Raw genomic sequence first — 54,379 nt, 5'->3', positions numbered from 1 at the left:
ATGGTGAGCGAGGGGATCACCCGCCCCCGGCTGCCAGCCGACAACGCCGTGATCTGCACCCTGCATGATCCGCAGGTGCCCACGCTTGCGGCCGATATGAAGACCACCCGCAGCGCCGCCGCGCTGGAGTTGTGGCGCCCGCATCTGGGCGGCGCGGTGGTGGCGATCGGCAATGCGCCGACCGCGCTTTTCCATCTGCTGAACATGCTGGAAGATCCCGCCTGCCCGCGTCCTGCCGCGATCATCGGCTGCCCGGTGGGTTTCGTGGGCGCGGCGGAATCGAAAGAGGCGCTGATGGAGGCGCCGCCCGCCCCGTCGCTGGTGGTGCGCGGGCGCCTTGGCGGATCGGCCGTCACCGTGGCTGCGGTCAACGCCCTTGCCAGCCGGAAGGAATGACCATGGGCCGTATCATCTGCACGGGCCTCGGCCCCGGAGACCCCGACCTGATGAGCCTGCGCGCCGATCGTCTGGTGCGCGGCGCCCGCCATGTCGCCTATTTCCGCAAGGCGGGCCGCGCCGGACAGGCGCGCCGCATCGTCGAGGGGATGCTGCGCCCCGATTGCACCGAATACCCGATGGAATACCCGGTCACGACGGAACTCGCCTTCGACAGCCCCGAATACAACGCCTGCCTTGCCGCCTTCTACGACAGCTGGGCCGACCGCATGGCGACGCTTGCCCAGACCGAGGACGTGCTGGTGCTGTGCGAGGGCGACCCGTTCTTCTACGGCTCGTTCATGCACCTGCACATCCGCCTGCGGGGCCGCGCGGAGGTGGAGATCGTACCGGGTATCACCGGCATGTCGGGCTGCTGGACTGCCACCGGCCAGCCGATCACCTGGGGCGACGACGTGATGACGGTGCTGGCCGGCACCCTGCCCGAGGCGGAGCTTGTGCGCCACATGCAGACCGCCGATGCGCTGGTGGTGATGAAGACAGGGCGCAACTTGCCCAAGATCCGCCGCGCGCTGGCCGCCGCCGGCCGGTACGAGGCCGCCTGGCTGGTGGAGCGCGGGACAATGCCGAACGAACGCATCGCCCGGCTGGCCGAGATGCCCGAGGCCGATTGCCCCTATTTCGCGCTGGTCCTTGTTCACGGCACGGGCCGCAGGCCGGTGGCAGAGGTCGCGGGAACGGCCTCGGCTGCGGCGTCCGGGGCGGCGGCGGAATGAGCGGATCCCTCTCCATCGCGGGCCTCGGTCCGGGCGACCCGGCCCTGGTGACGCCCGAGGTGCAGGCAGCGCTTGACGCCGCGACCGACGTGATCGGCTACATCCCCTATGTCGCGCGCGTGGCCCCGCGCCCCGGGCTGACGCTCCACCCGTCCGACAACCGGGTCGAGGTCGACCGCGCCCGCCACGCGCTGGAACTGGCCGCAAAGGGCGCGCAGGTGGTCGTCGTCTCCTCGGGCGATCCGGGTGTCTTCGCCATGGCCGCCGCAGTGTTCGAGGCGCTGGAGGATGCGCCGCAGTGGTACGATCTCGACATCCGCGTCCTTCCCGGCATCACCGCGATGCTGGCCGCTGCGGCGCGGGCCGGGGCGCCGCTGGGGCACGATTTCTGCGCCATCAATCTTTCGGACAACCTCAAGCCCCGCGCGGTGATCGAGCGACGGGTGCGACTAGCCGCCGAGGCCGATTTCGCCATGGCCTTCTACAACCCGCGATCGAAATCCCGGCCAGAGGGCTTTGCCCGCGTCCTCCAGATCCTGCGCGAAACCTGCGCGCCCGGGCGGCTGATCACCTTCGCCCGGGCGGTTTCGACGCCCGAGGAAAGGCTCACCACTGTGACGCTGGCCGAGGCCACGCCCGAGATGGCCGACATGCGCACGGTGGTGCTGGTCGGCAATTCCGCGACCCGGCGGGTCGGGCCCTTCGTCTATACGCCACGGCGGGCGGACGCCGGGGTCACCGGATGACCAAGCCAGCGCATCACCTCCGCGACCGAGGCCACCACCGCCCGCTCGGGCGGCGCAGGCCGGGCGATCATCACCACGGGCAGCCCGAGCGTGCGGGCGGCGTCAAGCTTGGCACGTGCGCCCGCGCCGCCCGCGTTCTTGGCCACGATCACGTCGATACGGTGGTCGCGGAGCAGCGCCGTGTCGCCCGCCATGTCGAAGGGGCCGCGCGCGATCACCACCTCGGTATTCGGCAACGGAAGCGGCGCCTCGGGCGGATCGACGAGGCGCAGGAGGTACATGTTGTCGGGCCGCGCGGCGAAAGGAGCCAGCGTCTGGCGCCCGATGGCCAGAAAGACCCGGGCCGCCGTCTCCGGCAGCGCCACGACGGCCGCGTCGGTGTCCGCGACATGGGTCCAGCGGTCGCCTGGCCCGGCGGTCCAGACGGGACGTTCCAGCGCGACGAGGGGCAGGCCCGTGGCGCGGGACGCCGCCACCGCGTTCCGGCTCATCTGCGCGGCAAAGGGATGGGTCGCGTCGACCAGATGCGTCACACCCTCGGCCCGCAGCCATGCCGCCAGTCCCCCGGCCCCGCCGAAGCCGCCTACCCGCACGGGCAGCGGCTGCGCCACCGGGGCGCGGGTGCGCCCGGCGTAGGACAGGACCGCCTCCACCCCGGCGGCGGCCATCGCCCGGGCCAGTGCGCTGGCCTCGCTGGTGCCCCCCAGAACCAGTACCCGTGTCATGCCGACGCCCTTTCGCCCCCTGCCCGACCCGAGCAATGCCGCGACCGTGCCGCAACCGCAACCCGGGAGGCGCCCGATGTCTGACCCCTGGCTCACCATCATCGGGATCGGCGAAGACGGGCTGGAGGGCCTGGGCGCCCCGGCCCGGGCGGCGCTGGCGGGGGCCGAGGTGGTTTTTGGCGGCCCACGGCACCTTGCGCTTGCCGGGGTGGGCGACAGGGGTCGGGCCTGGCCGGTGCCGTTCGATCCCGCGCCGGTGCTCGCGCTCAGCGGTCGCCCGGTGGCGGTGCTGGCCTCGGGCGATCCGTTCTGGCACGGCGCAGGCGGCAGCCTTGCCGCCCGGCTGTCCGCCGGCGCGTGGCGCGCCTTTCCCGGGCCCTCGACCTTTTCGCTGGCGGCGGCACGGCTTGGCTGGCGGCTGGAGAAAGTCACCTGCCTCGGGCTGCACGCGGCCCCCTTCGCCCGGGCACGCGCGGCACTGGCGCCCGGGGGCCGGATGATCTGCCTGATGCGCGACGCCACCGCCGTGCCCGAGTTCGCCGCGTGGCTGACAGCGCAGGGTTTCGGCCCCTCCCGCCTGTGGCGGATGGAGGCGCTCGGCGGCCCGCGCGAGGCGGTGACCGAAACCACGGCCGAGGCGCTGGCCGGCCCCCCAACCGCGGGGATCGCCCCGGTCGCCGTGGCCGTGGAGTGCGCCGCCTCACCCGGCCGTCCGAACCCCGGCCTGCCCTGTACCCCGGGGCTGCCCGACGACCTGTTCGATCACGACGGCCAGATCACCAAGCGCCCGTCGCGCGCCCTGACGCTGGCCGCGCTGGCCCCGCGGGCGGGCGAGATGTTGTGGGACATCGGCACCGGATCCGGCTCCATCGCCATCGAATGGCTTCGGGCCGCACCGCGAAGCCGCGCCGCGGGGATCGAGGCCAACCCGACCCGCGCCGCGCGGGCACGGGCCAATGCCCAGGCCTTCGGACTGGCCGACCGCTTCACCGTGGCCGAGGCCCGCGCGCCCGAAGGGCTGGAGGGGCTGCCCCGGCCCGATGCCGTCTTCATCGGCGGTGGCGCGACCGACGCGCTGCTTGCAAGGTTGTGGGACATCCTGCCGGCGGGCACCCGCCTCGTCGCCAATGCCGTGACGCTGGAGACAGAGGCGCTTGTCGCCGACTGGTCCGGCCGCGCGGGCGGCACGCTTCTCAGGATCGAACTGGCCGAGGCGCGGCCGCTTGGCTCCCGCCGCGGCTGGCAACCCGCCCGTCCGCTGGTGCAATGGAGCGTGACGCGATGAGAGTGGCCGGGCTGGGGTTTCGCCGGGGCACCTCCGCCGCCGCGCTTGGCGACGCGCTGGCCCGGGCGGGCGGCGGCAGGCTGGACGCGCTGGCCACCGCTGCCGAAAAGGCCACGGCCCCCGCCCTCCGGCACCTGGCCGAAGCGATGAACCTGCCCATCCTCGCCCTGCCCCCCGAGGCGCTGGCCGGGGTGCCCACCGCCACGCACTCGCCCCGCGTCGTCGCGCGCTTCGGCACCGGCAGCCTGGCCGAAGCCGCCGCGCTGGCCGGCGCCGGGCCCGGCGCGCGGCTGATCGCGCCGCGCACCGTTTCCGCAGACAGAACCGCCACCGCCGCGATCGCCGAAAGGATCCCGTCATGACCGTCCACTTCATCGGCGCAGGCCCCGGCGCGCCCGACCTCCTCACCCTGCGCGGGCGCGACCTGATCGCCGCAGCGCCAGTCTGCCTCTATGCCGGATCGCTGGTGCCGCCGGGGGTGCTGGCGCATTGCCCGCCCGGGGCGCGGATCATCAACACCGCACCGCTGTCGCTCGACGAGATCATCGACGAGATCGCGACCGCCCATGCCTCCGGCCACGATGTCGCAAGGCTGCACTCGGGCGATCTGTCGGTCTGGTCCGCGATGGGCGAGCAGCTTCGCCGCCTGCGCGCGCTGGGGATCCCGTTCGACGTCACCCCCGGAGTGCCCGCCTTCGCCGCCGCCGCGGCAACGCTCGAGGCGGAACTTACCCTGCCGGGGCTTGCGCAGTCGGTCGTGCTGACCCGGACGTCGGGCCGGGCATCGCAGATGCCCGAGGGCGAGACGCTGGCGAATTTCGCCGCGACCGGGGCGACGCTTGCAATCCACCTGTCGATCCATGTGCTTGACCGCGTGGTCGCGGAATTGACCCCGCATTACGGCCCCGACTGCCCCGTGGCCGTGGTCTGGCGCGCCTCGTGGCCGGACGAAAGGGTCCTGCACGGCACCCTTGCCACGATCGAGGGCGCGATGGACGGCGAAATCGCCCGCACCGCGCTGATCCTCGTGGGGCCCGCGCTGGCGGCCGAGGGCTTCGCCGACAGCCGGCTCTACGCCCGCGATTACGACCGCCGGTTCCGCCCCACCGGCGCCAACCCGCGCTTTCCCGAGGGCAGCGCATGACCGCGCGGCCGCCGCTTCCCCCGGGGCTGATGATCTCGGCCCCCGCCTCGGGCACCGGCAAGACGACGCTGATGCTGGGCCTCCTTGCGGCGCTGGCCCGGCGCGGGATGGTGGTGCAGCCGTTCAAGTCCGGGCCGGATTACATCGATCCCGGCTTTCACCGCGCGGCCTCTGGGCGGGAGTCGTTCAACCTCGACGGCTGGGCGATGTCGCAGGACCGGATCGCCGGACTTGTGGAAGCCGCGCGCGGGGCCGACCTCGTGCTGGCCGAGGGGTCGATGGGGCTGTTCGACGGGGTGGCGAGCCCCGGCGCGACCGGCACCGGCGCCAGCGCCGAGATCGCGGCGATGATGGGCTGGCCGGTGGTGCTGATCCTCGACGCCTCGGGGCAGGCGCAATCCGCCGCCGCGACGGCGCTGGGGTTCGCGCGCTTCCGCCCTGAGGTCGCGCTTGCGGGCGTCGTGCTGAACCGTGTGGCCTCCCCCCGGCACGAGGCGCTGCTGCGCGCCGGGATGGACGAGGCCGGAATCGCCGTGCTGGGGGTTCTGCCCCGGCGGCCCGATCTGGAAATGCCGGAGCGCCACCTCGGGCTGGTGCAGGCCGGGGAACACGCGACGCTGGACGCGCTGATCGCCGAGGCCGGTCGCTTCATCGCCGCCCATGTGGAGCTTGACCGCCTGTGTGCCGCGGCCCGGCCGACGCCCGACCCGGCGGCGGGGGGCGGCACCCCCCGCCCGGTGCCGCCCCCCGGGCAGCGCATCGCGCTGGCCCGCGACGCGGCCTTCTCCTTCACCTACCCCCATCTGGTGCAGGGCTGGCGCGCGGCCGGAGCCGAGATCGTGCCCTTCTCGCCCCTGGCCGACGAGGGGCCCGATCCGGCAGCCGATGTCTGCTGGCTGCCCGGGGGGTACCCGGAACTGCATGCGGGCCCGCTTGCCGCCGCCGGCAATTTCCACGCCGGGCTGCGCGCCTTCGCCGAAACAAAACCCGTTCACGGCGAGTGCGGCGGCTACATGGCGATGGGCGCCGCGCTGATCGACAAGCAGGGCACACGGCATGCGATGGCGGGGCTTCTGGGCCTCGTCACCTCCTACGAAACCCGCCGGATGCACCTTGGCTATCGCCTCGCGCACTTGCACGAATCGATCCCCAGCCACCCGCTCAACGCCAGGTTGAGGGGGCATGAATTTCACTATTCCACCATTCTCGACCAGCCGGACGCCCCGCTGGCCAAAGTCGTCGACGCCGGGGGCAACGCGGTGCCCGAGACCGGCTCGCGCCGGGGGAATGCCACCGGCACCTTCTTTCACCTGATCGCGGAGGACGCATGAGCGGCTTCGTCAGCTTCGTCTCGTCCGGCCCGGGCGACCCCGAGCTTCTGACCGTCAAGGCGGTGGACCGGCTGAAGGCCGCGGACGCGGTGCTTTACGACGATCTCTCCGCCGGGCCGATCCTCGACCTGGCGCGCCCGGGGGCCGATCTCGTCGGCGTGGGAAAGCGCGCGGGCCGGCCCTCGCCCCGGCAGGATCATGTCAGCCGCCTGCTGGTCGATTATGCCGCCACGGGGGTGCGGGTGGTGCGGCTGAAATCCGGCGACGCGGGGATCTTCGGCCGGCTGGAGGAAGAGATCTGTGCCCTGCGCGCGGCCGGGATCGCCTACGAGGTGATCCCCGGGGTCACCACGGCCTCGGCGGCGGCGGCGGCGGCGGGCATTCCGCTGACCCGGCGGCTGACCGCGCGGCGGCTGCAGTTCGTCACCGGGCACGACGTCGCAGGTGCGCTGCCCGAGGGCCTGAATATGGCCGCGCTGGCGGATCCCGAGGCCACGACGGCGGTCTACATGGGCCGGCGCACCTTTGCCCGGCTGGCCGAACGGCTGTTCGCGGCAGGTCTGCCCGCCGAGACCCCGGCGCTTCTGGCCGAGGCGGTCTCGACCCCCGGCGAAGCCCTGCGGCTGAGCACGATGCGCGCGCTGGCCGAGACGCTTGGCGCGGCACCGGCGGGGTCGGCACCCGCGCTGATCCTTTACGGCGCCCTCGCCGACCCGGCGCCGGAGGTCGGGCGATGATCACACTTTCGCTGATCGGGATCGGCAGCGGCAACCCCGATCACGTCACCCGGCAGGCCGAGGCGGCGATGAATACCGCCGAGGTGATCCTGATCCCCCGCAAGGGCGCGGCCAAGGATGACCTGGCCGAGCTGCGCCGCGCGATCTGCGCCCGGGTCCTGCGCGCGCCCGGCCCGGTGGTCAGGGAGTTCGACCTGCCGGTGCGCGATGCCTCGGGCGGGTATCGCGCAGGGGTTGAGGCCTGGCACGACGCGATCGCCGAGGTCTGGGCCGCGGAACTGGCCGACGCCCTGCCAGAGGGCGGTCATGCGGCCTTCCTCGTCTGGGGCGACCCCGCACTTTACGACAGCACCCTTCGGATCGCGGAGCGCCTTCGCGGACGGATGCCGATCGAGGTGCGGGTGATCCCCGGTATCACCGCGATCGCCGCGCTGACCGCCGGGCATGCGATCCCGCTCAACGCCGTGGGCGGCCCGGTCGCGATCACCACCGGCCGGCGCCTGCGTGAGGACGGCTGGCCCGCGGGGCACGATTCGGTCGTCGTCATGCTCGACGCCGGGCAGGCGTTCGAGGCGGTCGACCCCGAGGGGGTGTTCATCTGGTGGTCGGCCTATGCCGGCATGGACGACGAGATCCGCATTGCCGGCCCCCTGGCCGAGGTGGCCGGCCAGATCGCCGCCGCCCGCGCCGAAGCCCGGGCGCGCCACGGCTGGATCATGGATATCTACCTTCTCCGGCGCGCGTGCTGAGCGTCGCTGAGGACCGGCCAGGGTGACCGGCCCGCGCCGCGTCAATCTCCGGCGAGCCGGCGGTTGCGCGCCATCAGCAGGATGAAGACGATACCGCCCACGAAACTGGTCAGCACGCCCAGCGGGATGTCCTGCGGCGGCATGATGCAGCGCGCCGCCACGTCCGAGAGCACGAGGAAGATCGCCCCGAACAGCGCCGAGGCGGGCAGCACCCGACGATAGTCACCACCGATGCAGAGCCGCACGATATGCGGGCTCATCAGCCCGACGAAGGCGATGATTCCGGAGAAGGCGACCGCCGTGCCCGTCAGCAGGGCGCAGACGATGAAGATCGTGAACCGGAAACGCCGGATCTGAAGACCCAGCGTGGTGGCAGTCTCGTCGCCCAGCGTCGCGGCGTTGAGGCCCTTCGCCCGCAGCAGCAGGTAGCCGCCGCAGCCCGCCAGCGCGGCCAGCGGATAGGGAAGCTGCGACCATTGCGCAAGGCCAAGCCCGCCGAGCATCCAGAAGATCGCCGTGCTGGCGGCGCGCGGATCGCTGAGAAAGATGACGAGGTTGCCGAAGGCACCCAGAACGAAGCCGATGGCGACGCCCGACAGGATCAGCCGTCCGGCCGATTGCGCCCCGGTCAGATGGGTGACGGCAAGCACCAGCGCCATCGCCCCGAGCGCCCCGGCGAAGGCGAAAAGCGGCACCGTCAGCAGACCGAAGATCAGCCCCGTCTGCAACAGCGCGACGATCGCCCCGAGGGCAGCCCCCGAGGACACGCCCAGCAGGTGCGGATCGGCCAGCGTGTTGCGCGTGACCGATTGCAGCGCGGCGCCGACAAGCGCCAGCGACGCGCCGACCGCGGCCCCAAGCACCGCGCGGGGTGCCCGGACCAGCCAGACGATCGCATCCTGACCGGTGGTCCAGTGCCCCGCCTCGCCCAGCCCCAGCCGGTGCAGCAGGATCGCCCAGACCGTCGCCGGGGCGATCGACACACCGCCGACCGCGATGGCCAGCGTCATCGCCGCGAGCAGCAGCAGCACCATCGCCCCCATCAGCAGGGCAAAGCCGGCCCGGCCGCGTTCCGCCGCCACACGCCGGCCGTGGCTGCGGCGCGGGGCCGGGCGTTGGCCGGCCTCAGTCACGGAAGGCGGCGGCAAGGCGCTTGATCGCGTCGATGTTGCGCGGCCCCGGGGTCGCCTCGGCGTATTGCAGCACGGCGAAGCGGCGGTTCTTCACCGCCGGGATGTTGGCCAGCGCCGGGTTGTCCTCGAGGAAGGCCTCCTTCTGCTTCGCCGTGACCTTGCCGTAGTTGATGATGACGATCACGTCGGGGTTCGCGGCGATCACCGATTCCCACCCGACCTTGGTCCAGCTGGTCTGCACGTCGTCCATCACGTTATGCCCGCCGGCCGCCTCGATCAGCGCGGTGGGCATGGCGTAGGCGCCGGCGGTGAAGGGCTTCTGCTCGCCGGAATCGTAGACGAAGACCCGGGGCGGATGTTTCAGCGGGCTCAGCCCCGCCCGGAACTGTGCAAGCTCCTTGCGGTAGCCGGCGACCAGCTTCTCCGCCCGCTCCTCGACCCCGAAGATCCGCCCGAGGTTGAGCAGGTCGTCGTAGAGGTCGGCCATGGAGGCCTTGGGCATCTTCATGATGTGCACGCAGCTTTCCGTCAGCTCGTAGACCTTGATCCCGTAGGGCTTGAGGGTCGCGGGGGTGACCGCACCGCCGACCCGCATGCCATAGTTCCACCCGGCAAAGTAGAAATCGGCATCGGCACCCAGAAGCACCTCCTTCGTGGGATACTTGGCGGACAGCTCCGGCAGTTCGGTGATCCCGTCGCGATAGGCCGGATCCAGCGTCTTCCAGCCGCTGATCCCCGTGTAGCCGACCATGTGATCGCGCAGACCCAGCACCAGCATCATCTCGGTCAGGTTGACGTCGTTCGAGACCGCCCGCTTCGGTGCGGCATCGAAGGTGACTTCGCGGTCGCAGCTCCTGACGGTCACGGGAAACCCGCTGGCGAAGGCCGGGGCGGCGCCAAGCAGCGCCGCGGTCAGCACGAGGGATTTGAGCATTCGGGGATCCTCAGCTTTGTTTTTCGAGGTGAAACGAGAACCGGGGACGCCCGGTCACCGGGTGAAGGTCGACCGCCGTCTCGACGGCGAAGGTGGCGCGCACCTCGGCCGGCGTCAGCACCTCGAGCGGCAGCCCGACGGAGGCCGCACGGCCCTCGCGCAGGACGATGACGCGGTCGGCATAGGCGCTGGCGAGCGCGAGATCGTGCAACGAGACGATCACCGTGCAGGGCAGATCGCGCATCAGCTGCAGAACCTCCAGCTGATGGCGGATGTCGAGGTGGTTTGTCGGCTCGTCGAGGATCAGCAGCGCGGGATCCTGCGCCAGCGCGCGGGCGATCATCACCCGCTGCTTCTCGCCACCCGACAACGCCCCCAGCTCACGCCCGAGCAAGGGTTCGAGGCGCATCGTCGCGATCGCGTGGGCAACGGCACCGGACCGCCGGGCGCGGGACCACCCGACATGCGGCAGCGTGCCCAGCTCGACGATGTCGCGCACGGACAGGCTGAAGTCGGAGGTGGTCTCCTGCGTCACGGTCGCGACGCGCCGGGCGCAGGCCGCAGGCGTGATCCGCCAGATGTCGGTGCCGTCGAGCAGGACCTGTCCGCCCGCCGGCCGGTAGTAGCGGTAGAGACAGCGCAGCAGGCTGGACTTGCCCGCGCCGTTCGGGCCGACGATGGCCAGCACCTCGCCCGGTTCGGCCGTGAAGGAGATGCCCGAGACGACGGACGGCCCCCTGCGCGGGGCCCAGCACAGGTCACGCACGTCGAGATGCGCCGCCCCGTGGAAATCGGATAGCTGATTGTCCCTCATCGCCTCTCGCAGTCCGCCGCTGTGCGGGGGCGTGAGGCGACGTCCGAGATCCCGGCCACGCGGCGGCGCGGAATCCGACCCGTCTCGGCACACCCCGGCCGATCAAAGTTCTTCGTGGATGGCAGGTCTCCTGGCTCGCGGGTCGTGACGCGCTCCGTGCCTTCCCGGCCCGTACCGGACCAGTGGCATCGCTTCGGAGGCGCTCACCGCTTACAGTTGCGGGGGCAGCTACGGCTTCGGCCCGGGGGCCACACCGTATTCCCTATTATCCCCGCGACGGTGTCGCCGCGAAGACCATCCTGCGAGACCTTCGCCCGTTCCCCTGGCAGGTTCAATAGCAAAGTCTCCGCTCCCTCGCCGGTCTCTCCGTTCGTGCGCAAGGGATCACGGCGCGGCAGGATATGCAATATGTAATAACATCTCTCTGAGAAGAAACTTTTCCTCTCCTCTACCTCCCGCGCAAGGCCCCCTGCCCGGCCCGTCGCAATCGGCGGAAATCCGACCTTAATTGATGTCGGGGAACACTTTTCACGCGAATGGGGGTGGCCTCTGCTCGTGACATGGGAGTACCAAGAGACGTGGGGGCGTTGAACGGCACGGTGCGGATTGCACGTGTCGCCGTCATCGCTAGGAGATTGGCGCCCCGTGGAGCATTTGTTCACTGCGTCCTACCGCAGTCTCGCTCGATTGGAACATCCCGTCGACGATATCGCGGCGATCCTGACCCGCAGTCAGGAGCGGAACAGGTTCTTCGGCATCACCAGCCTCCTGCTGTTCGACGGCAGGTTCTTCCTTCAGACGATCGAAGGGCCCGCGCGGCATGTGCGCGAGCTTCTGTCCTGCATCATGACCGACTCCCGGCACGACGATGTCGTGCCCTTTGGCATCAGCGACATCGCGGAGCGCCGGTTCCCGGCCTGGCAGCTGAAGCTGATCGGCCCCAACGCTTCGGCCCAGATCGCCCCCGACCTTCCGGTCATGGCCTTCACCGAGGAACGCCTGTGCGAGGTTCACCGCTCAGCAAGGGCGCTGGCGCGGACCCCGGTCTTCCGGACGTCGCGACGCCGGCCCGGGGGATTGATATGACCGTCGAAATTCAGGAACACGGAGCGCTCGGGCTGGTGCTGCTCGACGAGGGCCGGGTGGTGGCGCGGGCCAAGCTCGACCTTGCCACGCATTGCTGGCGGCTGTCGCTGTTCAAGTGCTGCTGGCTGGAACGCGATCCCGGCTCGGACCAGTTCGAGCTTCTGCGGCGGCACGGGCTGAGCGTGCGTTCCGCCGCCGCCGTCAGGATCCTGGAAAGCCGCGACGACGTGCTGAGCATCCTGCGGGGATTTCTGGTGGATTAGCTGGCCAGCCCCCCCGCTCGGTCCCCGTCGCAGACCCCGGCGGTCAGCCGCGGGGCGCGCGGGCCACGTCAGGACGCTGCCGAAAGCTCCCCGTCGCCCGCGCCGATGTTGCCCGAGGCGACGGAAACGGCCTTCAGCACGGCGTGCAGTTCCAGCCCCTCGCGCAGCCCCAGCGCGGTGGCCGAGCGGCGGGTGACGCGGGCCAGCAGCGGCGTTCCGCGCACGTCGAGCTGTACCATGACCCCCGGCCCTGCCCCTTCGTGCAGCGCGCTCACGGTCGCCGGCATCGCGTTCAACGCCGAAACCCGCTCGGGCCGGTCGAGGGCCAGCATCACGTCCTGCGCCAGCACCCGCACGCGCAGCGCGGTACCCGGCATGGCCTCGATCCGCGGCAGCCAGAGCGGCCCCGCCGGCCCGTCCAGACGGGTCAGCCCGTCCTCTTCCTGCGCCGCCACGGTAACCCGCAGGATCGCCCCCGCCTCGCGCACCCCGAGCGCACCCGCCAGCGCCGGATCTGCCAGGATCCGCGCCGTCGGGCCCGCCGCCGTGACCCGCCCGCCCGACACCAGCACGACGGTCGTCGCAAGCCGCGCGATTTCGGAGGCCGAGTGGCTGACGTAGAGGATCGGCAGCGCGGTCTCGTCGCGCAGCCGCTCCAGATAGGGCAGGATCTCCTCCTTCCGCGCATCGTCCAGCGCGGCGAGGGGTTCATCCATCAGCAGAAGCCGCGGCTTCGACAGGATCGCCCGCCCCAGCGCGACCCGCTGCCGCTCCCCCCCCGACAACATGCGGGGACGACGGTCGAGAAGGTTGCCAAGGCCCAGCATGTCGATGACCCGGGCGATCTCGGCATCCGGCGCGGCGCCGGTCGGGGCCTTCCGCTCCTCCTTCGGGGCGAAGCGGCGGCCGTACAGCAGGTTCGACCGCACGCTGAGATGCGGAAACAGCCGCGCGTCCTGGAAGACATAGCCCAGCCTGCGGCGATGGGTGGGCAGGAAGGTGCGGCTGGCGCTGTCGAACAGCACGGCGCCGCCTGCCGCGATATGCCCCTCGTCGGGGCGGAGCAGGCCCGCGACCGCGTTGACCACCGTGGTCTTGCCCGCCCCGGAATGACCGAACAGCGCGGTCAGGCCCCCCGGCGCCTCGAAGGCTATGTCGAGGGAGGTGCCCTCGAAACGGTGGCGGAAGGAAACGCTCAGGCTCATGCCCCGATCCTCCGCGCCACGGCCCGGGCCAGCGCCTCGGACGCGAAGAGCGCGGCCATCGCGATGACCACCGAGATCAGCACGAGGCGCATCGCCTGGGCTTCCCCGTCGGGCACCTGCAGCACAGTGTAGATCGCGGAAGGCAGGGTCTGGGTCTGGCCGGGAATGTTCGACACGAAGGTGATGGTGGCGCCGAATTCCCCCATCGCGCGGGCAAAGGCCAGCACCGACCCGGCAAGGATGCCGGGCAGGATCAGCGGCAGCGTCACGGTCACGAACACCATGGCGCGGTTCGCGCCCAGCGTGCCCGCCGCCTGTTCAAGCTTGGGGTCGACCGCCTCGACCGCCAGCCGGATCGCCCGCACCATCAGCGGAAAGGCCATGATCCCCGTCGCCAGCGCCGCCCCGGTCCAGCGGAAGGCGAAGACGATGCCGAAGGTCTCGTACAGGAAATGCCCGATCGGACCGCGCCGCCCGAAGGTCAGAAGCAGCAGGTAACCCGTCACCACCGGCGGCAGGATCAGCGGCAGGTGCACGACGCCGTTCAGAAGCTGCCGCCCCGGAAAGCGCCAGCGGGCCAGCGCATAGGCCACGAAGATCCCGAAGGGAAGGCTGACGACGGTGGCCCAGGACGAGACGCGGAGCGAAAGCTCGACCGCCTGCCATTCCTCCGCCGTCAGCCAGTGCGTCACTTCTTGAGCACCTTGAAGCCGTAGGATTCAAAGGTCTTCGCCGCCTCGGGGGTCGAGAGCGCCTCATAGAACGCCTTCGCTGTCGGGCCCTTGGCATCCTTCAGCACCGCCGCTGGATAGATGATCGGCGGGTGGCTGTCGGCAGGGAAGGTTCCGGCGATGCTCACGCCCTTGTCGATCATGGCATCGGTCGAATAGACGATGCCATAGGGCGCCTCGCCGGTATCGACCAGCGCCAGCGCCGCGCGCACGTTGTCGGCCTGGGCGACGTGCGGCTCAACCGTTTTCCACATTCCCAGCGAGGTCAGCGCCGTCTTGCCGTAGATGCCGGCGGGGACCGAATTCACCAGCGCCATCGCCAGCTTGCCGTCCCCCAGCAGCTTCGGCAGATCCAGCGACTTGTCGATGGTGATCTTCTTGGCGTCCTTGCCATGGGCGATCAGCACCAGCGAGTTGCCCAGCAGGTCGCTGCGCTCGCCCTTGGCGATCAGCCCCTGCTTCTCGACCTTGTCCATCCAGCCGACATTGGCGGACAGGTACACGTCAGCCGGCGCGCCGGCCATGATCTGCTGCGCCAGCTTGCTCGACCCGGCGTAGGAGATATCGGCCTCGTTGCCGGTCTTGGCCTCCCACTGCTTCGCGACCGCGTCGAGCGCGTTCTTCAGCGAGGCGGCGGCAAAGACGGTGACGGTGTCCGCCTGCGCCGCAAGCGGGAAAGAAAGAGCGACCGCAACCGCGGCCGAGACAGCACCGGAGCGCAGGATCTTGTTCAAAAACATGGGAACTCCCGGTCGATATGTTTGGTGAAACATATCAAACACGGCAAGGTTCCGGCGGCAAGCGCTATTTCCCGTCAGACATATCCGGATCTTCCGGCCCTCCGCTCTCGCCCCGCAGCAGGCCCTCGATCGCCGCGATTTCGCCCGCACCCGCGGACAGGGTGGCGGCGATCAGCGCCCGGTAGTGGCGCACCACCGCCTCGCCGGTCTCGGTCAGCTGCGCGCCGCCGCCGCCAGGACCACCCCGCGCGCTTTCGACCAGCGGGGCGCGGAAGGCGGCGTTCATCTCCTCGACCAGCATCCAGGCGCGCTTGTAGCTCATCTTCATCCCGCGCCCCGCGGCCGAGATCGACCCCTCGCTGCGGATCCGCTCCAGCAGCTCGATCTTGCCCGGGCCGATCATCGAGCCGGGAAACAGAAGGCGCAGCCGCAGGCGGGCGCCGGAGGTGGCATCCGTGCCGATGTCGGGATCGGCGTCAGGATCACGGTCGGCAGGCGGTGAAGTCGAAGGTTCGGTCATCGCACAATGTTTGAGGCTCGGCCCACGGGTTGCAAGCCCAATGATGGCCCCACCTCCGATCATTGCCGACCGCCCCTTGCGCCGCGAAGCGGCAACAGAAAGATACGGAGGGTTGATAGCGCGGGCGAAAGGCTTTCCCGGCCTTCGGGGAGTTGCGGATCCGGCCATATGGTGCGCGCTCCGGCCCCGGAAGCGCCGGCGCGCAGCTGTCGGAAGGTTCAAATCAGACCTCGCAAGCCCCACTTCGCACGCCGTACTGAGTGCGCCTCCCCGAGCGCCCGGGGCCGCGCCCGGCAACCGCTTCGCCCGGCCGTTGCGGTCAGGTGGTTGCGGTCAGGTGGTTGCGATCAGCGCGGGATGCCGCCGGCGAACGTCCGGGCACGCGCGGCCTGCCAGTCGCGGACCAGCAGCGCACGCCGGCGTTCCGGTCGCCGGTCCAGCATCACCGGGTTGCGCATCCGTTCCGCCCGGAAGTGCCTGAAGTCGCGTCGCGTCTCGCACCAGGCGATCAGCAGGCACCGCCCCTGCTCGTAGCCCAGCACCACCGGCCAGACGCTGCGCGCGCTCGGCGTGCCATCGAGCGAGAGATAGCTGAACGTCAGGACACGCTCCTGCCGGATCGCACGGCGCAACACGGCGGTGTCCAGCGGCGTGCAGGCGGTGACGTCCGGCGCCTTTGTTCCGACGGCGGGCAGGTCGAGCATCAGGCGGGCCACCTCGGGCAGCGAGAACCGGATCTTCGCCAGCGCATCCTGCGCGGCGCGCGCCAGCGCCCGATCGGGGTGGGTCGCGACCCATTGCGCGCCCAACGAGATCGCCTCGGCCTCCTCCAGGGAAAGGGCAAGCGGCGGCATCTCGTAATCCTCGGCCAGCACGTAGCCCAGCCCAGCCTCACCCTGAATCGGCACCCGCTGACCGATCAGGTCGGCGATGTCGCGGTACACGGTCCTGCGCGACACCTCGAGCTCCGCCCCGATCTCGGCCGCCGTCACCGGGCGGGGGCTGCGTCGAAGGATCTGGATGATCTGGAAAAGACGATCTGCACGGCGCATGGCGAACTCCTGCTGCCACCATGCTGTCAGCAGCCCCCCGTTACAAGCCGGTCACCGCGGCCCTGAACGGGCCGGATCCCATCAGCCGGCCGTTCAGGGCCGCACAAGGAGAACTGTCATGAAATTCACCTCGCTTCGCCTCATCGCCGGGGATCTCCCGGCCCTCGTCGCGTTCTACGAGATGGTCACCGGCCGCACCGCCGACTGGCTGGCCCCGGTCTTCGCCGAGATCGTCACCCCCGCCGGCACGCTCGCCTTCGGCAGCGCCGAGACGGTCGCGCTGTTCCAGGCCGGCAGCGCCGAACCCGGCGCCAACCGCACCGCGGTGATAGAGCTCCAGGTCGACGATCTCGACGCCGAATATGCCCGCCTCGCAGATCTGTGCGAGGTGGTGCATCCGCCCAAGCTCCTGCCCTGGGGCAACCGCACGTTCCAGCTGCGCGATCCCGAGGGGACGCTGGTCAGCCTCTATATGCCGGTGACGGAGGCGGCGATCGCGCGGTTCGGGGGTAGGTAGCGGCCGCATCTGCCCCCTTTGCCCGGTCGAATCGCGTCGTCGGGAATTGCATTTGCGGCGCGCTGCACCCATACCACCGCGCGAAAGCACGTCGCAGCGCGGCGCCCGCAGCGAGCAGAGGGATTCCAGCATGACACGCCACGACAGATACCAATTCACCCGCCGCGGCTTCCTCGGCACAGCGATCGCCGCGGGCTCCGTGGCGGCCGCCGGGCCGCTGATGGCCGCGGATACGCCGCTGCGCATCGGCATGGTGCCCGATGCCGGCGCCACCCAGGTCTCGGTCGAGGCCAAGGCGCCGCTGCAGGCCTACCTCGAAAAGGCGCTCGGCCGTCCGGTCAAGCTGATCGTGCCGACCAATTACAACGCCACGGTCGAGGGGCTGGGGAACGGCTCTCTCGACGTCGCCTACCTCGGCGGGCTGACCTACGTGAAGGCGCACAAGCGCTATGGCGCCGTCCCGCTGGTGCAGCGCAAGACCGACCGCGAATTCCACTCGCTCTTCATCACCAGGGCCGGGTCGGGGATCACCAAGCTCGCCGACCTCAAGGGCAAGAGCTTCGCCTTCGGCGACGTCAATTCCACCAGCGGCCACCTGATGCCGTTCCACGCGATGAAGGCCGCCGGGATCGACCCCGAGACCGACATCAAGGCCCGCTTCACCGGCAGCCATCCGGCGACGATCAAGGCGGTCGAGGCGGGGGTGGTCGCCGCCGGCGCCTGCGACGAGACGGTGTTCCACCAGATGGTCAAGGACGGCAAGGTCGACCCGGCGAAGGTGACGGTCTTCTACACCACGGAGCCCTTCGTCGACTACGTCTGGGTCGCGCGCAAGGGCCTCGACGATGCGACCCGCACGGCCATCGTGAAGGCCTTCACCGCGCTGACGCCGGAGACGGATTCCAAGGTGCTCGACATCCTGCGCGGCACGGAATTCGTCAAGGCCGACGACAAGGAATACGACCTGCTGCGCGACACCGCGAAACAGGCCAAGCTGTTCTGATGACGGCGCCGGGCGTCCAGCACCCCGGCGGGGCGCCGCTCCTCGAGGTGCGGGACCTCGGCGTCCAGCCGCCCGGCGCGGCCGCCCCTACCTGCGCGGGGGTTAGCTTCTCTCTCGCCCCGGGCGAGAGGGTGGCGCTGGTCGGACCGAGCGGGGCGGGCAAGACCACGCTCCTGCGCGCGCTGAACGGAAGCCTGCCGGCGCTTTCGGGCCGGATCGCCCTTGCCGGGCGGGCGGTCGACCCGCGCGATCCCGGCGGCCTGCGCGCGCTGCGCCGCGAGATCGCCGTGATCCCCCAGCGTCACGATCTGGTCGAGGGGCTGCGCGTGTCGCACAACGTGATGGCCGGCGCTCTGGGGCGCTGGTCCGGCGCCCGCGCGCTGCGCTTCCTGGTCTGGCCCCGGCACGACGAGCTGGACGAGGCCCGCGCGGCCCTTGATCGTGTCGACCTCGGCCATCTTCTGCGGGCGCGGGCGGGCACGCTTTCGGGCGGGCAGCAGCAGCGCGTCGCGATCGCGCGCGCGCTGGTCCAGCGGCCCCGGCTGATCCTTGCCGACGAACCCGTCGCCTCGCTCGACCCCGAGGCCGCGCATGGGGTGCTGCGCCTGTTGCGGCGGCTGGCCGAGGAGGCGGGCGTCGCGCTGATCTGCTCGCTGCATCAGCCCGACCTCGCGGCGGAATACTTTCCCCGCACGCTGGAGATGCGTGACGGACGGCTGATCGACGACCGGACGGTTTCCACGCAGGCCAATTCCGGGGCGACCAATTCTGCGGTGCCCGGTTCTGCGGCAGCCGGCGCACCCTCGGACGGGGCCTAGCCCTGATGGACGGCCTCGCCTCGACCCTCGGCTTCATCGCCGGGTTCTTCCCGCCGGACCTGTCGCCCGCCTATCTTCTCGCGCTGGCAGGCCCGGTGCTGGAGACGCTGGGAATGACCTTCGGCGCGATGCTGCTGGCCTCGGTCCTCAGCCTGCCGGTGGGGCTCTACCTCGGGCTCGGGGGGCCGGGCGCGGGGGTGGTGCGGGCCGTCCTGTCGGGGGTTCGCGCAATCCCCGACCTGACGCTTGCGATCCTGTGCGTGATCTTCTTCGGCATCGGTCCCGGTGCCGGGCTGACCGCGATCGCGGTGTTCTACACCGCCGCGATGTCGAAGAATTTCGGCGACCTCTTCGCCACCGCGCCGCCCGGCCCCGTGGCCGCATTGCGCGCGACCGGCGCCCGGCCCGTGGCGGTCGCGCTTTACGCCCTCGTACCGCTGAAGTCGCGCGACCTGCTGACCTATGCCTCCTACGAGGTCGAATGCGCGTTGCGCGCCTCGGTCATCATCGGCGCGGTCGGCGGCGGCGGGCTCGGGGCGGAACTGGTGGGCACGCTGAACGCCTTCGACTTCCAGCGCTCGACCACGCTGATCCTCGTGCTGATCGTGCTGGTCGCGGCGATCGACCAGATCACCCTGCGCCTGCGCGCGCGGCCCGTCTGGCTGCTTGCGCTGGTGCCGCCCTCGGCGCTGGCGCTCTGGCTTTACCTGCCCGCGGCGCCGGGCCTCGGTTTCGCGTTGCAGACCGTCGGCGGGATGTTCCCGCCCCAGCTTGACGCGGGCGATTGGGCCGCCCTGCCCGCGCTGATCTGGGAAACCGTGCGGATCGCCGTTCTGGGCACCGCGCTCGGCGCCGCGCTGGCGCTGCCGATGGGGCTTGCCTCGACCCGCGGCCTGTCGCCCGCCATACTCGCCGTGCCGGTACGGCGCCTGCTCGAGGCGCTGCGCGCGGTGCCCGAGGTCGTCTTCGGCCTGATCCTCGTGGCAACTGCGGGGGTCGGGCCGACGGCGGGGATCCTGGCGCTCGGCCTGCATTCGGGCGGATGCCTCGGCCGGCTGTTCGCCGAAAGCTTCGAGAACGTTCGCCCAGGCCCGGTGCAGGCGGTCGCGGCGACCGGCGCGCGGCCGCTGACGGTCGCGGCCTATGCCACGGCGCCGCTGGCGCTGGGGCCGCTGGCCGTGCACACGCTCTTCCGGCTGGAATGGAACCTCAGGCAGGCGACGGTGGTGGGCATGATCGGCGCCGGCGGGATCGGGCAGGCGCTGTTCCAGGCGCAGCAATTGTTCTTCTACCAGAAGATGATGGCCTACCTGCTGATCACCTGGGTGCTGGTCCTGCTGGTCGACCGCGCCAGCGCCTGGACCCGTCGCCGCGCCGGGTGGATGGAACTTGCTCCCGAAGAGATGGCGGCCGGCTGAGGGCCCGCGCCCTCAGAACGTGCCGAAGGGCATCAGCGCCCCGCGGTGGCCGACCACCCGCGATGCCACCTCGTGCGCGCGACGCACCGCCGGGCCGATCGCCCGCCCCGCCACCACCTCTGCCAGGAGCGCGCCGTTGAAGCTGTCGCCCGCGCCGGTGGTGTCGACCGGGACGGCGCGGGCCAGCCCGTCGAGGCGCAGCCTCTCGCCCGCGTGCAGCGCCTCGATCGCGGCGCCGCCATCCTTCACCACCACCGTCTCCGCCCCAGCTTCGGCATAGCGCGCCAGGGTCGCCGCCGTGTCCGCGTCGCCGAACAGCGCGGCCTCGTCGTCGAAGCTGGGCAGGGCGATGTCGGCAAGGCCCGCCATCTCGGCGATCGCCGCGCGCGCGGCCCCGGCGCTTTCCCAGAGCTTCGGGCGGATATTGGGATCGAAGGACACCCGCGTCCCCGCCTCCCGGGCCGTGGAAATCGCCGCGAACAGGGTCCGGCGCCCCTCGGCTGGCAGGATCGCGAGGGTGATCCCCGAGACGTGCAGCAGATCCGCCCCGTCGATCAGCCGGGCCAGCCGCGCCGGGTCGTCGGCCAGCGTCCGCGCGGCCGAGCTGTCGCGCCAGTAGGAAAAGCTCCGCTCGCCTCCGGTCACGCTGATCGCGTAAAGGCCGATGGCGCGGCTGCCATGCCGGGCCACCCGGTCGGTCGCGATCCCGGCGCCGGCAAGGAACGGCGGCACCCTTTCGGAAAACGCGTCGCGGCCGATCACTGTGGCGTAGGCCACTCCCCAGCCCTCGGGCAGAAGCGCCCGGGCGTACCACGCCGTGTTGAGCGTGTCGCCCGCGATGCCCATCTGCCACAGCCCGCCCTCGGCCGCAGCAAGCTCGACCATGCATTCCCCGAGCGCGACGAATGTCTTCACGGCATGTCCCCCTTGCCTAGGCGCAAGCCGCCGCCACCCGGGCCTCGTCGGCGATCACATCCGTCATCGACCGGGCCAGCATGTCGGCCAGCAGGGCCTGCGTCTCCTCACGAAAGCCTTCATCGGCGAAGACGCCGGGCGGGGCAATGCCCATCGACGCGACCGCGGCGACGATCTCGGCCGCATCGCGCCCCCGGAACGCGGCGGTGAGCTCGGCCGCCCGGGGATCGCGAAGCTCGTAGGGCGGGCAGTCGTGGGTCGCGCCGCTCGCATGGCGCAGCCAGGCCGCCGTGGCAAAGGCAAAGCTGCGCGTCGCGACACCCCTGCTGCGCGCCTCGGGCAGCGCGGCAAAGATCCGCTGCGGCATCTTCTCGGACCCGTCCATCGCGATCTGGAAGGTCTCGTGCGCGATCGCCGGGTTCCCGAACCGCGCAGCCAGCGCATCGGAATAGGCGCCAAGGTCGATACCGGGCAGCTCCGCCAGCGTCGCGGCGGCGGCGGAGAGGTGGCGGCGGACCAGCGCGGCCAGCGCCGGATCCGCCATCACGTCGCGGACGTAGCGGTGGCCCGCGTGGAACCCGGCATAGGCCAGCAGCGAATGGCTGCCGTTCAGCATCCGCAGCTTCATTTCCTCGTAGGGCGTCACCTCGGGCACGAAGAGGGCGCCGCCCGCCTCCCATGCCGGCCGGCCGAGGGGGAAACTATCCTCGATCACCCATTGCAGGAAGGGCTCCGTCTCGACCGCGGCCAGATCCTCGGCCCCGGTCAGTCGCGCGGCCTCGGCCCGGGTCGCGTCGGTGGGGGCGGGGGTGATGCGGTCGACCATGGTGGCGGGAAAGCTGGTCTCCGCCGCGATCCAATCCGCCAGCCCCGGGTAGATGCGGCGGGCAAAGTCGATCACCGCCCCGCGCAGGAGGGGGCCGTTCTCGGGCAGGTTGTCGCAGCACAGCACGGTGAAGGGAGCAAGCCCCCCGGCGCGCCGCATCTCCAGCGCCCGCACGATCAGGCCCAGCACGCCCTGCGGCCGGTCCGGCGCCGCAAGGTCGGCCGCCACCGCCGGGTGATCCGGGTCGCAGCCCCGGGTCGCGCGGTTCAGGCCATAGGCCTTTTCCGTGACGGTAAGGGTGACGATGCGGCAGCCGGCGTCGGCCATCGCCGCCAGTGCCGGACCCGGATCGCCGGCCGAGCATATCGCCCCCGACAGCGCCCCGATCACCCGCGCCTTCGCCCCGGTGCCGTCACGCTCGATCAGGGTGTAAAGCCCGTCCTGCGGGGTCAGCTCCTCCGCCGGGGCGGAAGAACGGAGAGACACCCCCAGGATGCGCCAGTCGCCCCCCGCCTGCGCCAGAGCGGCGTCGGTCGCCGCCGCGAGATGGGCCCGCGCGAAAGCCCCGAGACCCAGGTGCACGATGCCGGTGCCATGGGCCTGCGGGTCGTAGCCCGGGCGCAGTTCCGCGGGCAGGTCGGTTGCCGACGAAAGCCTCATGCCGCGGGATCCACCGCCGCCGCCCCGGGCCGCGCAACCTGCCGGGCATGTTCGAAGGCACGGAAAAGGCCGCGCAGTTCGGCCAACCCCTTCATCCGCCCGATCAGCGGATAGCCCGGCTGCGCGCCGCGCCCGAGATCGTCCAGGATGTCCTGACCATGGTCGGGGCGCATCGGGATCGAATGATCGGCGCGTCCGGCGGCACGGCGCCGGGCCTCCTCGTCCACGATGGCAGAGACCATGGCGGCCATGTCGAGCCCGCCCGAAAGGTGTTCGTCCTCGTAGAAGGAGTTGCGCAGCGGCGCCTCCCCCTCGATCGTGACGTTGCGCAGGTGGAGGAAATGCACCCGGTCGCCGAGATCGCGCATCATCTGCACGCAATCGTTGCTGGCGCGCGCGCCCAGCGACCCGGTGCAAAGCGTGATCCCGTTGGCCGTCAGGTCCACCGCCTGCATCACCGAGGCATAATCCGCGGGCGTCGACATCACCCGCGGCAGGCCCAGCAGCGGGAAGGGCGGATCATCGGGATGGCAGCACAGGCGCATCCCCAGTTCCTCGGCCAGCGGCGTGACCTCGGCGAGGAAATCCACAAGATGGGTGCGCAAACGGGCCGCGTCGATCCCGTCGTATTGCGCCAGGTGCGCGCGCACCTCGTCGAGGCCGAAGCTCTCGGCCGCGCCGGGCAGGCCGAAGACCACGTTCTTCGCCAGCTCCGCGCGCCGGGCCTCGGGCATGTCGGCAAAGCGCCGTGCCGCGGCCTCGATCACGTCGGGCGGGAAATCCTCGGCTGCGCCCTTGCGTCCAAGGATGTGCAGGTCGAAGGCCGCGAAGTCGGTCAGGTCGAAGCGCATGCAGCGCGCGCCGCTGGGGCGGGGCCAGGCAAGATCGGTCCGGGTCCAGTCCAGCACCGGCATGAAATTGTAGCAGATCACCTTGATCCCCGCCTCGGAGAGGTGGCGCATCGACTGCTTCCAGGTCTCCAGGTGGGTCCGCCAGGCGCCGGTCTGCTGCTTGATCTCCTCCGAGACAGGCAGGCTTTCGACCACTTCCCACGCCAGGCCCGAGGGCGTGCCGTCGGGCAGCGTGGCGACCTCATGCTGGCGCCGGGCGATCTCTTCGCGGGTCCAGACCGCGCCGGTGGGCACGTGGTGCAGCGCGGTCACCACGCCCTCGACCCCGGCCTGCAGCATCTGGGCCACGCCGATGCGATCCGCCGGGCCGAACCAACGCCAGGTCTGTCTCATGCCGGGATCTCCTCTGCCGGGTTCAGCGCGATCAGCACCTTGCAGCTGCGGCTGCGGTCCAGCGCGGTATCGAGCGCGGCAGCGCCGTCCGCCGCCGGAAAGGTTGCGGTGATGATCGGCGCCACGTCGATCCGGCCGCTGCCGATCGCCGCCACAGCCTCGGCGAATTCCACGTCGAAGCGGTGGGTGCCCAGGAACGCGATCTCACGCGCGACGATGCGGCCGAGGGGCAGTTCGGCGCTGCCGGCCACGCCCACCTGTACCAGCGTGCCGCAGGGGCGCAGCGCCTCGACCGCGCCGGCGATGGCGGGGGCCGCGGCGGAGCATTCGAACACCGTGTCGAAATGACCGTTTTCGGCGACGTCCGCAGTCAGCGCATCTGGGCTGGCGGACAGGTTCAGGCCACATGCGGCGCCCATCGCCTCGGCGATCCTCAGGGGCGCGTCGTTGAGGTCGGTCGCGACGATCCGCGCGGCGCCCGCGGCCCGCGCCGCGGCAACGGTCAGGCAGCCGATTGGCCCCGCGCCGGTCACCAGCACGCTCTGCCCGCTCAGGTCCCCGCCCGCGCGGGCCACGGCGTGCAGGCAGACGGCCAGCGGCTCGGCACAGGCCGCCGCCCCCGGGTCGGTGCCCTCGGGCAGCGGGTGGCACTGGGCCGCGCCCAGCGTGATCTCGGAGCGGTAGAGGCCCTGCGCATGCGGCAGGAACATCGCGCTGCCCATGAAGCGCATGTCGGTGCAGTGGCGCGGCCGCCCCGCCGCGCATTGCGCGCAGGTACCGCAAGGCTGGCTCGGGTTCACCGAGACCAGCGTGCCGGGGGTCAGCCCCTCGACCCCGGGCCCGACGTCAAGGACATATCCCGCCGCCTCGTGGCCCAGGATGATCGGCTCGCGCACGCGGATCGCGCCGACGCCGCCGTGGGCGTAGTAATGCAGATCCGACCCGCAGATCCCGCCGCGGGCCATGCGCAGGCGCACCTCGCCCGGGCCGGGGGCCGGGGCCTCGGCGATCTCGACCCGCAGGTCATGGGCGCCGTGAAGGCGCAGCACGGTGGCGGTGTGGGCGGTCATTTGCGGCGCTCCGTGGCAAAGAAGATGACGACAAGGATGGTCAGGCCGGTGAAGAGGTACCGCGCCCCCGCGCCCAGCCCGGTGGAGTTGAGAAGCGTGACCAGCAGGCTGAGGAACAGCGCGGCACCCCAGATGCCGAAGGCGCTGGCCCGGCCGCCCGCGACCGAGGTGCCGCCAAGCACGGCCACGGCCACGGATTCCATCAGGTAGGCCTCGCCCATGTTTAGCGCGGCCCCGCCGGTGAACCCCGCGAGCAGAAAGCCGCAGAGCCCCGCCATCATGCCCGACACGGCATAGGCCGTCATGCGAACGAAACCAACGCGGATCCCCGCCAGCTGCGCCGCGCGGGCGTTCTGCCCCAGCGCCAGCAGGCTGCGGCCATAGACCGTACGGTGCAGGACGAGGTGGACCACGCCTGACCCGATCAGCGCGAGGATGAGGGCGACCTGCACCCCGCCAACCCGCCAGATCATGAAATCCGACAGCGCCTGCGGCGGCCGCACCGTGCTCTCGCCGCCGTACCACATCGCCAGCGAGGTGACGACGAAGGAGGCCGCGAGCGTGGCGATGATCGGCGGGATCTTCAGCGCCCGGACAAGGCCGTAGTTCACCAGGCCGATCACCCCGCCCAGCACCAGCGCCGCGATCAGGCCCACGGGCAGCATGCCGTCGGCGCCCCCCATCAGGTTCATCGAGACATAGGCGCAGAGCGTGATCACCGCCGGGCACGACAGGTCGATGTTGCCGGGCCCCGAGGCGATGACGAACATCTGCCCCGTCCCGACCGCGACCGAGAAGATCGAGAACGAGAGCGCGACGCTCAGCATCTCGATCCCGCCCCGTCCGTCGGACAGGAGCATGGTTCCGCCCCACAGCAGGGCGGCGGCGATGAAGCCATAGGCCGAGGGAGGCAGGCTCAGCCGGCGCGCGGCGCGCGCGGGTGCAACACTCATGTCCGATCTCCCGATACGAGGCCCCGCGCCAGCAGCACGACGACCAGAAGCGCCCCCTGCGCCCCGATCTGCCAGACCGAGGGCACGTTGACGAAGGTCAGCACCGACGACACGAGCGTCAGTGTCACCGCGCCGATCACCGTGCCGAAGGGCGAGACGATACCGCCGATGAATGCCCCGCCGCCCAGGATCACGCTGGCGATCGACAGCAGGGTATAGGCCGGCGCGATGTTGGGCGCGCCCGAGGTGGTCAGCGCCGACAGCGCCAGCCCCGAGAACACCGCGCAGATCGCGGCCAGGACATAGGCGGCCGTGCGTAGCCCTGCGACCGACCAGCCGGCGCGCGTCACCGCCGCCGGGTTCCCGCCCGCGCCCCTGAGCACCGCGCCCGCGGCCGAGCGCATCAGCGTCACCTCGAACACGAGGATGGCGAGGATGGCCACGACGATCGGCAGCGGCACGTAGGGCGGCCGCCACTGCGGGATCGCGGTCAGCCAGTTCGGCGCCTGCCCCCCCGGCGTCGGCAGCACGAAGAGCGCAAGGCCCAGCCACACGAAGGACATCCCCAGCGTCACCACGATCGATGGCAGACGGCGCAGCCAGGTGAACAGCCCCACGAGGCCCTGCAGCACCACCGAACCCGCGATGATCGCCCAGCCAAGCGCCGGGTCGCTGCCCAGATAGACCGCCGAGACGCAGGTGACGAAGCCGACATAAGCCCCGGTCGACAGGTCGAGGTCGCCCTGCGAGATGATCAGCATCTGGCTGAGCGCGGCAAAGATCAGCGGCACCGAGAGCTTGAGCATCAGCGTCAGGCCGAAGTAGCTCATCGCGATCGGGCGCATCCAGAACACGATCCCGAGGATCACCACGAGGATCGCGATCGGCAGCAGGATCGGGGCCAGCCGGGCCAGCGCAGGCTTGCGGGCGGGCGTGGCGGCGGTCGGAACGTCTGTCACGGCGGTCATTGCGGCCTCCTCAAGACTGGCTCAGGACTGGAACGAGGCCGCGATGATCGCGTCCTGCGACAGCGCCTCGCGCGGGATGCAGGCGACCGGCGCGCCTTCGCGGAACACGTAGACCCGGTCACAGTTCTCAAGCTCTTCAAGCTCGGTCGAGAACCAGACGAAGGTGCGGCCCGCGTCGGCCTCGTTGCGGATCGTCTGGTAGACCTCGGCCTTGGTGCCGACGTCGACGCCACGCATCGGGTCGTCCAGCAGGACGATCGGAGCGGGGGCGGCCAGCGCGCGGGCGAACAGCACCTTCTGCTGGTTGCCGCCCGACAGTTCGGTCAGCGGCTGGTCGATGTCGCGCATCCGGATGCCGATGCGCTCGCGCCATTCCTCGGCAAAGGCGCGCTCCGCCGCGGGCGACAGGAACGCGCCCCGGCGGATCGTGGCGAGGCAGGAGATCGTCAGGTTCTGCGCGATCGACCAGACCGGCAGCACGCCGTCGGCCTGCCGGTCGCCCGCGACAAAGGCGGTGGCGGCCTTCGCCCCCCGCCCTTCGGTCTGGATCGCCACCAGCGCCTCGCGCTGGCCATGACCGTCGAGCCCGGTAAACCCGATGATGTCGCCCTTGCGTGCCTCAACCGGCACCGCGCCGGGAAGCGTCACCATCACCGGGGCGTTCGGATCGGTCTTGCGCGTGGCGACCGCGGGGATGTCCTCGCCCTCGACCGGCACCGCATGACCGCCCATCAGCTCGACCAGCCGTTCCTTGGGCAGCTCGGCCGAGGGGCCCTCGGCCACGCTGCGGCCGTCCTTCATCACCACGATGCGGTGCGAGACGGCGTAGATCTCGTTCAGGCGGTGGGTGATCAGCACGATCGCCACCCCCTCCCCCGCCGCCTTGCGGACATAGGCGAGGAACTGTTGCGTCGCCTCCTCGCCAAGCGCCGAGGTGGGCTCGTCCAGGATCACCATCGCAAGCGGCCCCTCGCCCTCGGCGGCGGTGAAGGCGCGGGCGATCTCGACCATCTGGCGCTGACCGATGGGCAGGTCGCTCAGCTTGGCCTCGGGCGGGATGCCGTGGCCGGGGAAGATCGCGTCCAGACGGCCCGCGATCATCGCCCGTGCCCGCCTGCGCCAGCCAAGCCCGCGCAGGCTGCGGTGGATCAGACGCGTATTCTCGGCCGCGTCGAGGTTGAGGCACAGCGACAGCTCCTGGAAGACGCAGCGGATCTCGCCCGCCGCGCCCCGCTCCACCCGACCCTCGGTCGGGGGGAAGGTGCCCATCATGATGTTGACCATGGTCGACTTGCCGGCCCCGTTGTGGCCGACAAGACCCACCACCTCGCCCGGGGCGATCGCGAAATCGACCCCGCCGAGTGCCCGCACCGGCCCGAACGCCTTGGTGACGGCTGTCAACGCGATGACCTTGTCCATCGCCGTGCCTCCTCTCAGATGCTCCGAAATCCCTGGGTCAGGATCGCGGCTCAGGACTTCGGCGTCGGGATCGCGGGCAGCGCCGCCCCCTTCTCGTTGGCGTCGATGATCTGCGAGGTGAGATCCCGGGTGAAGGGCGCGTTCGCCACCCCGCCCTTGGGCGTGGCCTTGACCCAGGCGTCAAGGTCCTTCTGCTGCACGGTGAGCAGCGGCACCTCGATCTTCTTCGGCACGTCACGCCCGGCCAGCAGCTGCTGCGCCACCCAGAACGCCGCCTCGACCACCGAGGGCGTGGCACCCAGCGACATCGTCTCGTACCCGTCCTTGGCGTGCTGCTTCTGCCACCAGGCAAGTTCGTCGTAGCGGTTGCCCATGATGATGATCGGCAGCTTGCGCCCGGCGGCCGAGAAGGCCTGCGCCGCGCCGTAGCCGTCGCCGCCCTGGGTCACCACGCCATCGACCTGCGGCAGCGTCGGCAGGATGGTCGAAACCTCCTTCTGCGCCACGGTCTGGGTCCACTGGCCGTAGACCGTGCCCACGAATTTCAGCCCCGGCTCCTTGGAGGCGGCGGCGTGGATGCCGTCCGAGATGTCCTTGTCGGTCGAATCGCCGGCGATGCCGCGGATCTCCAGCAGGTTGCCCTTGCCCTTCAGGCGGCCGTTCAGATAGTCGACCTCGGCCTTCCCCATCTGGGCCCAGTCGTAATTCACCGTGTAGGCGCATTTCTCGGTCACCGAACCGGCGAAGACCACGACCTTGACGCCCGCGCTGCACGCATCGCGCACCGCGCCGTTCAACGCCGTGTCCGACGCCGCAAGGATGACGATCGCCTTGTAGCCCTGCAGCACCATGTTCTGGATCTGGCCGGCTTGCTCGGTCACGTTGTTGTTCGCGCTGACAAGGCCGTATCCGCCGATCAGCCCGTCCTTCTGCGCCTGCTTCGCCGTCTCCTCGAAGTTGCGGTTCATCACCTGACGGAACGACGACCCGGAATAGGAGCTGGAGAAGCCGATCTTCATGCCGCTGGTATCGCCCTTGGCCATCTCGGCCGAGGCCGCACCCGCGGTGAAAAGCCCCGCGCCGAGGCCCACGGTCAGCACCGCCGAAAGAACGCCGGCAGACAGCACGCGGCCGGAATTGAAAGACGTCTTGGTCATTGATCCTTCCTCCCTCTGGGCAAGCATCCCGGCCTCCTGCCGATGTCTTGCTGAAGCGGATAGTATGACTAGTATGGTAGTGTGTCAACGCTTGCCGCGACGGTCTGCGCGTGGCATGGTTCGGCACGAAGACCGGCCCGCGCGGCGCGGGATCACGGGAACGAGTGACGAGAGGGGCCGGAGGGATGCAGCAGATCGGGGAGGAGCAGCTGGCGCGGCGCTGGACGCGCCGCTACGACGCGCGCCAGCCTATCGTGTCGCAGATCCACCGATTCCTGCGCGGCGAGATCCTGACCCTCGATCTGGCGCCCAAGCAGCGGCTGAGCGAGGCGGACCTGTCGCAGCAGATGGGCGTCAGCCGCACCCCCGTGCGCGAGGCGCTGATTCGCCTTGCCGAGGAGGGGCTGGTCGACATCCTGCCCCAGCGCGGCAGCTTCGTCGCCCCGATCCGGCTGACCGAGGTGCGCGAGGCGCAGTTCATCCGCGCCGCCCTCGAATGCAGCATCGCCGAGCGCGCGGCGGCCACCATGTCGCCGGGTCTCGCGCGCTACCTCGAGGAGCTGCTCGACCGCCAGAAACGGGCGATCGCGGCGGGGGACCGCACCGGCTTTCTCGCGCTGGACGAGGCGTTCCACCAGGCGCTTTGCGATCACTGCGACCTGCCGCGCGCCTGGAAGATCCTCCAGACGGTCAAGGGCCAGCTGGACCGCGTGCGCTATCTCAGCCTGCCCGACAGCCAGCACCTTGCCACCCTTCTGGCCCAGCACCGCAAGATCACCGAGGCGATCGCGGGGGGCGATGCCGCCGCCGCGCGGCAGTCGATGCAGGCGCATCTCGAGGAGGTCTTCGGCTCCATCGAGTTGCTGAGCCGGGAACGCCCGGAGATCTTCGAGCGCGACAATGGCTGACACGCCCGCCCCGCACTCCTCCGGCACAAGGTTGACGCCGGAGGCGTTGATCGCGCGCCACCGCGCCGTCGACCTGACGCATGAACTTCATCCCGGCATGCCGGTCTGGCCGGGTCATCCGCCCATGTGCCACGACCTGTGCGACAGCTACGAGACCGGGGGCGTCAGCAAGTACCACGCGCTGTCGCTGGGCGAACACACCGGCACCCATCTGGATGCGCCGGTGCATTTCGTGGCCGGCGGCGCCACCATCGCCGAAGTGCCGGTGGACCAGCTCGCCCTGCGGCTGGCCTGCCTTCAGATGCCCGGGCGGGCGCCGGACCACCCCGTCACCGCCGAAGAGATCGAGGCGTGGGAAACCCGCCACGGCCGGTTGCAAGAGCGCGACGCGGTGATGTTCCACTTCGGCTGGGACCGTTTCTTTCGCGACGACCCGGAACGCTTCCTCGCCTCCTGGCCCGGCCTCTCGGGCGCGGCGGCGGCGCTTCTGGTCGCGCGCGGCGTGGTGCTGGCGGGGTGCGACTGCCTGTCGATCGACCCCTCCGACAGCGCGGATTTCGCGGCCCATCGGGCGCTTCTGGGCAATGGCGTGCTGATCGGCGAGAACTTCAACAACCTTGGCCTGTTGCCGCCCGCCAGCACGCTGGTCGGGCTGCCGCTGCCGATCCGCGACGGCACCGGCGCGCCGTTGCGCGCCGTCGCCCTGATTGCGGACCAGACAGCCGGCGCGGGCGGCGCCTAGACGATCCCGCCCCCTGCCCCGCTGACCGCCGGACGCTCCGCCGCCACCCTGGCGCGGTAGCCCGCGGCGCGGAAGGTGGCAACCGGGTCGATCGCCGCGCCGGCCTCGAACCGCGCCATGGCCAGGATCGGCCCCACGTCGGTGCGGAAGGCGGCCTTCAGTTCGCCCGTGGCCATCAGCGCGTCATTCTCCTGCTGGAACCCCGCAAGTGCGGCGCGGTCGACCAGAAGCGCCTGCGCATAGGCGCGCTGCACCTCGACGGCCGAGAGCATCAGGCTTTCGATCGGGTCGGTGACGTTATGGCTCTGGTCCAGCATGTGGGCCGGCGTGAACCCCGGCTTTCCCTCGGCCGCGACAAGTTCGTTGAACACCAGAAACAGCCGGTAGGGCGCGATCGCCGCGGTGTCGAGATCGTCGTCGCCATACTTCGAATCGTTGAAGTGGAAGCCGCCAAGCTTGCCCGCATGGATCAGCCGCGCGACGATCATCTCGATATTCACGTTCGGCGCGTGGTGGCCCAGATCGACGAGGCAGAAGGCCTTTTCCCCCAGATGCTGGGCGATCATCAGGTTGCTGCCCCAGTCCTGCACCACGGTCGAATAAAAGGCGGGCTCGAACATCTTGTGCTCGGTGAAAAGGCGCCAGTCGGCGGGCAGGCCCGCATAGATCTGGGCGGTCGCCTCCAGGTACCGCTCAAACTGGCCGGTCAGGTCGGTCTGGCCGGGAAAGTTCGAGCCGTCGCCGATCCAGATCGTCAGCGCCTTCGACCCCAGCGCCGCGCCGATCTCGACGCATTCGAGGTTGTGTTCCACCGCCTGCGCCCGGGTCGCCGGGTCGGTGTGGCTGAGCGATCCGTACTTGTAGCTGAGCGCCTGCCCCGGCTGGTCCTGGAAGGTGTTGGAATTCATCGCGTCGAAGCCCAGCCCGACCTCTTCCGCCTTGGCGCGCAAATCGGACACGGGGGCCTTGTCCCACGGGATGTGCAGGCTGACCCGCGGCGTGGCCGCCGTCAGCTGGTGGATCACCCCGCAATCGTCGAACTTGTCGAAGATATCCCGCGGCTCCCCGCCCCCGGGAAAGCGCGCGAACCGCGTGCCGCCGGTGCCCACACCCCACGACGGCACCGCCACGCCATAGGCCGCGACCTTGGTCTTGATGGCGTCGATGTCGATGCCGCGCCGGGCCAGATGCGCGCCGAGCGCCTCGTAATCCGCAGTGAGGGCGTCAAGCTGCGCCGCGTTACCGGCGGCGATCAGGTCCTTGTCGATCATGGCCTTACCTCGTGAAGCTCTGGGCGTTGCCCGCATCGACGTTGAGGATGTTCCCCGTCGACTTGGCCGAGGTCTCGGCCGCGAAGAAATAGACCCCCTCGGCGATGTCCTCGGGCAGGACCGACCGCTTGAGGAGGGAGCGGTTGCGATACATCTCCTCCAGTCCCTCCTTGTCGGTCTTGTAGGTCGAGGCGCGCTGATCCAGCCACTCGCCCTCCCAGATCTTCGACCCGCGCAGGACGGCGTCGGGGTTCACCACGTTGACGCGGATCCCGGCCTCGGCCCCTTCCAGCGCAAGGCAGCGGGCCAGGTGGATCTCTGACGCCTTGGCCGTGCAATAGGCCGAGGCATTGGGCGAGGCCGCAAGCCCGTTCTTGGAGGCCACGAAGATCACGGATCCCCCCAGCCCCTGCTGCCGCAGCAGGCGAAACGCCGCCCGGCTGACGAGGAAATAGCCGGTCGACAGGATCTCCATGTTGCGGTTCCAGAGGTCGAGGGAAGTTTCCTCCACCGGCGCGGAAGAGGCGATGCCGGCGTTGGAGACGAGGATATCGACCCCGCCGTATTCGACCGCCATGGCGGCATAGGCCGCATCCACCGCGTCTTCGCTGGTCACGTTCATCCGTGCCGATCGCACCACGTCCTTGCCGAAGCGACCGGTCAGCGCATCCGAGGCGCGGGCCAGCCCCGCCTCGTCGATATCGGCCAGCACGACACAGGCACCTTCGCGCAGCAGGCGCTCTGCCGTGGCCATGCCGATCCCGCCCGCGCCGCCGGTGACCAGCGCGATGCGTCCGGCAAGACTTTTGGGTTTAGGCATGCGCTGCAGCTTGGCCTCCTCGAGCAGCCAGTACTCGATGTCGAAGGCCTCCTGCTCGGGCAGGCCGCAATAGGTGCTGACGGTCGAGGCGCCACGCATCACGTTGATCGCATTGACGTAGAACTCGGCCGAGATCCGCGCCGTCGCCTTGTCCTTGGCGAAGGTGACCATGCCGACGCCGGGCACGAGGTAGACCACCGCGTTCGGGTCGCGCAGCGCCGGGCTGTCCGGGTGCTTGCAGCGGTCGTAATAGGCCGCGTAGTCGGCGCGATAGGCCTCGACCTGCGGGCCGAGGCGATCCAGCGTGCCCGCGACATCAGGCTGGGCGGGATCGAAATCCACCACCAGCGGACGGATCTTGGTGCGCAGGAAATGATCGGGGCACGAGGTTCCCAGCGCGGCCAGTTCCGGCATCCGCGCCGCATTGACGAACTCCAGCACCGCGGGCTGATCGTCGAAATGCCCGACCATGTGCTGCCCGCCCGACACCATCCCGCGGATCGCGGGCATCAGGCGCGCGGCCACGGCCCGGCGCTCTGCCTCGGGCAGGCTTTCGTGCCGGGGGCCGCCGAAGATCTGCTTGCCCTCCGTCTCGGTCGCGAACCAGTCCATCGCGCGGTTGATGATGTCCAGCGTCAGGCGGTAGCAGTCGCGCGCATCGTCGGCCCAGGTGAAAAGGCCATGCGATTCCAGCACCACGCCCTTCGCCTCGGGGTTTTCCAGGCAGAACTTTTCCAGCCAGAGGCCCAGCTCGTACCCCGGCCGCTTCCACGGCAGCCAGCCGATCTCGTCGCCGAAGATCTCCTGCGTCAGTTCCTTCGAATTTGCCGAGGCGGCGATGGCGATGATCGCGTCGGGGTGCATGTGGTCGACGTGGCGTTTCGGCACATAGGCATGCAGCGGCGTGTCGATCGAGGCCGCCCGCGGGTTCAGGTTGAAGGTGCAATGCGGCAGGTAGCCCACCATCTCATCCTCGAAGGCAAGGCCGCGGTAGACACCCTTCAGCGCGCGCAGCTTGTCCATGTAGAGCGTCGCGAACCCGTCCATCCGGATCGAGCCGACATCGCCGCCCGAGCCCTTGACCCAAAGCACCTCGACCTCCTCGCCGGTCAGCGGGTCGGGCTGCATCACCTTGGCCGAGGTGTTGCCACCCCCGTAATTCGTGATCCGCTTGTCGGACCCGAGCAGGTTCGACCGGTACAGCAGCTTCTCGGGCTCGGTCATCTTGCCCGCGACCGCGTCATCCCAAAGATCCGCGAGCCGCGACTCGGCGACACTTTCCAGCATGGCATCCTCCCTTGCGCTGGCCGCGGGCAATCTGCGCCCGCCGCCTGACGTGCCGCATCCTGTCATCCTGCGGCGGATTGTCAATCATATTCACTCATAAACTGTCACTCTATGACTGCTGTGAAATATTCATGACCGTTTTTGATTGACAGTGACGATTTTCGATGAGAGCGTGCCGGCCAAGGGAGGACCAGATGCACGAGAGCGAACGTCACAGGATCATTCTGTCCGCGGTGCAGGAGCGCCCGGTCGCCACCGTGCCGGACCTCTGCGCGCTGACCGAGGCGTCGGAATCGACGATCCGCCGCGACATCGCCACACTGCACATCCAGAAGAAGCTGCGCCGGGTGCGCGGCGGGGCCGAGGCGATCGCGCCGCCGCAGTTCGGCACGCTGTCGGGCCGCCCCTTCATGGTGAACGAGACCCGCCACATCGCCGCCAAGCGCGCCATCGCCCGCGCAGCAGTCGAAATGTGCGAAGAGGGCGACCCGATCATCATCAACGGCGGCACGACGACGTTCCAGATGGTGCATCCGCTGTCGACCCGCCGCTGCCAGGTCTTCACCAACAGCTTTCCGATCGCCGAGCATTTGCTGCGAAATTCGCGCAATACCGTGCTTCTGCCCGCGGGCGCGATCTACCGCGAACAGAACATCATCCTGTCGCCCTTCGACGACGACGGCTCGTCGCATTTCTACGCCCGGAGGATGTTCATGGGCGCCCAGGGCCTTGCGCCGCTGGGGCTGATGGAGGGCGACCCGCTGCTGATCCAGGCCGAACAGAAGCTGATCGACCAGGCCGACGAGTTGGTGGTTCTGGTGGATTCGTCGAAGTTCCGCGCACGCTCCAGCCTGGTGCTCTGCCCGCTGGCGCGGATCCACACGGTGATCACCGATGATGGCATTTCCGACCGCGAGGCGCAGATGCTGGACGCCGCCGACATTCGGCTGATCACGGTCGACGCGTCCCGGGCGTCCCTGCGGGAGGCAGGCGGCGGGGAGTAGTCAAAAGACGTCAAGAACGGTCAAGGGAGGAGAGACCATGAACATCACCAGAAAGACATTCCTGAGGGGCCTGACCACCGCCACGCTGGCAGCCGGCCTGATGATGACCACCAGCGCCATGGCCCAGGCCAAGGAGATGCGCATCGCCGTCGTGGTGAAGGCGCTTGGCATCGGCTTCTTCGACGCGGTCGACAAGGGCGCCGAGAAGGCCGCGTCGGAACTGGGCGACGTCAAGATCATCTACACCGGCCCCACCAACACCACCGCCGAGGGCCAGATCCAGGTGATCAATTCGCTGATCGCGCAGCACGTGGATGCCATCGCGATCTCGGCCAACGATCAGGACGCGCTGGTGCCGGTGCTGAAGAAGGCGATGAAGCGCGGGATCACGGTCATCTCCTTCGACAGCGGCGTGGCCAAGGCGGGCCGCGAGATGCAGCTTGACGACAGCTCGACCCCGCTGATCGGCAAGACGCTGATCAAGATGGCGGCAGACAACATGCCCGACGGCGGCGAGGTGGCGGTGCTGTCGGCTTCGGCCACCGCGACGAACCAGAACGCCTGGATCGATGCGATGAAGATCGCGATGAAGGCCGACTATCCCAAGATCAAGCTGGTCTCGGTGGTCTATGGCGACGACCTTTCGGACAAGTCGTACCGGCAGGCACAGGGCCTGATCAAGAAATACCCGGATCTCAAGACCATCATCGCCCCGTCGACCGTCGCCATCTCGGCCGCGTCGCAGGCGGTCGAGGACGCCAAGATGACCGGCAAGATCAACGTCACCGGCCTTGGCCTGCCGTCGCAGATGGCCGCCCACGTGAAGACCGGCGCCTCGAAGAGCTTCGCGCTCTGGAACCCGATCGACCTTGGCTATGCGGCGACGATGGTGGCCTACAACCTTGCCGCCAAGAAGGCGAAGGCCGCGCCCGGCGCCAAGATCGGCATGGGCAAGATGGGCGACACGACGCTCAACAAGGACAACGTCGGCGTGATGGGCAAGCCCTTCGTCTTCGACGCCTCGAACGTCGACAAATACGCCAAGATGTTCTGAACGGCCCGCCGGCACGCGCCCCGCTCCCCGGCCCTCGCCGGGCCCTGCGCGCGCCGGCACCTCTCCCTTTACCGGAGGTTTCCCGACATGACCGCCCTGCCCCCGGCCACATCCCTTTCCCATGCCGAGACCGACGCGGCCAATGCCCCGCCGGTCCTCGCGCTCGACGGCATCGGCAAGAGCTTTCCGGGCGTGCGCGCCCTCGACGGTGTCGCGCTGGAGCTTTACCCCGGCGAGGTCACCGCGCTGGTGGGCGAGAACGGTGCGGGCAAGTCGACCATCGTCAAGATCCTGACCGGCATCTACCAGCCCGACGGCGGCACGATCCGCCTTGACGGGCAGGAGGTGCGCTTTCCCTCGGCCGCCGATGCCGCCCGCGCGGGCGTGACCGCGATCCATCAGGAAACCGTGCTGTTCGATGAGCTTACGGTAGCCGAGAACATCTTTCTGGGCCATGCGCCGCGCGGGCCCCTCGGGCTGATTGACTGGCGGAAGATGCGGCAGGAGGCCGGCGCCATCCTCACCCGGATCGGCGCCAGCCTCGACCCGGGCGCGAAACTGTCCGACCTCGGGATCGCGTCGAAGCACCTCGTGGCCATCGCCCGTGCGCTTTCCATCGACGCCCGCGTGGTGATCATGGACGAACCCACCGCCGCGCTCAGCCACAAGGAGATCCACGAGCTTTACGCCCTCGTCGATCGACTGAAGGCCGAGGGCAAGGCGATCTTGTTCATCAGCCACAAGTTCGACGAGATCTTCCGGATTGCCGACCGCTGGACGGTGTTCCGAGACGGCCGCCATGTCGGCAGCGGCCGCATGCGCGACGTGACCGAGGCGCAGCTGGTGCAGATGATGGTGGGCCGCGCCGTCGACCAGATCTTTCCCGAACGCACCCCCGCCCCCGGCCCCCGGGTGATGCAGGTCGAAGGGCTGAGCCATCCGACCGAATTCGACGATGTCACCTTCGATCTGCACGAGGGCGAGATCCTCGGCTTCTACGGCCTCGTGGGCGCCGGCCGGTCGGAGCTGATGCAATGCCTCTTCGGCATCTCGCGCCCCTCGGCCGGGGCCTGCCGGATCGGCGAGGTGGACCTGGCGGCCCGCGGCGCCGCGGGCGCAATCGGCCAGGCCATCGGGCAGGGCATCGTCTACGTCCCCGAGGACCGCGGCAAGCAGGGCGCGATCAAGGGGTTGCCGATCTTCCAGAACGTCACCCTGCCCTCGCTGGGCCGCACCTCGCGCAGCGGGTTCCTGCGGCTGGCCGAGGAATTCGCGCTGGCCCGCACCTATTGCGAACGCCTCGATCTGCGCGCGGCCAGCCTCGACCAGGACATCGCGAACCTGTCGGGCGGCAACCAGCAGAAGGTGGTGATCGCCAAGTGGCTGGCGACGAAACCGCGGGTGATCATCCTCGACGAACCCACCAAGGGCATCGACATCGGATCGAAGGCGGCGGTGCATGCCTTCATGGCGGAACTGGCGGCCGAGGGCCTCGCCGTGATCATGGTCAGTTCCGAGATCCCCGAGATCATGGGCATGTCCGACCGCGCCATCGTGATGCGCGAGGGGCGCATCGCCGCCCGCCTCGACCGGGCGGAGATGAGCCCCGAGGTGCTGGTGCGGGCCGCCGCCGGGATCGCGGCGGACGCCAAGGCAGCCCCCCTTGCCACGGAGGAACCGGCATGAGCCGCCACCTGAAATCGCGCGAGGCGCTTCTGCTTCTGGCCATCGTGGTGATGACCGGCGCCATCGCGCTGCGCTTTCCCGCCTTCATCGCGCCGTTGAACCTGATCGGCACCTTCACCGACACCTCGCCGCTGATCATCCTCGCGCTTGGCGAGATGGTGGTGATCCTGTGCCGCTGCATCGACCTGTCGGTCGCGGCGAACCTCGCGCTGGCCGGGATGATCGCGGCGATGCTCGACGTGGCGGGCGTGCCCCTGCCGCTGATCATCCTGGCCGCCGTCGCCGCGGGCGCGCTGGTCGGCGCGATCAACGGCGTGCTGGTGTGGAAGCTGGATATTCCTCCCATCGTCGTGACGCTGGGCACCATGACCATCGCCCGCGGCATGATCTTCGTCCTCTCGGGAGGCAAGTGGATCAACGACCAGGCGCTGAGCGGGGCCTTCAAGGGCTTTCCGCGCGCCGTTGTCCTCGGCCTGCCGGTGCTGGCCTGGATCGCCATCGCGGTGGTTCTGGTCTTCGTGGTGCTGATCCGGGCCACGCCGCTGGGCCGGGCCTTCTTTGCCGTCGGCGGCAACCCCAATGCCGCAGTCTATACCGGCATCGACGTGGGCCGCACCCAGTTCTGGGCCTTCACACTGTCGGGCGCGCTGGCGGGGTTGGCGGGCTACCTCTGGATCTCGCGCTATGCTGTCGCCTATGTCGACATCGCCAACGGGTTCGAGCTTGATGTCGTGGCGGCCTGCGTGATCGGCGGCATCTCCATCGCGGGCGGGGCGGGGTCGGTCGCGGGCGCGTTTCTCGGCGCGCTGTTCCTCGGGATCACCAAGAACGCGCTGCCGGTGATCGGGGTCTCGCCCTTCTGGCAGATGGCGATCTCGGGCGCCGCGATCCTTGCCGCTGTGGCGATCAACGCGCGCGAAAGCCGCCGGCCCGGCCGCATCATCCTGAAATCCGTCGAACAGACCGCGCTGGAGGCCCGGACATGAGCGATGCCACCCTCTCTTCTCCCTCCACGACCGCCACGCCCCGCAACATTCCCGACCGCCTGCACCGTCGCGGCGCGCGGGCGCTGAAGAGCTGGGAATTCCTGCTGGCCCTCGTGGCGGTGGCGATCTTCGTCATCAACTGCTTCGCCTCGCCCTATTTCCTCGACCCCTGGAACCTGTCGGACGCCACCTTCAACTTCACCGAACTCGGCTTCATCGCCTTCCCCATGGCAATGCTGATCATCGCCGGAGAGATCGACCTTTCGGTCGCCTCGATCATCGCCATCACCTCGACGCTGATGGGGGCGGCGGCGGCGGCAGGCGCCGGCGTGGGCCTGCTGGTGGCGATCGGGCTGGGCACCGGGCTGATCTGCGGCGCCTTCAACGCGCTGATGGTGACGGGCTTCGGCCTGCCCTCCATCGTGGTGACCATCGGCACGATGAGCCTCTACCGCGGCTTCAGCTACATCATCCTCGGCTCGAACGCCTATACCGACTATCCGGCGGGGCTGGCCTATTTCGGGCAGGGCTACGTCTTCTGGGTGTTCTCGTTCGAGCTGGTGCTGTTCGTGGCCCTCGCCATCGCCTTCGCGATCCTCCTGCACGCCACCCGCTTCGGCCGCGCGGTCTATGCCATCGGCAACAACCCCGTGGGCGCGCGGTTCTCGGGCATCCGGACCGGGCGGATCAAGGCGATCCTCTTCCTGCTGACCGGGCTCCTGTCCGGGGTGGCCGCGATCTGCCTGACCTCGCGGCTGGGCTCCACCCGCCCCTCGATCGCCTTCGGGTGGGAGTTGCAGGTCGTCACCATGACGGTGCTGGGCGGCGTCAGCATCCTCGGCGGGTCCGGCTCCATTCTCGGCGTCGTGCTGGCGGCGCTGGTGATCGGCCTCGTCACCTTCGGCTTCGGCCTGCTGAACGTGCCCGGCATCGTGATGTCGATCTTCATAGGCCTGCTGCTGATCGGGGTGATCGCCCTGCCCCGCCTCTATGCCCGGTTGAAGCCGCGGGTTGCCGCGCGGAGGGGGTGATGGAAAAGATCGCCTTCAGGATGCGCCTCAACCCCGGGATGGAGGCAGAATATCGCCGCCGCCACGACGAGATCTGGCCGGAGCTGGTCACCCTTCTGCGTGGCGCCGGGATCCGTGACTACTCGATCCACCTCGATGCGGAAACGCGGATCCTCTTCGCCGTGCTCTGGCGCGAGGATGGCCACGGAATGGACAGCCTGCCCGACCAGCCGGTGATGCGCCGGTGGTGGGCGCACATGGCCGACATCATGGAAACAGGCCCCGACGGCGCGCCGGTCTCGGCCCCGCTCGAGACGATGTTCCACCTCGCATGAGCGCCACCCCGAAACGCCCGAACACAGGTCGCCTCGCCGCAAGTCGCCCCGCCGCAAATCGCCATGTGGCGGTGATCGACATCGGCAAGACCAATGCCAAGCTTGCGCTGGTCGACCTGTCGACACTGACCGAGATTGCGGTGATGACCCGCCCGAACCCGGTGCTGCCGGGCCCGCCCTACCCGCATTACGACGTCGAGGGGCACTGGGCCTTCCTCCTCGGCGCGCTGGCGTCGATGCAGCGCGACCACGGGATCGACGCGATCTCCGTCACCACGCACGGCGCCTCTGCGGCACTGATCGACGCGGAGGGCGGGCTTGCCGCCCCGGTGCTGGATTACGAACACGACGGGCCCGACGCGATGACGGGCACCTATGACGCCCTGCGCCCGGGATTTGGCGCGACGGGCTCGCCCCGGCTGCCGCGGGGCCTGAACCTCGGGGCGCAGATCCACTGGCTGATGGCGCGGGATCCGGGGCTTGCGGCGCGCACCGCACGGATCGTGACCTACCCGCAATACTGGGGCTTCCGGCTGACCGGGGTGGCGGCGAGCGACGTCACCTCGCTCGGCTGTCACACCGACCTTTGGCTGCCGCGCGAAGGACGGGTGTCGGAACTGCCCGCGCGGCTGGGGATCGCGGACAAGCTTGCGCCGCCGCGCCGCCCCTCCGAGGTGCTGGGGCCGTTGCGGTCCGACGTGGCCGCGCGCACGGGCCTTGCCCCCGGCACCCCCGTACATTGCGGCATCCACGATTCCAACGCGTCGCTCCTGCCCTACCTGCAGGACCATGCCGCCCCCTTCGCCGTGGTCTCGACCGGCACGTGGGTCGTTGCCATGGCCGTGGGCGGCGCGCCGGTGACGCTGGACGAGGGGCGCGATACGCTGATCAACGTCAACGGCCTTGGCGCCCCCGTGCCCTCGGCGCGCTTCATGGGCGGGCGGGAATACGAGATGCTGGGCGCCCCGGACGGGGCCACGCCCGCGGGCATCGCCGGGGCGCTGGCCCGTGAGGCGATGCTTCTTCCCGCAGTGGTGCCCGAAAGCGGCCCGTTTCCCGGCCGGCGGATGCGATGGTCGGTGCCCGAGGCGGGGCTGGACCCGGCGACCCGGGCGGCGGCGGTCGCCTTCTACCTTGCGCTGATGACAGCCGAATGCCTGGGGCTTGCCGGGGCCGCGGGGCCGGTGATCGTCGAGGGGCCCTTTGCCGCGAACCTGCCCTACCTGAGAATGCTGGGCGCCGCGACCGGGCGGCCGATCCTGCGCTCCGCCTCGCGCACCGGCACCTCGGCGGGGGCGGCGCTGCTGGCCGCACGCCCGGGCGACGCGACGGCCCGCCCCGACCTTCGGCCGGTCGGCGACACCGACGACCCCGCGCTGCGCAGCTACGCACGCCGCTGGCGGCAGGCGCTGTAACCGTCGGCCCGGGCACTCTGCACGGCGCGCAGGTTCCCGCCGCGCCGTCAGACGTGAAGCGCCCACTTCACGCGGTCCGCCCGCCGCTGGAGGAAGGCCCCGCCCTCTCTGCCAGCTACTGCGCGGGCCATGCGCAGGCCCATCCCTCAGCCACCTCTCGACGACGTGAGAGAAGGTGCCGGAACCGGTGCGCCCTGCCCGCGGGTTTCCCCCTTGCGGATTCCCGCCGACGCGACCCGATTGGAGGAGAGACCGGATGACCGAAAGCATGACAGGGCCCAGGACCTCGGCACGGGCCGGAACCGGGGCGGCACCGGGGGCGGCGACGCTGATCGCCGTCGCGGCGCTGGTGGCACTGGTAATCACCGCCTGGCGCTACTTCACGCCGCTGTCGGGCGTCACCGGCACCGCCGGCGCGCTTTTGACCATGGTGGGTGACGTGGCGCTACTGATCGGGGGGATCGTCCTCGCCCTGCTGCCGGGTGGCGGCTGGCGGGTGCTGTTCCTCGTGCTGGCCTGGATCGGCGGGCTTCTGACCCTTCTCGCGACCGTCCTGCTGCATGGCTGGTCCAGTGCCGCCGCCCTCGTCGTCCTGCTTCTCGCCCTGCTGATCGCGACCTTCGTGAAGGGCCCCGCGAAAGGAACCCACCCATGAGCGCCCGCCCCCTGCCCCGCCTCGCCGCCCGTGCCGTTCCGCTGCTGATCGGTGCGCTCAGCCTCCAGCCGGCGATCGGCCAGACGGCGCCGTCTGCCGCACCAGCTGGCGCACCATCGACCGCACCGGCCGACACCTCGGCCACCGCACCCTCGGGCACCCAGGCCACGCAAAGCCAAGCCCCTGACAACCAGAGCCCCGACAATCAGACCGTCGACAATCAGATCGCCGACAACCAGGCCGGCGGCGCCCTCGTCCCGCCCGCGGCCGACGGCGTGCCGCTGGTCCCCAAGGGGGCGGAGTGGAACACGTTCAACGGCCAGCTCGACGCGCAGAAATATTCGCCGCTGACCCAGATCACGCCGCAGAACGTCGGCAAGCTGAAGCTGGCGTGGCAATATCACACCGGCGACATGTCCACCGGCAGCGGCAAGGTGCCTGCCTCGGTCTGGTCGGCGACGCCGGTCCTTGCCAACGACACGCTCTACCTCGGCACGCCGTTCTACCGGATCATCGCGCTCAACCCCGGCACCGGCAAGGTGAAGTGGACCTATGACCCCCATGCCGAGCTGAAGGCCCTGACGCAGCCCGACATGAAGAACCGCGGCGTGGCCTACTGGCAGGCGCAGGACCCGAAACCGGGGGAGAGCTGCCAGAAGATCGTCTACATCGGCACCATGGCGGCCAAGCTGCACGCGGTCGACGCCGACACCGGCAAGCCCTGCGAGGGGTTCGCCGACAAGGGAACGCTCGACGTCAACCGCTGGAACACCGTGAATGGCAAGTGGCCGCTGTCGCTGCTGCAGCCGCCGACCGTGTGGCACGATGAACTGGTCTTCGGCTGGGCCGGCAAGGACTGGGCCGACGAGGAGGCGCCCCCCGGGTCGATCTTCGCGGTCAATGCCCGGACCGGCAAGCTTGACTGGCAGCTGAACTTCATTCCCACCGACATCCGCAAGCAGACCGGCACGGCGAACGTCTGGGCCTCCATGTCGATCGACCGCCAGCGCGGGATCCTCTACGTGCCCGTGTCCTCGCCCTCGCCGAACTTCTGGGGCGGCAACCGCACGCAGAAGATCCCCCAGGGCACCTCGGTCACCGCGATCGACATGAAAACCGGCAAGGTGATCTGGTCGCGCCAGCTTGTCCATCACGACATCTGGGACTACGACACCAACGCGGCGCCCACGCTGATGGACATCGACGTCGACGGAAAGACCATCCCCGCGCTGGCGCAGACCACCAAGATGGGCTTCATCTTCGTGCTGAACCGCCTGACCGGGAAACCGGTCTGGCCGATCAGGGAGGTCAAGGTTCCCACCTCGACCGACGCGAAGGGCGAGCAACCCTCGCCCACCCAGCCCGAACCGACGCTGCCGAAGCCGCTTCTGAACACCCACAAGCACCCCGGTGTCTGGGGCCTGGCCGATGCCGCCTCGTTCGGGCAATGCAGCAAGATGTTCAAGAACGCCACCTATGACGGCATGTTCACCCCGCCCACGACCAAGGGCACCGGGGCGATCGCCTATCCCGGGTCGGTCGGCGGCGTGGAATGGGGCGGCGGCGCCTACGATCCGAAATCGGAAACCTTCGTCGTGAACTCGTCACGCGTGGTGATGACCTACAAGCTCATCCCCAAGGCCGATTTCGCCAAGTACAAGAACAATCCCGACTTCTATCCCCAGAAGGGCGCGCCCTACGGGATCCTGATCAAGACCGCGCTGAACGATCTTGGCATGCCCTGCTGGAAACCGCCCTTCGGCAAGCTGACCGCGATCGACATGAAGACCGGCAAGGAGCTCTGGCAGCGGCCCTTCGGCGACGTCCAGAAATGGGGCTTCTACATGCCGAAATCCTGGGGGTCGCCGACCATCGGGTCGCCGGCGGTGACGGCAAGTGGCGTCGTCTTCATCGGCGCGACGATGGATCAGAAGGTGCGTGCCATCGACATGAAGTCGGGCAAGGTGCTGTGGTCGTCGAAGGTGATGGCGCCCGATGTCTCGGTCCCCGCGATCTACGAATACAAGGGGCGCGAATACGTGGCCTTCGCGGCGGGCGGGAACTCCATCCTGAAGAAGACCGTGGGCGACCAGCTTGCCGTCTACGCCCTGCCCAAGGGCGCGGCCTCGGGCGGCTGACGCCCCGGCCCATCCCGGAGGGGGCCGCCCGGAAACGCGGGCGGACCCCGCCTGCCCATCCCCGCCCCTCGTCTGCGGCACCTCGTCTGCGGCCCTTCGGTCGGCCCCTCGGACGTCAAGTCACAACCGGGGCGTTACCTTGTTCCCGATCAAGGTGCCCGGCCCTTCCCCCGTCTAGACTGCGGTCCGTGGAGGGATCGCCATGACGGGAAAGGTCGTCTTCCGTGCGGAAGAGGTGACGAAGACCTATCAGACCGGCGCGGCCCCGGTGCGGGCGCTGCGCGGGGTCAGCCTCGAGCTTTACGAGGGCGAACTGGTGGTGCTGCTCGGCGCCTCCGGCTCGGGCAAGTCGACGCTGCTCAACATCCTCGGCGCGCTCGACAGCCCGACCTCGGGGCGGGTGACATTCCGCGAGCATGAGCTGACCGGCATGGACGATGACGCGCTGACCGCGTTCCGGCGCGATCACGTGGGGTTCGTCTTCCAGTTCTACAACCTCGTCCCCAGCCTTACCGCGCGCGAGAACGTGGCGCTGGTGACCGAGATCGCGCGCAACCCCATGCGCCCCGAAGAAGCGCTGGATCGGGTCGGCCTCGGCGCCCGCCTCGACCACTTCCCGGCCGAGCTGTCGGGGGGCGAACAGCAGCGCGTGGCGATCGCCCGGGCGATTGCCAAGCGGCCCGAGGTCCTGCTGTGCGACGAACCGACCGGCGCGCTCGACAGCCAGACCGGGGTGACGGTGCTCGAGGCGCTCTACGAGGTGAACCGCGATCTGGGCACGGTGACCGCGCTGATCACCCACAACGCGGCGATCCGGCAGATGGCGCACCGGGTGATACGGGTCGCCGACGGCCGGATCGTCGCGATCGAGGAAAATCCCGCGCCCCTGCCGCCCACCGGAATTGTCTGGTGATGCGCGCGCTCGACCGCAAGCTCCTGCGCGATCTTCGCAGGCTCTGGGCGCAGAGCCTCGCAATCGCGCTGGTGCTGGGGTGCGGCGTGATGGTGCTTGTCCTCGCCACCGCGACCGAGCGGTCGCTGACCCTCACCCGCGATACCTATTACGACCGCGCCCGCTTTGCCGAGGTCTTCGCCACCGCGACCCGCGCCCCGCGCAGCCTGCTGCCCGAGATCGCGCGCATCCCCGGCGTGGCGCAGGTCGAGGCGCGGGTGGCGATGGACGTGGTGCTGGACATGCCCGGCCTCGCCCGCCCGGCACAGGCGCGCGTGCTGTCGCTGCCCGAGGATGGCGCGCCGGTGCTGAACCGCCCGACCCTGCGGCAGGGCCGGATGCCCACGCCCGGCAGCACCGACGACGTCGCGATCTCCGAGAACTTCGGCCTGGCGAACGGACTGCACCCGGGCGACAGCTTTTCCGCCATCCTGAACGGCCAGAAGCGGCAGCTTCGGGTCACCGGCCTCATGCTCTCGCCCGAGTTCATCTACCTGATCGGGCCGGGGATGCTGATGCCCGACGACCGGCACTACGGCATCATCTGGATGAACGAGGCCCCGGCCGCCGCCGCCGCCGGCCTGACCGGCGCGTTCGACGACGTATCGCTGCGGCTGACACGCGGCGCCTCCGAACCCGCCGTCATCGCCGCGCTCGACCGGCTGCTGGCGCCCTATGGCGGCACCGGGGCCCATGGCCGCGACCGGCAGGTGTCCGACATGTTCCTGCGGTCGGAAATGGACGGGCTCAACGCGATGGCGCTGATCCTGCCGCCGATCTTTCTGATCGTCTCGGCCTTCCTCGTGAACATGGTGCTGAGCCGGCTGATCGGGCTGGAACGCCCGATCGTCGGCCTGCTCAAGGCGATGGGATATTCCGGGCGGGAGATCGCGTGGCATTACCTCAAGCTGTCGATCGGGATCGGCGTGCTGGGGGTGCTGATCGGCTGGATCGCGGGGTGGTGGCTGGGGGCCGGGCTGACCCGGCTTTACACCGAATTCTACCGCTTTCCCTACCTGATCTACGCCCCCGGCAGTACCAGTTTCGCCATCTCGGGGCTGATGGGGATGGCCACCGTGGTGCTGGGCGCGCTGCGCGCCGTCCGGGCCAGCGCCCGGCTGCACCCGGCGGTGGCGATGTCGCCCCCGGCGCCGCCGCTCTTTCGCCGCGGGCTGCTGGACCGGGTGGCGCAGATGCTGCGGCTGCGCCAGACGACGATGATGATCCTGCGCTCGATCACCCGCTGGCCTCGCCGCGCGGCGGTGACGTCGCTGGGGGTGGCGGCGGCGATTTCGGTGCTGGTCGCGTGCTTCTTCACCTTCGATTCCATCGCCGCCGTGATCGACGAGGCCTTTACCCGCACGAACCGCCAGAACGTCACCCTGCAGCTGACCCATGACGCACCCACCTCGGTGATCGAGGCCGCCGCGCACCTGCCCGGCGTGATGCGGGTCGAGGGGGCCTACAGCCTTCCCGTGCGCCTGATCCACGGTCCGCAGAGCGAGCTGACCTCGGTCGAGGCGCGGGGCGCGGACGACATGCTGACGCGGGTTCTGGATGCCTCGGGCGGCGCGGCACCGCTTCCGCCCGAGGGGATCGTCCTGCCCGAGAGCCTGGCGGCCAAGCTGGACGTCCGGGCCGGGGACAGCCTGCGCATGGCCCTGCTCGTGCCCCCGCGCGAGACGCTGGAGATCCGGGTCAGCGCGCTGATGCGCCAGAGCCTGGGCGAGACGGCCCACCTGTCGGCCCCGGCGCTGTTTCGGCTGATGCGTGTGGCGCCGCAGGTGAACCGGCTGAACCTCCTGGTCGACACCCCCGCCCTTCCCGCCCTCTATGCCGCGGTCAAGGACGCGCCGGCGATCGAAGGGGCGCAGTTCTGGGCCGACATCCGGCAGAAGTTCGACGAGACGCTGAACCGCAACCTGACCACCTCGGTCACCGTCTACGCGATCCTCGGCATCCTGATCACCGTGGGGGTGATCTACAACGCCGCAAGGATCCAGCTTTCGGAACGATCCTACGAACTGGCCAGCCTGCGCGTCCTCGGGTTCACCCGGGCCGAGGTCGGATACGTGCTGGTCGGGGAACTGATGCTGCTTACCCTGCTGGCGATCCCGCCGGGCCTTCTGGGGGGCTATGCCTTCTCGGCGTTGGTGGCGCAGGGGTTCACCACCGACATCGTCCGCATTCCGCTGGTGATCAGCCGCCGCACCTATGCCCTGGCCGCCCTTATCGCCGTGGCGGCCGCGCTGGCCGCCGCCCTCATGGTTCGCCGCCGGCTCGACCGGGTCAGCCTTGCCACCGCTCTGAAGAAGAGGGACTGAGATGAAATCCCGCCGCCTCCTCTCCGTACTCGCCGCGCTCGCGCTGCTTGCCGCCGCCCTTGGCTGGGCGTTCTGGCCGACCCCCGTGCAGGTCGACCTTGCCGCCGTCACGAGGGGCCCGATGGAGGTGACCGTCGCGGCCGAGGGCACGACCCAGATCCGCCAGCACTACGACGTCTCCGCCCCGGTCGCGGGGACGCTGGCGCGCGCCCCGGTCGACGTGGGCGACCGGGTGACGAAGGACGAGACGCTGGTCGCCGTGATCCACCCGTCGGAACCCGCCTTTCTTGACGCGCGGGCACGGGCGCAGGCGCTGGCCGCGGTCGACGAGGCGCGGGCCGGGCTGGCGCTGGCGCGGGCTCGGCTGGCCGAAGCCGGGACCAACCGCGCCCATGCCGAGACGGAATTCGCCCGCGCCCAGGCGCTGGCCGCGCGCGGCACGATCCCGCGCCAGATGCTCGAGGATGCCGAGGCAGCGCTGATGTCGGCCCGGGCTGCGGGCGATGCGGCCAGCTCGGCGGTGGATCAGCAACAGGCCAGCCTGTCGCGCGCCGAGGCCCTGCTGCTTTCCCCCGGCGGAACCGGCGCGGCCAGCGGCTGCTGTGTCGAGATTCGTGCCCCCGCCAGCGGCACGGTGCTGACGCTTGCGAATTCCAGCGCCCGGCCGGTGCAGCCTGGCGAGACGCTGATGACGATCGGCGACCCCGCGGATCTGGAGATCGAGGTCGACCTTCTGTCCTCGGACGCGGTGCAGGTCGCCGTGGGGGCGCTGGCCCATGTCACCCGCTGGGGCGGGACCGACGCGCTGACCGCGCGGGTCCGGCGGATCGACCCGACCGCCTTCACCAAGGTCTCGGCGCTGGGGATCGAGGAACAGCGCGTGCACCTCCGCCTCGACCTCGTCACCCCGCGGAAGGACCGCGCCGGCCTTGGCGATGCCTACCGCGTTTACGTCCGGGTGGTGCTGTGGGCGGGCACGAATGTGCTGCAGGTGCCGATCGGGGCGCTGTTCCGATCAGGCGAAGGCTGGGCGGTGTTCCGCGCACAGCGCGGACGCGCGGTCCTGACACCCGTCACCCTCGGGCATCAGACCGAGACCGCGGCCCAGGTGCTGGCCGGGCTCGCCGAGGGCGACAGCGTCGTCGCCTTCCCCGGCGCCGCGTTGTCCGACGGCAGCCGCATCGTCCGCCGCACCACCGAATAGATGCGCGCGGTGGAGGGCCCCGACGCGCGCTATACCCGCAGGGCCGTGTGTCTCGACACGGCGACCGGCTAACGGATCCGACGGCACATGCGCCCGGCGAACGGCCGAGCCTACCCGACCGCGTTGCCGCCACGGGTGACCGCCTGCCGATCCCCGGCACCGGCGTGGGCGGGCCCACGTCATGCCCCGCCCCGCGGCCGGTCGGCCCGGGCGAACGCGCACGGGACGCGGGCCCGTCAACGCCCCTCAGCGCAGGCGGGTGCACCGCCAGACGCCCTGCGCGTTTCGCGTCAGGCGCCAGCGGCGGGCCTCGACCGTGGTGCCTTTCGCGGTCTGGTAGCGGGGCACGGACAGCACGATATCGTCGCCCTCCGTCCGCCAGTCGCCGATCAGCGTGATGCCGTCGCCGAATTCGACCAGCGCCCCGGGCGGAGCGGCACCGTCCTCCTCGACGCCGACCTGGCCGCGCGGGAAGGCGTGACTGTGAGGGAAGGTGAAACGCATCGGTCCCTCCATGGTCGGGCGGCCGCCGCGCCGCAGGTCAGGAGAGGCCCCCCCTGCCCCCCGGCTTCGCGCCGAGCTGCATGCGCGAAAGGATGGCGTCGGCCTCGCCCAGCACGGCGTCGAAATCCTCCATCGCACGGTCCATCGCCGCCTGCGCCTCTTCGCGGGCGACGCGCCGCTCGTCAGGGGTGCGGGGCAAGGCGCCGGGCCGGCGGCCGGCCTCGGACGGGGTGGCCGGGGACGGGCCCGCACGAACCGGACCCGACGCGCCGCGCCGCCCCCCGATCGACATCCGCTCCGCCATCATCGGTGTCGCCCAGATCCGGGCCGAACGCCGCCCGGTGATGTTGCGCAACAGGTCCAGCGCCTCGGCCTCGGCAATCAGGTTGAGCGCGGTGCGGCGCGTTACCGACAGGTCCTCGGCGATGATCGCCGAGGTCAGGACCGGGCGGCGGTGGATCAGCTCCACCAGTTGGGGAAAGTGCGACTGGCCGGGGCGGCTGTCGGCATGGTCGCGCGCGCGCCGCTCCCAGTGGCGCAGCCGGGCGAAGGCGCCGATCTCCGCCTCCAGATGCTCCGCCAGCCGTTCCAGCACCTGCGCCAGCCCCGCGAACGAGGCCGGCGACCAGAGACCGAAACCCGACCGGGTCAGCGCGGTGGCCGGCAGGCTGACCCAACTTGCCTCGATCTTGCCGGAGAGAAGCGCGAGATCGTCGTCGCGCGCGGTTCTGCCAGACCGCAACCGGGTGCGGCGCAGCGCCCCCTCGATCGCCATGAAGATCAGTCGTTCCGCCACCGGGTTCAGGCGATCGGTCAGCACGCCGTAGCGCGCGGCCCCCCGCAGCGCCCCCAGGATCGGCGTGGGCCCCTGCCCGGCCGCCGCGATCTCCTGCGCCTCTTCCTCGGTGACCGAGGCGCTCTCGAACACGAAATCACCGGCCGTCTCGCGCCACTCCGCGATCCCGGTCGCCCCCTCGATCCGGCGGATCGCGACGAAGGGGTCGTCGAAGAAGTCCCGCGGCACCCGCAGCACCCGCAGGATGCCGGCGGCGACCTCGGCCCCCCGGGCATCGACGTCATTGGTGAAATCGTCGGCGATGCGGCGCAGCAGGTCGGATTCCGAGACCCGGACATCCTCCATCCCGACCGAGCGCACCGCCTCGACCGCCGCGGCCTCGTTGCGCCAGAGATTGCCGAGGCCCGGCTCCGCCGCACAGGCGGCCTCGAGCCGGGCGGCGGCCACCTCGGCACGAAGCACCGCCGCGATCAGCACCGACGAGGAGGGGGACGCGGTGGTGCTCATCGTCCGGGTGGGCGGGATCTGGGCGCGCGGGGCAGGCCGGGGGAAAGGGTCATGGCATCATCCATCGTGAGGCCGAGTCTAGTCGGAGGCGCCGCGCTTGCCGAGCGCTTTCTGATCCGGCGGAAGGGGACGCGGGCGCGCCCCGCCCCCCGCGCCCTCATCCCCCAGCGAGAAGCCCCTCGCACCAGGCGGCCACCGCCTTGATCCGGCCGAGATGGGCAAGGTCCTGATGCGTCAGCAGCCAAACCTCGCGGCCCGGCGTCGGAGCCGTGCCCTCGGGCAGCCGGACAAGATCCGCCAGCCCGTCCCCGACCGCGACGGGCAGCAGGCTGCGCCCAAGCCCGGCCCGGACCGCCGCAAGCAAGCCGTCGGCATCGTTCAGCGCGATGTTGGCCGCCGCGCCCCCTGGGCGTGCCGGCCCGGCCAGCCAGGCGGCCTGCGGCAGGTCGGCCATCTGCGGCTCGTAGGTGATCCAGGGCAGCGTCTCCGGCGCGGCCACTTCGCGTGCCGCGTAGACACCGTAGCGCAACGCACCAAGGCGCCGGGCCAGCAGGCGGCTTCCCGTGGCGGCATCGGGCCGCGCCAGCCGGATCGCCATGTCGGCATCGCGCCGCGTCAGGTTGAGATCGCGGGTGTCAGCAACGATTTCAAGCCTCAGCCGCGGATGCTGCGCCAGGAACGGCGCCGCCCCCGGCACGAGCAGATGGTTGACGACGATCGGCACTGCCGTCAGGCGCACCGTCCCCGCCGCCTCGGCCGCCGTCTCGCCGATCCGGGCCTTCAGATCGCCGATCGTGGTCTCTACCTGCTCCGACCGCGCGCAGACCAGGGCGCCCGCCTCGGTCGGGACAAGGTTGCCCCGGGCATCGCGCGAGAACAGGGGAACGGACAGGGCCGCCTCCAGCTGCGTGATCCGGCGGCCTACCGTGGTCGGGTCGACCCGCAGCGCGCGCGCCGCCGCGGCATGAGAACCACCCCGTGCCACCGCGATGACAAACCGCAGATCATTCCAGTCGAGACCGTGCATTTGTGCATGTCCAATGGGCCAAAACACCGCTATCCAAGCATGAATGCCCGCCTATAGAAAGCCCGGACCACCCGAGAGGAGGCGAAAATGCACGATACCGGCCCGCCGGGTCCCATGCACCACCCTGCTGGCCCGACACCCCCGGGCGCCCGAGGATGCTGAGCGCGCTGTCGGGCGGCCTTGGCCCCGCGCAGCTTGGCTTCGTCCTGGCGGTCGCGGCCATCGCGGGGCTGTCGCGCGGGTTTTCCGGCTTCGGGGCCGCGCTGATCTTCATGCCGCTGGCAAGCGCAATCGTCGGACCGAAGGTCGCGGCACCGCTCCTGCTGATCGTCGACGCGGTGGCCGCGCTGTCGCTGTTGCCGGATGCCTGGCGCAGGGCCGACAAGGCGCGGGTCTTCGTCATGGCGGGCGGCGCGGCGATCGGCGTTCCCCTCGGCACCGCCGCGCTGATCTGGCTGGACCGCACGACCATGCGGTGGCTGATCTCGGGGGTGACCTGCGCGCTGCTTGCGCTGCTGATCTCGGGCTGGCGCTACCACGGACGGCCACGCCCCTGGGCGACGGTGCTGGTGGGCACGGCGTCGGGTCTGTTCTCGGGCGCGGCGGGGGCGGGCGGCCCGCCGGTCATCGCCTACTGGCTGGGCAGCCCCGAACCGCGCGCCGCGATCCGGGCGAACATCGTCGCCTACTTTGCCGTCTCCACCGTGCTCTCGATCATCAGCTACAGCCTGGGCGGGCTGTTCACCTGGCATGTGCTGGCGCTCTGCCTGCCGGTCGGGCTGGCTTATGCGCTGGGGCTGCAGCTTGGCGCGCGGCTGTTCCGGCTGGCCGGCGATGCGGGCTTTCGCTGGGTGTCCTACGCGCTGATCGCCGGGGCCGGCATCGGCAGCCTGCCGCTGTTCGACCACCTGCTGAGATGAGCAGGATCCGGATCGGCAACGTGGAGGACCCGGCCCTCCACGCGCACATCCCCGCGGGGAAGGCCGGGAAATAGGGGCTGGACCGTCGTCGGTTTTGCAGCAAACTGTTTCACGGACGAAAATTTGGGAGGCGGCGATGAGCGATCTGACCCTGTCGCAGCGCATGCTGGAGATCTACGACGACCTCACCCGGGGCGAGCGCCGCATCGCCGACCTGCTGCTGGCCGACCCGGATATCGTCGTGCTCAAGTCCGCGACCGAGCTTTCCGAAATGGCGGGTATCTCCAAGGCGACCACGGCGCGGTTCTTCCAGCGGTTGGGCTACGCCAGCTTCAAGGCCGCCCAGAAGGTCGCCAAGACCGGCAAGGTGGTGCCCGGCGGGGTGGTGCTGCCCGCGGCGCTCCGGGAACGCAAGCTTGGGCGCGGCAAGCTGGCCGATCACCTTGCCAATGACGTGCAGAACCTCGTCCGCTCGATCGAGGCGCTGCGGTCGGACGAGATAGAGCAGGCGATCCAGTCGCTGGCCCGGGCCGACAAGCTCTGGGTCGTGGGGTTCGGTGACAATTACCCGCTGGCGCATTTCGCCCGGGCCCTGCTGATCCGCATCAAGGCCGACATAAGGATGATCCCGATCGGCGGCTTCTCGGTGCCCGAGGAATTCGCCTCGATCCGGTCGAGCGACGCGATGATCGCGCTGGGGATCGGCCGCAAGACCCGCAGCCTGCGTTCGATCATGCGCTCCGCGGTGGCCGCGGGGGCGCAGGTCGTCTACGTCACCGACCAGGCCAGCCGCAGCGGCCTCGACACCGCGCAGGTGACGCTGCGCTGTCGGACCAAGGGTGTCTCGGTCTATGAATCGGTGGCCGCGCCGGTCTCGCTGATCACCTATCTCTGCTCGGCGGTGGCGGTCCGAATCGGGCAATCCGCGATCGAACGGATCGAGTTCATCGAGAACATCCACTCCGAATGGGGCGATATCGTCCCGGGAGACCTCTGAGCCGTCCGTTTCTGTCGATTGACCGGGCTCAGGCGGGGCATCCGTTTCATGAATGAAATTAATTCTTGCGGATCTGAAACCAAATTGACTTGCCCCCCGCCTTTCCACACCTTCGTCTCACGGCGGGGTCGCGGCCCGTCGTGACAACGCCCGAAAGGGCCGGACCAGAACAAATCACGCAACCAACACCACGCTTTGACGGCAGGGGCCCGTCCGGTGCGAGCCGGGCGACCGGGATCCTGTGCGCCCCGCCCGCACGAAGCGGCCAACAAGGAGACAACGGATGGACAGACGGATCGGACTCTGGGCGCAACGGATCGCGCTTGCGGGCCTGCTCGGGGCGACCGCCTCGGTGGCCTCGGCGCGCGACATCATCTGGGCGCGTTACGGCGATATCGACAGCCTCGACCCGCAGCGCGCGACCAGCACTCTGTCGCTTCAGGTCTGGAGCCTGATCTACAACACCCTGCTCGCCACGGACAAGGACGGCAAGCCCGTGCCC

General features: G+C 70.1%; 54 protein-coding genes and 1 riboswitch (2 of these 55 cut by a window edge). Of the genes, 32 read left to right on the top strand and 22 right to left on the bottom strand.

Annotated elements, in window-relative coordinates:
- The 3 genes in view from CVV76_RS12390 to cobJ are tightly spaced (at most 2 nt apart) and all read left to right on the top strand, a layout consistent with a single transcriptional unit that may run on beyond the window.
- On the top strand, window positions 1-396 hold the 3' portion of the coding sequence (locus CVV76_RS12390) for a precorrin-8X methylmutase (protein WP_102224957.1). It extends 234 nt beyond the left edge of the window; the window shows 396 of its 630 coding nt (coding positions 235-630); the start codon falls outside the window, past its left edge; it ends in the stop codon at window positions 394-396.
- 2 nt (window positions 397-398) lie between these two features.
- Complete coding sequence (locus CVV76_RS12385; RefSeq protein WP_102224956.1) at window positions 399-1,172, top strand: precorrin-2 C(20)-methyltransferase; 774 nt, start codon at window positions 399-401, stop codon at window positions 1,170-1,172.
- A complete protein-coding gene (gene cobJ, locus CVV76_RS12380; protein ID WP_102224955.1) occupies window positions 1,169-1,918 on the top strand; it encodes a precorrin-3B C(17)-methyltransferase in 750 nt (249 codons plus the stop codon). Before CVV76_RS12385 ends, cobJ begins: the two co-directional genes overlap by 4 nt.
- Here the strand turns inward: cobJ and CVV76_RS12375 are convergent.
- Window positions 1,879-2,643, bottom strand: a complete 765-nt coding sequence (locus CVV76_RS12375; RefSeq protein WP_102224954.1) for a cobalt-precorrin-6A reductase — start codon at window positions 2,641-2,643, stop codon at window positions 1,879-1,881. The genes cobJ and CVV76_RS12375 overlap by 40 nt on opposite strands.
- Window positions 2,644-2,719: 76 nt before the next feature.
- Between CVV76_RS12375 and cbiE the strand changes: the two genes are divergently transcribed.
- The 6 genes from cbiE to cobF are packed head-to-tail and all read left to right on the top strand — an operon-like array spanning window position 2,720 to window position 7,889.
- Window positions 2,720-3,928: a precorrin-6y C5,15-methyltransferase (decarboxylating) subunit CbiE gene (gene cbiE, locus CVV76_RS12370; RefSeq protein WP_102224953.1), complete on the top strand. Its 1,209-nt coding sequence runs from the start codon at window positions 2,720-2,722 to the stop codon at window positions 3,926-3,928.
- On the top strand, window positions 3,925-4,290 hold the full coding sequence (locus CVV76_RS12365; RefSeq protein ID WP_102224952.1) for a cobalamin biosynthesis protein: 366 nt from the start codon (window positions 3,925-3,927) through the stop codon (window positions 4,288-4,290). Before cbiE ends, CVV76_RS12365 begins: the two co-directional genes overlap by 4 nt.
- Window positions 4,287-5,072: a precorrin-4 C(11)-methyltransferase gene (gene cobM / locus CVV76_RS12360; protein WP_102224951.1), complete on the top strand. Its 786-nt coding sequence runs from the start codon at window positions 4,287-4,289 to the stop codon at window positions 5,070-5,072. The genes CVV76_RS12365 and cobM overlap by 4 nt, the downstream gene beginning before the upstream one ends.
- Complete coding sequence (locus tag CVV76_RS12355; protein WP_102224950.1) at window positions 5,069-6,403, top strand: cobyrinate a,c-diamide synthase; 1,335 nt, start codon at window positions 5,069-5,071, stop codon at window positions 6,401-6,403. The genes cobM and CVV76_RS12355 overlap by 4 nt, the downstream gene beginning before the upstream one ends.
- On the top strand, window positions 6,400-7,140 hold the full coding sequence (gene cobA / locus CVV76_RS12350) for a uroporphyrinogen-III C-methyltransferase (protein WP_102224949.1): 741 nt from the start codon (window positions 6,400-6,402) through the stop codon (window positions 7,138-7,140). The genes CVV76_RS12355 and cobA overlap by 4 nt, the downstream gene beginning before the upstream one ends.
- Window positions 7,137-7,889 carry a precorrin-6A synthase (deacetylating) gene (cobF, locus tag CVV76_RS12345; RefSeq protein WP_102224948.1) on the top strand — a complete coding sequence of 251 codons (753 nt, stop codon included), beginning with the start codon at window positions 7,137-7,139 and terminating at the stop codon, window positions 7,887-7,889. Before cobA ends, cobF begins: the two co-directional genes overlap by 4 nt.
- A 41-nt stretch (window positions 7,890-7,930) precedes the next feature.
- Here cobF and CVV76_RS12340 read toward each other — a convergent pair whose 3' ends face one another.
- The 3 genes from CVV76_RS12340 to CVV76_RS12330 are packed head-to-tail and all read right to left on the bottom strand — an operon-like array spanning window position 7,931 to window position 10,770.
- Window positions 7,931-8,971 (bottom strand): FecCD family ABC transporter permease, encoded by a 1,041-nt coding sequence (locus CVV76_RS12340; RefSeq protein WP_233192828.1) that lies wholly within the window; start codon window positions 8,969-8,971, stop codon window positions 7,931-7,933.
- Between the two features lie 43 nt (window positions 8,972-9,014).
- On the bottom strand, window positions 9,015-9,956 hold the full coding sequence (locus CVV76_RS12335; protein WP_102224947.1) for an ABC transporter substrate-binding protein: 942 nt from the start codon (window positions 9,954-9,956) through the stop codon (window positions 9,015-9,017).
- Window positions 9,957-9,966: 10 nt separating this feature from the next.
- A complete protein-coding gene (locus tag CVV76_RS12330; RefSeq protein WP_102224946.1) occupies window positions 9,967-10,770 on the bottom strand; it encodes an ABC transporter ATP-binding protein in 804 nt (267 codons plus the stop codon).
- Between the two features lie 103 nt (window positions 10,771-10,873).
- Window positions 10,874-11,084, bottom strand: a riboswitch (cobalamin riboswitch).
- A 331-nt stretch (window positions 11,085-11,415) separates the two neighbouring features.
- Between CVV76_RS12330 and CVV76_RS12325 the strand changes: the two genes are divergently transcribed.
- Together CVV76_RS12325 and CVV76_RS12320 are read left to right on the top strand one after the other, a co-directional pair.
- Window positions 11,416-11,856, top strand: a complete 441-nt coding sequence (locus tag CVV76_RS12325; RefSeq protein ID WP_158243146.1) for a BLUF domain-containing protein — start codon at window positions 11,416-11,418, stop codon at window positions 11,854-11,856.
- Window positions 11,853-12,119 (top strand): hypothetical protein, encoded by a 267-nt coding sequence (locus CVV76_RS12320; RefSeq protein WP_102224944.1) that lies wholly within the window; start codon window positions 11,853-11,855, stop codon window positions 12,117-12,119. Before CVV76_RS12325 ends, CVV76_RS12320 begins: the two co-directional genes overlap by 4 nt.
- Before the next feature lie 68 nt (window positions 12,120-12,187).
- Here CVV76_RS12320 and modC read toward each other — a convergent pair whose 3' ends face one another.
- From modC to CVV76_RS12295, 5 genes are all read right to left on the bottom strand, one after another.
- The gene (gene modC / locus CVV76_RS12315; protein ID WP_102224943.1) at window positions 12,188-13,324 is read right to left on the bottom strand and encodes a molybdenum ABC transporter ATP-binding protein; all 1,137 of its coding nucleotides are present in this window, start codon (window positions 13,322-13,324) and stop codon (window positions 12,188-12,190) included.
- Complete coding sequence (gene modB, locus CVV76_RS12310; protein ID WP_102224942.1) at window positions 13,321-14,016, bottom strand: molybdate ABC transporter permease subunit; 696 nt, start codon at window positions 14,014-14,016, stop codon at window positions 13,321-13,323. Before modB ends, modC begins: the two co-directional genes overlap by 4 nt.
- Window positions 14,013-14,795, bottom strand: a complete 783-nt coding sequence (gene modA / locus CVV76_RS12305; protein WP_102224941.1) for a molybdate ABC transporter substrate-binding protein — start codon at window positions 14,793-14,795, stop codon at window positions 14,013-14,015. The genes modB and modA overlap by 4 nt, the downstream gene beginning before the upstream one ends.
- A 64-nt stretch (window positions 14,796-14,859) precedes the next feature.
- Window positions 14,860-15,315 carry a winged helix-turn-helix domain-containing protein gene (locus CVV76_RS12300; protein WP_102224940.1) on the bottom strand — a complete coding sequence of 152 codons (456 nt, stop codon included), beginning with the start codon at window positions 15,313-15,315 and terminating at the stop codon, window positions 14,860-14,862.
- A 347-nt stretch (window positions 15,316-15,662) separates the two neighbouring features.
- Window positions 15,663-16,367, bottom strand: a complete 705-nt coding sequence (locus CVV76_RS12295; RefSeq protein ID WP_102224939.1) for a helix-turn-helix transcriptional regulator — start codon at window positions 16,365-16,367, stop codon at window positions 15,663-15,665.
- A gap of 118 nt (window positions 16,368-16,485) precedes the next feature.
- Between CVV76_RS12295 and CVV76_RS12290 the strand changes: the two genes are divergently transcribed.
- The 4 genes from CVV76_RS12290 to CVV76_RS12275 all read left to right on the top strand — a co-directional run bounded on the left by CVV76_RS12290 (window position 16,486) and on the right by CVV76_RS12275 (window position 20,123).
- Entirely contained in the window at window positions 16,486-16,884 is a 399-nt protein-coding gene (locus tag CVV76_RS12290; RefSeq protein WP_102224938.1) for a VOC family protein, read from the top strand.
- A gap of 130 nt (window positions 16,885-17,014) precedes the next feature.
- A complete protein-coding gene (phnD, locus tag CVV76_RS12285) occupies window positions 17,015-17,887 on the top strand; it encodes a phosphate/phosphite/phosphonate ABC transporter substrate-binding protein (protein ID WP_102224937.1) in 873 nt (290 codons plus the stop codon).
- On the top strand, window positions 17,887-18,705 hold the full coding sequence (locus CVV76_RS12280; protein ID WP_102224936.1) for a phosphonate ABC transporter ATP-binding protein: 819 nt from the start codon (window positions 17,887-17,889) through the stop codon (window positions 18,703-18,705). Before phnD ends, CVV76_RS12280 begins: the two co-directional genes overlap by 1 nt.
- A gap of 5 nt (window positions 18,706-18,710) precedes the next feature.
- On the top strand, window positions 18,711-20,123 hold the full coding sequence (locus CVV76_RS12275; RefSeq protein WP_102224935.1) for a PhnE/PtxC family ABC transporter permease: 1,413 nt from the start codon (window positions 18,711-18,713) through the stop codon (window positions 20,121-20,123).
- A gap of 12 nt (window positions 20,124-20,135) precedes the next feature.
- On the opposite strand, the gene CVV76_RS12270 is transcribed toward CVV76_RS12275, so the two are convergent.
- Genes CVV76_RS12270 through CVV76_RS12235 form a run of 8 tightly spaced genes read right to left on the bottom strand, consistent with a single transcriptional unit; the run spans window position 20,136 to window position 29,335 of the window.
- Window positions 20,136-21,038: a sugar kinase gene (locus tag CVV76_RS12270; RefSeq protein WP_102224934.1), complete on the bottom strand. Its 903-nt coding sequence runs from the start codon at window positions 21,036-21,038 to the stop codon at window positions 20,136-20,138.
- A 16-nt stretch (window positions 21,039-21,054) separates the two neighbouring features.
- The gene (locus CVV76_RS12265; RefSeq protein WP_102224933.1) at window positions 21,055-22,524 is read right to left on the bottom strand and encodes a mannitol dehydrogenase family protein; all 1,470 of its coding nucleotides are present in this window, start codon (window positions 22,522-22,524) and stop codon (window positions 21,055-21,057) included.
- Complete coding sequence (gene uxuA, locus CVV76_RS12260; RefSeq protein WP_102224932.1) at window positions 22,521-23,768, bottom strand: mannonate dehydratase; 1,248 nt, start codon at window positions 23,766-23,768, stop codon at window positions 22,521-22,523. Before uxuA ends, CVV76_RS12265 begins: the two co-directional genes overlap by 4 nt.
- Window positions 23,765-24,838, bottom strand: a complete 1,074-nt coding sequence (locus CVV76_RS12255; protein ID WP_102224931.1) for an L-idonate 5-dehydrogenase — start codon at window positions 24,836-24,838, stop codon at window positions 23,765-23,767. Before CVV76_RS12255 ends, uxuA begins: the two co-directional genes overlap by 4 nt.
- The gene (locus CVV76_RS12250; RefSeq protein ID WP_102224930.1) at window positions 24,835-25,791 is read right to left on the bottom strand and encodes an ABC transporter permease; all 957 of its coding nucleotides are present in this window, start codon (window positions 25,789-25,791) and stop codon (window positions 24,835-24,837) included. Before CVV76_RS12250 ends, CVV76_RS12255 begins: the two co-directional genes overlap by 4 nt.
- Complete coding sequence (locus tag CVV76_RS12245) at window positions 25,788-26,759, bottom strand: ABC transporter permease (RefSeq protein ID WP_102224929.1); 972 nt, start codon at window positions 26,757-26,759, stop codon at window positions 25,788-25,790. The genes CVV76_RS12250 and CVV76_RS12245 overlap by 4 nt, the downstream gene beginning before the upstream one ends.
- A gap of 21 nt (window positions 26,760-26,780) precedes the next feature.
- On the bottom strand, window positions 26,781-28,178 hold the full coding sequence (locus CVV76_RS12240; protein WP_102224928.1) for a sugar ABC transporter ATP-binding protein: 1,398 nt from the start codon (window positions 28,176-28,178) through the stop codon (window positions 26,781-26,783).
- A 50-nt stretch (window positions 28,179-28,228) separates the two neighbouring features.
- Window positions 28,229-29,335, bottom strand: a complete 1,107-nt coding sequence (locus tag CVV76_RS12235; protein ID WP_102224927.1) for an ABC transporter substrate-binding protein — start codon at window positions 29,333-29,335, stop codon at window positions 28,229-28,231.
- Window positions 29,336-29,520: 185 nt separating this feature from the next.
- Between CVV76_RS12235 and CVV76_RS12230 the strand changes: the two genes are divergently transcribed.
- A complete protein-coding gene (locus CVV76_RS12230) occupies window positions 29,521-30,243 on the top strand; it encodes a GntR family transcriptional regulator (RefSeq protein ID WP_102224926.1) in 723 nt (240 codons plus the stop codon).
- Window positions 30,236-30,985, top strand: coding sequence for a cyclase family protein (locus CVV76_RS12225; protein WP_102224925.1), 750 nt, complete (start codon window positions 30,236-30,238; stop codon window positions 30,983-30,985). The genes CVV76_RS12230 and CVV76_RS12225 overlap by 8 nt, the downstream gene beginning before the upstream one ends.
- Here the strand turns inward: CVV76_RS12225 and rhaI are convergent.
- Together rhaI and CVV76_RS12215 are read right to left on the bottom strand one after the other, a co-directional pair.
- Entirely contained in the window at window positions 30,982-32,256 is a 1,275-nt protein-coding gene (gene rhaI / locus CVV76_RS12220) for an L-rhamnose catabolism isomerase (RefSeq protein ID WP_102224924.1), read from the bottom strand. The two genes, CVV76_RS12225 and rhaI, sit on opposite strands and share 4 nt — an antisense overlap.
- A 4-nt stretch (window positions 32,257-32,260) precedes the next feature.
- Entirely contained in the window at window positions 32,261-34,363 is a 2,103-nt protein-coding gene (locus CVV76_RS12215) for a bifunctional rhamnulose-1-phosphate aldolase/short-chain dehydrogenase (protein WP_102224923.1), read from the bottom strand.
- Between the two features lie 194 nt (window positions 34,364-34,557).
- On the opposite strand from CVV76_RS12215, the gene CVV76_RS12210 reads away from it, so the two are divergent.
- The 12 genes from CVV76_RS12210 to CVV76_RS12155 all read left to right on the top strand — a co-directional run bounded on the left by CVV76_RS12210 (window position 34,558) and on the right by CVV76_RS12155 (window position 49,126).
- Window positions 34,558-35,367 carry a DeoR/GlpR family DNA-binding transcription regulator gene (locus CVV76_RS12210; protein ID WP_102224922.1) on the top strand — a complete coding sequence of 270 codons (810 nt, stop codon included), beginning with the start codon at window positions 34,558-34,560 and terminating at the stop codon, window positions 35,365-35,367.
- A 37-nt stretch (window positions 35,368-35,404) separates the two neighbouring features.
- Window positions 35,405-36,421 carry a rhamnose ABC transporter substrate-binding protein gene (rhaS, locus tag CVV76_RS12205; RefSeq protein WP_102224921.1) on the top strand — a complete coding sequence of 339 codons (1,017 nt, stop codon included), beginning with the start codon at window positions 35,405-35,407 and terminating at the stop codon, window positions 36,419-36,421.
- Window positions 36,422-36,508: 87 nt separating this feature from the next.
- Window positions 36,509-38,107 carry a sugar ABC transporter ATP-binding protein gene (locus CVV76_RS12200; RefSeq protein WP_102224920.1) on the top strand — a complete coding sequence of 533 codons (1,599 nt, stop codon included), beginning with the start codon at window positions 36,509-36,511 and terminating at the stop codon, window positions 38,105-38,107.
- Window positions 38,104-39,093, top strand: a complete 990-nt coding sequence (locus CVV76_RS12195) for an ABC transporter permease (protein WP_102224919.1) — start codon at window positions 38,104-38,106, stop codon at window positions 39,091-39,093. Before CVV76_RS12200 ends, CVV76_RS12195 begins: the two co-directional genes overlap by 4 nt.
- Complete coding sequence (locus CVV76_RS12190) at window positions 39,090-40,124, top strand: ABC transporter permease (RefSeq protein WP_102224918.1); 1,035 nt, start codon at window positions 39,090-39,092, stop codon at window positions 40,122-40,124. The genes CVV76_RS12195 and CVV76_RS12190 overlap by 4 nt, the downstream gene beginning before the upstream one ends.
- Entirely contained in the window at window positions 40,124-40,438 is a 315-nt protein-coding gene (locus CVV76_RS12185) for an L-rhamnose mutarotase (RefSeq protein ID WP_102224917.1), read from the top strand. The genes CVV76_RS12190 and CVV76_RS12185 overlap by 1 nt, the downstream gene beginning before the upstream one ends.
- On the top strand, window positions 40,435-41,853 hold the full coding sequence (locus tag CVV76_RS12180; protein ID WP_102224916.1) for an FGGY-family carbohydrate kinase: 1,419 nt from the start codon (window positions 40,435-40,437) through the stop codon (window positions 41,851-41,853). The genes CVV76_RS12185 and CVV76_RS12180 overlap by 4 nt, the downstream gene beginning before the upstream one ends.
- A gap of 256 nt (window positions 41,854-42,109) precedes the next feature.
- On the top strand, window positions 42,110-42,508 hold the full coding sequence (locus CVV76_RS12175) for a hypothetical protein (protein ID WP_199178587.1): 399 nt from the start codon (window positions 42,110-42,112) through the stop codon (window positions 42,506-42,508).
- Complete coding sequence (locus tag CVV76_RS12170; protein ID WP_102224915.1) at window positions 42,505-44,646, top strand: pyrroloquinoline quinone-dependent dehydrogenase; 2,142 nt, start codon at window positions 42,505-42,507, stop codon at window positions 44,644-44,646. Before CVV76_RS12175 ends, CVV76_RS12170 begins: the two co-directional genes overlap by 4 nt.
- A gap of 202 nt (window positions 44,647-44,848) precedes the next feature.
- Window positions 44,849-45,559 (top strand): ABC transporter ATP-binding protein, encoded by a 711-nt coding sequence (locus tag CVV76_RS12165; RefSeq protein WP_102224914.1) that lies wholly within the window; start codon window positions 44,849-44,851, stop codon window positions 45,557-45,559.
- Window positions 45,559-47,922, top strand: a complete 2,364-nt coding sequence (locus CVV76_RS12160; RefSeq protein WP_102224913.1) for an ABC transporter permease — start codon at window positions 45,559-45,561, stop codon at window positions 47,920-47,922. Before CVV76_RS12165 ends, CVV76_RS12160 begins: the two co-directional genes overlap by 1 nt.
- A gap of 1 nt (window position 47,923) precedes the next feature.
- On the top strand, window positions 47,924-49,126 hold the full coding sequence (locus CVV76_RS12155; RefSeq protein WP_102224912.1) for an efflux RND transporter periplasmic adaptor subunit: 1,203 nt from the start codon (window positions 47,924-47,926) through the stop codon (window positions 49,124-49,126).
- A 246-nt stretch (window positions 49,127-49,372) separates the two neighbouring features.
- Here the strand turns inward: CVV76_RS12155 and CVV76_RS12150 are convergent, their stop codons facing one another.
- The 3 genes from CVV76_RS12150 to CVV76_RS12140 all read right to left on the bottom strand — a co-directional run bounded on the left by CVV76_RS12150 (window position 49,373) and on the right by CVV76_RS12140 (window position 51,960).
- Window positions 49,373-49,630, bottom strand: a complete 258-nt coding sequence (locus CVV76_RS12150) for a hypothetical protein (protein WP_102224911.1) — start codon at window positions 49,628-49,630, stop codon at window positions 49,373-49,375.
- A 37-nt stretch (window positions 49,631-49,667) separates the two neighbouring features.
- A complete protein-coding gene (locus tag CVV76_RS12145; RefSeq protein ID WP_102224910.1) occupies window positions 49,668-50,933 on the bottom strand; it encodes a helix-turn-helix domain-containing protein in 1,266 nt (421 codons plus the stop codon).
- Between the two features lie 157 nt (window positions 50,934-51,090).
- Entirely contained in the window at window positions 51,091-51,960 is an 870-nt protein-coding gene (locus CVV76_RS12140; protein ID WP_102224909.1) for a LysR family transcriptional regulator, read from the bottom strand.
- Between the two features lie 155 nt (window positions 51,961-52,115).
- Here CVV76_RS12140 and CVV76_RS12135 point away from each other — a divergent pair, with 155 nt between their 5' ends.
- The 3 genes from CVV76_RS12135 to CVV76_RS12125 form a co-directional block, all read left to right on the top strand.
- On the top strand, window positions 52,116-52,880 hold the full coding sequence (locus CVV76_RS12135) for a sulfite exporter TauE/SafE family protein (protein WP_102224908.1): 765 nt from the start codon (window positions 52,116-52,118) through the stop codon (window positions 52,878-52,880).
- A 136-nt stretch (window positions 52,881-53,016) separates the two neighbouring features.
- On the top strand, window positions 53,017-53,877 hold the full coding sequence (locus CVV76_RS12130; protein WP_102224907.1) for a MurR/RpiR family transcriptional regulator: 861 nt from the start codon (window positions 53,017-53,019) through the stop codon (window positions 53,875-53,877).
- 283 nt (window positions 53,878-54,160) lie between these two features.
- Window positions 54,161-54,379, top strand: partial view of an ABC transporter substrate-binding protein gene (locus tag CVV76_RS12125; protein ID WP_102224906.1) — the start only. The gene runs 1,344 nt beyond the window's last position; only the first 219 of its 1,563 coding nucleotides appear in the window; the start codon lies at window positions 54,161-54,163; the stop codon falls past the right edge of the window.

Origin of the sequence: Acidimangrovimonas sediminis (assembly GCF_002871005.1) — a bacterium.
Classification (GTDB): Bacteria; Pseudomonadota; Alphaproteobacteria; order Rhodobacterales; family Rhodobacteraceae; genus Acidimangrovimonas; species Acidimangrovimonas sediminis.
Note: the sequence above shows the minus strand (reverse complement) of the source record. Positions and strands in the feature narration are given on the sequence as shown.

What these genes read in the sequence shown, in the direction of transcription:
- CVV76_RS12215 (WP_102224923.1), bottom strand. Translation starts at nt 34,363, where the DNA reads ATGCTGGAAAGTGTCGCCGAGTCGCGGCTCGCGGATCTTTGGGATGAC.
- CVV76_RS12335 (WP_102224947.1), bottom strand. Translation starts at nt 9,956, where the DNA reads ATGCTCAAATCCCTCGTGCTGACCGCGGCGCTGCTTGGCGCCGCCCCG.
- CVV76_RS12280 (WP_102224936.1), top strand. Translation starts at nt 17,887, where the DNA reads ATGACGGCGCCGGGCGTCCAGCACCCCGGCGGGGCGCCGCTCCTCGAG.
- cobA (WP_102224949.1), top strand. Translation starts at nt 6,400, where the DNA reads ATGAGCGGCTTCGTCAGCTTCGTCTCGTCCGGCCCGGGCGACCCCGAG.
- CVV76_RS12255 (WP_102224931.1), bottom strand. Translation starts at nt 24,838, where the DNA reads ATGACCGCCCACACCGCCACCGTGCTGCGCCTTCACGGCGCCCATGAC.
- CVV76_RS12375 (WP_102224954.1), bottom strand. Translation starts at nt 2,643, where the DNA reads ATGACACGGGTACTGGTTCTGGGGGGCACCAGCGAGGCCAGCGCACTG.
- CVV76_RS12235 (WP_102224927.1), bottom strand. Translation starts at nt 29,335, where the DNA reads ATGACCAAGACGTCTTTCAATTCCGGCCGCGTGCTGTCTGCCGGCGTT.
- CVV76_RS12275 (WP_102224935.1), top strand. Translation starts at nt 18,711, where the DNA reads ATGGACGGCCTCGCCTCGACCCTCGGCTTCATCGCCGGGTTCTTCCCG.
- CVV76_RS12320 (WP_102224944.1), top strand. Translation starts at nt 11,853, where the DNA reads ATGACCGTCGAAATTCAGGAACACGGAGCGCTCGGGCTGGTGCTGCTC.
- rhaI (WP_102224924.1), bottom strand. Translation starts at nt 32,256, where the DNA reads ATGATCGACAAGGACCTGATCGCCGCCGGTAACGCGGCGCAGCTTGAC.
- cobF (WP_102224948.1), top strand. Translation starts at nt 7,137, where the DNA reads ATGATCACACTTTCGCTGATCGGGATCGGCAGCGGCAACCCCGATCAC.
- CVV76_RS12230 (WP_102224926.1), top strand. Translation starts at nt 29,521, where the DNA reads ATGCAGCAGATCGGGGAGGAGCAGCTGGCGCGGCGCTGGACGCGCCGC.
- CVV76_RS12355 (WP_102224950.1), top strand. Translation starts at nt 5,069, where the DNA reads ATGACCGCGCGGCCGCCGCTTCCCCCGGGGCTGATGATCTCGGCCCCC.
- CVV76_RS12250 (WP_102224930.1), bottom strand. Translation starts at nt 25,791, where the DNA reads ATGAGTGTTGCACCCGCGCGCGCCGCGCGCCGGCTGAGCCTGCCTCCC.
- CVV76_RS12155 (WP_102224912.1), top strand. Translation starts at nt 47,924, where the DNA reads ATGAAATCCCGCCGCCTCCTCTCCGTACTCGCCGCGCTCGCGCTGCTT.
- rhaS (WP_102224921.1), top strand. Translation starts at nt 35,405, where the DNA reads ATGAACATCACCAGAAAGACATTCCTGAGGGGCCTGACCACCGCCACG.
- CVV76_RS12330 (WP_102224946.1), bottom strand. Translation starts at nt 10,770, where the DNA reads ATGAGGGACAATCAGCTATCCGATTTCCACGGGGCGGCGCATCTCGAC.
- CVV76_RS12160 (WP_102224913.1), top strand. Translation starts at nt 45,559, where the DNA reads ATGCGCGCGCTCGACCGCAAGCTCCTGCGCGATCTTCGCAGGCTCTGG.
- CVV76_RS12165 (WP_102224914.1), top strand. Translation starts at nt 44,849, where the DNA reads ATGACGGGAAAGGTCGTCTTCCGTGCGGAAGAGGTGACGAAGACCTAT.
- CVV76_RS12200 (WP_102224920.1), top strand. Translation starts at nt 36,509, where the DNA reads ATGACCGCCCTGCCCCCGGCCACATCCCTTTCCCATGCCGAGACCGAC.
- CVV76_RS12140 (WP_102224909.1), bottom strand. Translation starts at nt 51,960, where the DNA reads ATGCACGGTCTCGACTGGAATGATCTGCGGTTTGTCATCGCGGTGGCA.
- CVV76_RS12135 (WP_102224908.1), top strand. Translation starts at nt 52,116, where the DNA reads ATGCTGAGCGCGCTGTCGGGCGGCCTTGGCCCCGCGCAGCTTGGCTTC.
- cobM (WP_102224951.1), top strand. Translation starts at nt 4,287, where the DNA reads ATGACCGTCCACTTCATCGGCGCAGGCCCCGGCGCGCCCGACCTCCTC.
- cobJ (WP_102224955.1), top strand. Translation starts at nt 1,169, where the DNA reads ATGAGCGGATCCCTCTCCATCGCGGGCCTCGGTCCGGGCGACCCGGCC.
- CVV76_RS12295 (WP_102224939.1), bottom strand. Translation starts at nt 16,367, where the DNA reads ATGCGCCGTGCAGATCGTCTTTTCCAGATCATCCAGATCCTTCGACGC.
- CVV76_RS12145 (WP_102224910.1), bottom strand. Translation starts at nt 50,933, where the DNA reads ATGAGCACCACCGCGTCCCCCTCCTCGTCGGTGCTGATCGCGGCGGTG.
- phnD (WP_102224937.1), top strand. Translation starts at nt 17,015, where the DNA reads ATGACACGCCACGACAGATACCAATTCACCCGCCGCGGCTTCCTCGGC.
- CVV76_RS12170 (WP_102224915.1), top strand. Translation starts at nt 42,505, where the DNA reads ATGAGCGCCCGCCCCCTGCCCCGCCTCGCCGCCCGTGCCGTTCCGCTG.
- CVV76_RS12385 (WP_102224956.1), top strand. Translation starts at nt 399, where the DNA reads ATGGGCCGTATCATCTGCACGGGCCTCGGCCCCGGAGACCCCGACCTG.
- CVV76_RS12300 (WP_102224940.1), bottom strand. Translation starts at nt 15,315, where the DNA reads ATGACCGAACCTTCGACTTCACCGCCTGCCGACCGTGATCCTGACGCC.
- uxuA (WP_102224932.1), bottom strand. Translation starts at nt 23,768, where the DNA reads ATGAGACAGACCTGGCGTTGGTTCGGCCCGGCGGATCGCATCGGCGTG.
- cbiE (WP_102224953.1), top strand. Translation starts at nt 2,720, where the DNA reads ATGTCTGACCCCTGGCTCACCATCATCGGGATCGGCGAAGACGGGCTG.
- CVV76_RS12150 (WP_102224911.1), bottom strand. Translation starts at nt 49,630, where the DNA reads ATGCGTTTCACCTTCCCTCACAGTCACGCCTTCCCGCGCGGCCAGGTC.
- CVV76_RS12245 (WP_102224929.1), bottom strand. Translation starts at nt 26,759, where the DNA reads ATGACCGCCGTGACAGACGTTCCGACCGCCGCCACGCCCGCCCGCAAG.
- CVV76_RS12365 (WP_102224952.1), top strand. Translation starts at nt 3,925, where the DNA reads ATGAGAGTGGCCGGGCTGGGGTTTCGCCGGGGCACCTCCGCCGCCGCG.
- CVV76_RS12190 (WP_102224918.1), top strand. Translation starts at nt 39,090, where the DNA reads ATGAGCGATGCCACCCTCTCTTCTCCCTCCACGACCGCCACGCCCCGC.
- CVV76_RS12175 (WP_199178587.1), top strand. Translation starts at nt 42,110, where the DNA reads ATGACCGAAAGCATGACAGGGCCCAGGACCTCGGCACGGGCCGGAACC.
- CVV76_RS12290 (WP_102224938.1), top strand. Translation starts at nt 16,486, where the DNA reads ATGAAATTCACCTCGCTTCGCCTCATCGCCGGGGATCTCCCGGCCCTC.
- CVV76_RS12195 (WP_102224919.1), top strand. Translation starts at nt 38,104, where the DNA reads ATGAGCCGCCACCTGAAATCGCGCGAGGCGCTTCTGCTTCTGGCCATC.
- modA (WP_102224941.1), bottom strand. Translation starts at nt 14,795, where the DNA reads ATGTTTTTGAACAAGATCCTGCGCTCCGGTGCTGTCTCGGCCGCGGTT.
- CVV76_RS12210 (WP_102224922.1), top strand. Translation starts at nt 34,558, where the DNA reads ATGCACGAGAGCGAACGTCACAGGATCATTCTGTCCGCGGTGCAGGAG.
- CVV76_RS12265 (WP_102224933.1), bottom strand. Translation starts at nt 22,524, where the DNA reads ATGAGGCTTTCGTCGGCAACCGACCTGCCCGCGGAACTGCGCCCGGGC.
- CVV76_RS12240 (WP_102224928.1), bottom strand. Translation starts at nt 28,178, where the DNA reads ATGGACAAGGTCATCGCGTTGACAGCCGTCACCAAGGCGTTCGGGCCG.
- modC (WP_102224943.1), bottom strand. Translation starts at nt 13,324, where the DNA reads ATGAGCCTGAGCGTTTCCTTCCGCCACCGTTTCGAGGGCACCTCCCTC.
- CVV76_RS12130 (WP_102224907.1), top strand. Translation starts at nt 53,017, where the DNA reads ATGAGCGATCTGACCCTGTCGCAGCGCATGCTGGAGATCTACGACGAC.
- CVV76_RS12225 (WP_102224925.1), top strand. Translation starts at nt 30,236, where the DNA reads ATGGCTGACACGCCCGCCCCGCACTCCTCCGGCACAAGGTTGACGCCG.
- CVV76_RS12180 (WP_102224916.1), top strand. Translation starts at nt 40,435, where the DNA reads ATGAGCGCCACCCCGAAACGCCCGAACACAGGTCGCCTCGCCGCAAGT.
- CVV76_RS12185 (WP_102224917.1), top strand. Translation starts at nt 40,124, where the DNA reads ATGGAAAAGATCGCCTTCAGGATGCGCCTCAACCCCGGGATGGAGGCA.